The sequence below is a fragment of the Stenotrophomonas sp. YJH_SMC_57 genome (assembly GCF_059369755.1).
This window is the reverse complement of the sequence record NZ_JCAFSZ010000004.1, coordinates 226921-283279: the sequence shown is the minus strand read 5'-3', so window position 1 is coordinate 283279 and position 56359 is coordinate 226921. Positions and strand designations below refer to the sequence as shown.

50 protein-coding genes and 1 riboswitch (2 of these 51 running past the window's edge) are annotated in these 56359 nt (G+C 67.8%); of the genes, 20 read left to right on the top strand and 30 right to left on the bottom strand.

The features are described from left to right. The 3 genes from AC5P7U_RS07090 to dusA form a co-directional block, all read right to left on the bottom strand. Positions 1-499 carry the 5' portion of a response regulator transcription factor gene (locus AC5P7U_RS07090; protein WP_004136763.1) on the bottom strand. 185 nt of this gene lie to the left of the window's left edge, so 499 of the gene's 684 nt are visible here — the first part of the coding sequence; the start codon lies at positions 497-499; its stop codon lies off the left edge, out of view. Positions 500-572: 73 nt separating this feature from the next. Continuing rightward, on the bottom strand, positions 573-947 hold the full coding sequence (locus AC5P7U_RS07085) for a hypothetical protein (protein ID WP_008265425.1): 375 nt from the start codon (positions 945-947) through the stop codon (positions 573-575). 213 nt (positions 948-1160) lie between these two features. Then, positions 1161-2192 (bottom strand): tRNA dihydrouridine(20/20a) synthase DusA, encoded by a 1032-nt coding sequence (dusA, locus tag AC5P7U_RS07080; RefSeq protein ID WP_197604552.1) that lies wholly within the window; start codon positions 2190-2192, stop codon positions 1161-1163. A gap of 95 nt (positions 2193-2287) precedes the next feature. Between dusA and AC5P7U_RS07075 the strand changes: the two genes are divergently transcribed. Together AC5P7U_RS07075 and AC5P7U_RS07070 are read left to right on the top strand one after the other, a co-directional pair. After that, positions 2288-2605: a type II toxin-antitoxin system RelE/ParE family toxin gene (locus AC5P7U_RS07075; protein ID WP_495220913.1), complete on the top strand. Its 318-nt coding sequence runs from the start codon at positions 2288-2290 to the stop codon at positions 2603-2605. A gap of 37 nt (positions 2606-2642) precedes the next feature. Beyond that, entirely contained in the window at positions 2643-2951 is a 309-nt protein-coding gene (locus tag AC5P7U_RS07070; protein ID WP_180878684.1) for an addiction module antidote protein, read from the top strand. Between the two features lie 50 nt (positions 2952-3001). Here AC5P7U_RS07070 and AC5P7U_RS07065 read toward each other — a convergent pair whose 3' ends face one another. Then, the gene (locus AC5P7U_RS07065) at positions 3002-4456 is read right to left on the bottom strand and encodes a SulP family inorganic anion transporter (protein ID WP_481458685.1); all 1455 of its coding nucleotides are present in this window, start codon (positions 4454-4456) and stop codon (positions 3002-3004) included. A gap of 207 nt (positions 4457-4663) precedes the next feature. On the opposite strand from AC5P7U_RS07065, the gene AC5P7U_RS07060 reads away from it, so the two are divergent. Both AC5P7U_RS07060 and AC5P7U_RS07055 read left to right on the top strand, forming a co-directional pair. Then, complete coding sequence (locus AC5P7U_RS07060; protein ID WP_197564164.1) at positions 4664-5644, top strand: cation efflux transmembrane domain-containing protein; 981 nt, start codon at positions 4664-4666, stop codon at positions 5642-5644. Between the two features lie 110 nt (positions 5645-5754). Next, positions 5755-6180 (top strand): organic hydroperoxide resistance protein, encoded by a 426-nt coding sequence (locus tag AC5P7U_RS07055; protein ID WP_004153735.1) that lies wholly within the window; start codon positions 5755-5757, stop codon positions 6178-6180. Positions 6181-6327: 147 nt separating this feature from the next. Here the strand turns inward: AC5P7U_RS07055 and mmsB are convergent, their stop codons facing one another. Genes mmsB through AC5P7U_RS07030 form a run of 5 tightly spaced genes read right to left on the bottom strand, consistent with a single transcriptional unit; the run spans position 6328 to position 11867 of the window. Then, on the bottom strand, positions 6328-7218 hold the full coding sequence (mmsB, locus tag AC5P7U_RS07050) for a 3-hydroxyisobutyrate dehydrogenase (RefSeq protein ID WP_004153728.1): 891 nt from the start codon (positions 7216-7218) through the stop codon (positions 6328-6330). Then, positions 7215-8390: an enoyl-CoA hydratase/isomerase family protein gene (locus AC5P7U_RS07045; RefSeq protein ID WP_164240637.1), complete on the bottom strand. Its 1176-nt coding sequence runs from the start codon at positions 8388-8390 to the stop codon at positions 7215-7217. The genes mmsB and AC5P7U_RS07045 overlap by 4 nt, the downstream gene beginning before the upstream one ends. Beyond that, on the bottom strand, positions 8387-9184 hold the full coding sequence (locus AC5P7U_RS07040; RefSeq protein ID WP_495220912.1) for an enoyl-CoA hydratase: 798 nt from the start codon (positions 9182-9184) through the stop codon (positions 8387-8389). The genes AC5P7U_RS07045 and AC5P7U_RS07040 overlap by 4 nt, the downstream gene beginning before the upstream one ends. Next, positions 9181-10335 (bottom strand): acyl-CoA dehydrogenase family protein, encoded by a 1155-nt coding sequence (locus tag AC5P7U_RS07035; RefSeq protein WP_462364147.1) that lies wholly within the window; start codon positions 10333-10335, stop codon positions 9181-9183. Before AC5P7U_RS07035 ends, AC5P7U_RS07040 begins: the two co-directional genes overlap by 4 nt. A 26-nt stretch (positions 10336-10361) precedes the next feature. Next, a complete protein-coding gene (locus AC5P7U_RS07030) occupies positions 10362-11867 on the bottom strand; it encodes a CoA-acylating methylmalonate-semialdehyde dehydrogenase (protein ID WP_004153724.1) in 1506 nt (501 codons plus the stop codon). 115 nt (positions 11868-11982) lie between these two features. Between AC5P7U_RS07030 and AC5P7U_RS07025 the strand changes: the two genes are divergently transcribed. Then, complete coding sequence (locus AC5P7U_RS07025; RefSeq protein ID WP_197564167.1) at positions 11983-13350, top strand: helix-turn-helix domain-containing protein; 1368 nt, start codon at positions 11983-11985, stop codon at positions 13348-13350. A gap of 416 nt (positions 13351-13766) precedes the next feature. Next, positions 13767-14720: a DUF1028 domain-containing protein gene (locus AC5P7U_RS07020; RefSeq protein ID WP_414554879.1), complete on the top strand. Its 954-nt coding sequence runs from the start codon at positions 13767-13769 to the stop codon at positions 14718-14720. Positions 14721-14793: 73 nt separating this feature from the next. On the opposite strand, the gene AC5P7U_RS07015 is transcribed toward AC5P7U_RS07020, so the two are convergent. Continuing rightward, entirely contained in the window at positions 14794-16668 is a 1875-nt protein-coding gene (locus AC5P7U_RS07015; RefSeq protein WP_414554878.1) for a patatin-like phospholipase family protein, read from the bottom strand. A 131-nt stretch (positions 16669-16799) separates the two neighbouring features. After that, positions 16800-16992, top strand: a riboswitch (cobalamin riboswitch). A gap of 177 nt (positions 16993-17169) precedes the next feature. Here AC5P7U_RS07015 and AC5P7U_RS07010 point away from each other — a divergent pair. Further along, positions 17170-17856 (top strand): epoxyqueuosine reductase QueH, encoded by a 687-nt coding sequence (locus AC5P7U_RS07010; RefSeq protein ID WP_414554877.1) that lies wholly within the window; start codon positions 17170-17172, stop codon positions 17854-17856. A 55-nt stretch (positions 17857-17911) separates the two neighbouring features. Further along, positions 17912-18538, top strand: a complete 627-nt coding sequence (gene pncA, locus AC5P7U_RS07005) for a bifunctional nicotinamidase/pyrazinamidase (RefSeq protein ID WP_495220911.1) — start codon at positions 17912-17914, stop codon at positions 18536-18538. 70 nt (positions 18539-18608) lie between these two features. Here pncA and purU read toward each other — a convergent pair whose 3' ends face one another. Continuing rightward, the gene (gene purU, locus AC5P7U_RS07000) at positions 18609-19460 is read right to left on the bottom strand and encodes a formyltetrahydrofolate deformylase (protein WP_008265630.1); all 852 of its coding nucleotides are present in this window, start codon (positions 19458-19460) and stop codon (positions 18609-18611) included. A gap of 114 nt (positions 19461-19574) precedes the next feature. Here purU and AC5P7U_RS06995 point away from each other — a divergent pair, with 114 nt between their 5' ends. Continuing rightward, a complete protein-coding gene (locus AC5P7U_RS06995) occupies positions 19575-20486 on the top strand; it encodes a LysR family transcriptional regulator (RefSeq protein WP_481458628.1) in 912 nt (303 codons plus the stop codon). 3 nt (positions 20487-20489) lie between these two features. On the opposite strand, the gene AC5P7U_RS06990 is transcribed toward AC5P7U_RS06995, so the two are convergent. The 3 genes from AC5P7U_RS06990 to AC5P7U_RS06980 form a co-directional block, all read right to left on the bottom strand. Continuing rightward, the gene (locus tag AC5P7U_RS06990; protein ID WP_312561666.1) at positions 20490-21590 is read right to left on the bottom strand and encodes an NADH:flavin oxidoreductase/NADH oxidase; all 1101 of its coding nucleotides are present in this window, start codon (positions 21588-21590) and stop codon (positions 20490-20492) included. A gap of 119 nt (positions 21591-21709) precedes the next feature. Further along, positions 21710-22516: an NAD-dependent protein deacetylase gene (locus AC5P7U_RS06985; RefSeq protein WP_312561664.1), complete on the bottom strand. Its 807-nt coding sequence runs from the start codon at positions 22514-22516 to the stop codon at positions 21710-21712. Positions 22517-22572: 56 nt separating this feature from the next. Then, on the bottom strand, positions 22573-22974 hold the full coding sequence (locus tag AC5P7U_RS06980; protein ID WP_495220910.1) for an acyl-CoA thioesterase: 402 nt from the start codon (positions 22972-22974) through the stop codon (positions 22573-22575). Positions 22975-23065: 91 nt separating this feature from the next. On the opposite strand from AC5P7U_RS06980, the gene AC5P7U_RS06975 reads away from it, so the two are divergent. After that, positions 23066-23701, top strand: a complete 636-nt coding sequence (locus AC5P7U_RS06975; RefSeq protein ID WP_197564776.1) for a LysE family translocator — start codon at positions 23066-23068, stop codon at positions 23699-23701. Between the two features lie 103 nt (positions 23702-23804). On the opposite strand, the gene AC5P7U_RS06970 is transcribed toward AC5P7U_RS06975, so the two are convergent. After that, positions 23805-24824 carry a ribonucleotide-diphosphate reductase subunit beta gene (locus AC5P7U_RS06970; protein WP_004153683.1) on the bottom strand — a complete coding sequence of 340 codons (1020 nt, stop codon included), beginning with the start codon at positions 24822-24824 and terminating at the stop codon, positions 23805-23807. 118 nt (positions 24825-24942) lie between these two features. Continuing rightward, positions 24943-27345 carry a ribonucleoside-diphosphate reductase subunit alpha gene (locus AC5P7U_RS06965; RefSeq protein ID WP_004153680.1) on the bottom strand — a complete coding sequence of 801 codons (2403 nt, stop codon included), beginning with the start codon at positions 27343-27345 and terminating at the stop codon, positions 24943-24945. Positions 27346-27871: 526 nt separating this feature from the next. On the opposite strand from AC5P7U_RS06965, the gene AC5P7U_RS06960 reads away from it, so the two are divergent. Further along, a complete protein-coding gene (locus AC5P7U_RS06960) occupies positions 27872-28708 on the top strand; it encodes a DUF2884 family protein (RefSeq protein ID WP_495220908.1) in 837 nt (278 codons plus the stop codon). 58 nt (positions 28709-28766) lie between these two features. Here the strand turns inward: AC5P7U_RS06960 and zapE are convergent, their stop codons facing one another. Both zapE and AC5P7U_RS06950 read right to left on the bottom strand, forming a co-directional pair. Next, positions 28767-29867, bottom strand: a complete 1101-nt coding sequence (gene zapE / locus AC5P7U_RS06955; protein WP_495220907.1) for a cell division protein ZapE — start codon at positions 29865-29867, stop codon at positions 28767-28769. Continuing rightward, positions 29864-30535, bottom strand: a complete 672-nt coding sequence (locus tag AC5P7U_RS06950) for an alpha/beta hydrolase (protein ID WP_053448505.1) — start codon at positions 30533-30535, stop codon at positions 29864-29866. Before AC5P7U_RS06950 ends, zapE begins: the two co-directional genes overlap by 4 nt. 43 nt (positions 30536-30578) lie before the next feature. Here AC5P7U_RS06950 and AC5P7U_RS06945 point away from each other — a divergent pair, with 43 nt between their 5' ends. After that, positions 30579-31436 carry an EamA family transporter gene (locus AC5P7U_RS06945; protein WP_495220906.1) on the top strand — a complete coding sequence of 286 codons (858 nt, stop codon included), beginning with the start codon at positions 30579-30581 and terminating at the stop codon, positions 31434-31436. Positions 31437-31737: 301 nt separating this feature from the next. On the opposite strand, the gene AC5P7U_RS06940 is transcribed toward AC5P7U_RS06945, so the two are convergent. The 3 genes from AC5P7U_RS06940 to AC5P7U_RS06930 form a co-directional block, all read right to left on the bottom strand. After that, entirely contained in the window at positions 31738-33183 is a 1446-nt protein-coding gene (locus AC5P7U_RS06940; protein WP_495220905.1) for an ExeM/NucH family extracellular endonuclease, read from the bottom strand. A gap of 173 nt (positions 33184-33356) precedes the next feature. Then, positions 33357-33875, bottom strand: coding sequence for a c-type cytochrome (locus AC5P7U_RS06935; protein WP_005407662.1), 519 nt, complete (start codon positions 33873-33875; stop codon positions 33357-33359). A 205-nt stretch (positions 33876-34080) separates the two neighbouring features. Continuing rightward, the gene (locus AC5P7U_RS06930) at positions 34081-34689 is read right to left on the bottom strand and encodes a TetR/AcrR family transcriptional regulator (RefSeq protein WP_004153662.1); all 609 of its coding nucleotides are present in this window, start codon (positions 34687-34689) and stop codon (positions 34081-34083) included. 160 nt (positions 34690-34849) lie between these two features. Here AC5P7U_RS06930 and AC5P7U_RS06925 point away from each other — a divergent pair, with 160 nt between their 5' ends. From AC5P7U_RS06925 to AC5P7U_RS06915, 3 genes are read left to right on the top strand one after another with little or no spacing between them, the layout of a single operon-like run. Next, entirely contained in the window at positions 34850-36013 is a 1164-nt protein-coding gene (locus AC5P7U_RS06925) for an isovaleryl-CoA dehydrogenase (RefSeq protein ID WP_197564744.1), read from the top strand. A 10-nt stretch (positions 36014-36023) separates the two neighbouring features. After that, entirely contained in the window at positions 36024-37634 is a 1611-nt protein-coding gene (locus AC5P7U_RS06920; protein ID WP_197564743.1) for a carboxyl transferase domain-containing protein, read from the top strand. Positions 37635-37642: 8 nt separating this feature from the next. Next, positions 37643-39658, top strand: coding sequence for an acetyl/propionyl/methylcrotonyl-CoA carboxylase subunit alpha (locus AC5P7U_RS06915; protein ID WP_495220903.1), 2016 nt, complete (start codon positions 37643-37645; stop codon positions 39656-39658). Between the two features lie 19 nt (positions 39659-39677). Here the strand turns inward: AC5P7U_RS06915 and AC5P7U_RS06910 are convergent, their stop codons facing one another. Further along, positions 39678-40844, bottom strand: a complete 1167-nt coding sequence (locus AC5P7U_RS06910; protein WP_053511188.1) for a putative peptide maturation dehydrogenase — start codon at positions 40842-40844, stop codon at positions 39678-39680. A 138-nt stretch (positions 40845-40982) separates the two neighbouring features. Between AC5P7U_RS06910 and AC5P7U_RS06905 the strand changes: the two genes are divergently transcribed. After that, positions 40983-41279: an NHLP-related RiPP peptide gene (locus AC5P7U_RS06905; RefSeq protein WP_049456769.1), complete on the top strand. Its 297-nt coding sequence runs from the start codon at positions 40983-40985 to the stop codon at positions 41277-41279. A 7-nt stretch (positions 41280-41286) separates the two neighbouring features. On the opposite strand, the gene AC5P7U_RS06900 is transcribed toward AC5P7U_RS06905, so the two are convergent. The 4 genes from AC5P7U_RS06900 to aceB form a co-directional block, all read right to left on the bottom strand. Further along, positions 41287-43776, bottom strand: a complete 2490-nt coding sequence (locus AC5P7U_RS06900) for a putative peptide modification system cyclase (RefSeq protein WP_197564742.1) — start codon at positions 43774-43776, stop codon at positions 41287-41289. Positions 43777-43789: 13 nt separating this feature from the next. Further along, positions 43790-44830: a GGDEF domain-containing protein gene (locus AC5P7U_RS06895; RefSeq protein WP_004153648.1), complete on the bottom strand. Its 1041-nt coding sequence runs from the start codon at positions 44828-44830 to the stop codon at positions 43790-43792. 406 nt (positions 44831-45236) lie between these two features. Then, the gene (gene aceA, locus AC5P7U_RS06890; protein ID WP_004153647.1) at positions 45237-46538 is read right to left on the bottom strand and encodes an isocitrate lyase; all 1302 of its coding nucleotides are present in this window, start codon (positions 46536-46538) and stop codon (positions 45237-45239) included. 66 nt (positions 46539-46604) lie between these two features. Continuing rightward, entirely contained in the window at positions 46605-48227 is a 1623-nt protein-coding gene (gene aceB, locus AC5P7U_RS06885; RefSeq protein WP_004153646.1) for a malate synthase A, read from the bottom strand. A 110-nt stretch (positions 48228-48337) separates the two neighbouring features. Between aceB and AC5P7U_RS06880 the strand changes: the two genes are divergently transcribed. Together AC5P7U_RS06880 and AC5P7U_RS06875 are read left to right on the top strand one after the other, a co-directional pair. Further along, positions 48338-49306 (top strand): LysR family transcriptional regulator, encoded by a 969-nt coding sequence (locus AC5P7U_RS06880; protein WP_004153645.1) that lies wholly within the window; start codon positions 48338-48340, stop codon positions 49304-49306. Between the two features lie 392 nt (positions 49307-49698). After that, positions 49699-50607, top strand: a complete 909-nt coding sequence (locus AC5P7U_RS06875; protein WP_414554868.1) for a LysR family transcriptional regulator — start codon at positions 49699-49701, stop codon at positions 50605-50607. Positions 50608-50707: 100 nt separating this feature from the next. Here the strand turns inward: AC5P7U_RS06875 and AC5P7U_RS06870 are convergent, their stop codons facing one another. Next, positions 50708-51964, bottom strand: coding sequence for an MFS transporter (locus tag AC5P7U_RS06870; RefSeq protein WP_495220902.1), 1257 nt, complete (start codon positions 51962-51964; stop codon positions 50708-50710). A gap of 124 nt (positions 51965-52088) precedes the next feature. After that, positions 52089-52715 (bottom strand): signal peptidase I, encoded by a 627-nt coding sequence (gene lepB / locus AC5P7U_RS06865; RefSeq protein ID WP_495220901.1) that lies wholly within the window; start codon positions 52713-52715, stop codon positions 52089-52091. 182 nt (positions 52716-52897) lie between these two features. Here lepB and AC5P7U_RS06860 point away from each other — a divergent pair, with 182 nt between their 5' ends. Together AC5P7U_RS06860 and AC5P7U_RS06855 are read left to right on the top strand one after the other, a co-directional pair. Beyond that, a complete protein-coding gene (locus AC5P7U_RS06860; protein ID WP_004153638.1) occupies positions 52898-53299 on the top strand; it encodes a hypothetical protein in 402 nt (133 codons plus the stop codon). Positions 53300-53302: 3 nt separating this feature from the next. Further along, complete coding sequence (locus tag AC5P7U_RS06855; protein ID WP_004153636.1) at positions 53303-53749, top strand: 3-dehydroquinate dehydratase; 447 nt, start codon at positions 53303-53305, stop codon at positions 53747-53749. A gap of 317 nt (positions 53750-54066) precedes the next feature. On the opposite strand, the gene dcp is transcribed toward AC5P7U_RS06855, so the two are convergent. Together dcp and AC5P7U_RS06845 are read right to left on the bottom strand one after the other, a co-directional pair. Then, positions 54067-56223, bottom strand: coding sequence for a peptidyl-dipeptidase Dcp (gene dcp, locus AC5P7U_RS06850; protein ID WP_004153614.1), 2157 nt, complete (start codon positions 56221-56223; stop codon positions 54067-54069). Between the two features lie 111 nt (positions 56224-56334). After that, on the bottom strand, positions 56335-56359 hold the final stretch of the coding sequence (locus AC5P7U_RS06845) for a lysophospholipid acyltransferase family protein (protein WP_008266991.1). Its footprint extends 578 nt past the window's final position; only the last 25 of its 603 coding nucleotides appear in the window; its start codon lies beyond the right edge, outside the window; its stop codon occupies positions 56335-56337.

The window sequence follows — 56359 nt, the reverse complement described above, 5'->3', positions numbered from 1 at the left end:
CACCGGCATGCATCATCAGGTACTCCAGCACCTTGTACTCGTAGCTGGTCAGGTCGACATTGCTGCCGGCGACGCTGACGGTCTGCGCGGCCAGATCCAGGGCGACCGGGCCGCATTCCAGGGTCGGCTTGCTCCAGCCGGCGGCGCGGCGCAGCAGCGCGTTGACGCGGGCCAGCAGCTCTTCGACGTGGAACGGCTTGACCAGGTAATCGTCGGCGCCCTGCTTCAGGCCCTCGACCTTGTCCTGCCAGCTCGAACGCGCGGTCAGGATCAGCACCGGGAACTTCTTGCCTTCGTCACGCAGGGCCTTGATCAGCTCCATGCCCGACATCTTGGGCAGGCCGAGGTCGATGATGCCGACATCGAACGGGACTTCGCGCCCCATGTAGAGGCCTTCCTCGCCGTCCTGCGCAGCATCGACGGCAAAGCCTTCGCGCTTGAGCCGGGCTGCCAGGGTCTCACGCAGCGGGGCTTCGTCTTCGACCAGAAGGATACGCATGAACTCTCCCTAGTGTCCTGGGTGTGGCCCGGAGGCCTGTGGGGTACGGGTTGATAGCGACAACTATCCCTGTTCAGGGGTTATCGCCGCGTAGTGATGACATATCCGACCGCGGCGTGCGCGGCTGTGAACGCGACGGGGCGGGGTCGTCCATGTAGCGGACCCGGCCCCGGTCGTCCATGTATTTCACCCGGTTGATGTCACGACCATCGAACGGCACGCGCTCGGCACCGAGGATGTGGCCGCCGGTGGTGCGCTGCACGCGGCGCACGGCATCGGACAGCGAACGCTCGTCGCCACGGTTGCCGCGCTCGCCCCGATCCATCATCTCCGCCCGCCCCTGGTCGCCGCGCGGCGGCTGTTGCGCCAGCGCCGAAGACAACGGCGCAGCCGCCAGCAGCACGCAGGTGGCCAGGGCAATGCGGCGGTGGAAAGGAGCGGAAGACATCGATGCGATCCTAGCCGAGCTCGGCGATTCGTTCAAAAGTCGTAAATCCGGGTGCCGGGTTCGGGACCCGGCGCTTTACAAATCCTTTGCAAATTCTTGGTTTGGAGCAGTGAATCCGGTCTGAACTTTTCCGGTCCCACCGCCGTGTTGTTCAGCTAAGTGAACATTCGGGACGAATCGCCGTCCCTTATCAAGTCAGGAATGTGACCTCGGTCACGCTGCAGCGCGATCCGCATCGCGTTCGGTGACCGCCAGCGCCTGCTCGACCAGGCTCCAGTCGGCGCCCGGGCGGTGTGCGCCCTCGCTCAGCACCTGGCGGAATGCGCGGCCACCAGGCTGGCCATGGAACAGGCCGAGCAGGTGGCGGGTGATGTGCTTCAACGCCAGGCCTTCGCCCAGGCGCGCTTCCACATAGGGGCGCAGCGCGCGCAGCAGGTCGCCACGGGCCTGCAGCGGGGCGCCGGTGTGCAGGGCCTCCAGCTGATGCAGCAGGTAGGGGTCGTGGTAGGCCGCGCGGCCCAGCATCACGCCATCGACGTGCGCGGCCTGCGCCTGCACCGCCTCGAGGCTGGCCAGGCCACCGTTGAGCACCACCGGCAGCGCCGGGCGCTCCTGCTTCAAGCGGTAGGCCCAGTCGTACTTCAGCGGCGGAACCTCGCGGTTCTCCTTCGGCGACAGGCCTTTCAGCCATGCGTTGCGGGCGTGCACCACCACCATCGCCGCACCGGCGGCGACCTGGCGGTCGACGAACGCGGCGAACACCGCGTAATCGTTGTCTTCGTCCACGCCGAGGCGGCACTTCACCGTGACCGGGATATCCACCGCATCGACCATCGCCGCCACGCACTCGGCCACCAGTACCGGCTCGCGCATCAGGCAGGCGCCGAAGCGCCCGGCCTGCACGCGGTCGGACGGGCAGCCGCAGTTGAGGTTGACCTCGTCGTAGCCCCACTCGGCAGCGATGCGCGCGGCCTGCGCCAGCAGCGCCGGATCACTGCCGCCCAGCTGCAGTGCCAGCGGCTGTTCGCTGCGGTCGAAGCCGAGCAGGCGCTCGCGATCACCGTGGATGACCGCGTTGGCGTGCACCATCTCCGTGTACAGGCGTGCGCCCGGCGCCAGCACGCGATGGAACACGCGGCAATGGCGGTCGGTCCAGTCCATCATCGGGGCAACGGACAGGCGCAGGGAATCGGCGTAACGGGCGGCGGCGGACGTCATCGGGGCGTTGATCGTGGAGACTGGCATTGCCAGTGAGATCAATAGTTTACACCGGGTGGCTGAATGGCGGCGGGGAGCGCTACGCAGACACGCCAGGCTTTGACGCAGTTGCCAATTGAACGATGTATCCTTGTGGATACGATCAGTCGAGGATCACGCTTCGGGCAACGGAAACGTTCACGCGCTGGCTGCGCGGGCTCAACGACAGCCGCGCCCGAGCAGTGATCGTGGAACGCCTGCAGCGCGTCGCCCGCGGTCTCGAGGGAGATGTTCGATCAGTGGGTCATGGCGTGAGCGAACTGCGAATCCACCATGGGCCGGGATATCGCGTGTATTTCACACGTCGCGGGAGATCCATCGTCGTGCTCCTGCACGGTAGCGACAAGTCGAGCCAGCGTCGCGATATCGAAAAAGCGGTCAAGCTCGCGGAGCTGCTGTAGCCCCCTCTGGTTCCATGCTGTTCCCAGGACTCTCCCGATGAGCAAGCTGAAGACGATTCCCTTCGATCCCGCAGACTATCTGGAAGATGACGTCGCAATCGCCACCTATCTGAGCGAGGCCTTGGCAGCAGGTGATGCGGGCCACTTCCAGGAGGCACTCGGAACAGTGGCGCGCGCTCGTGGCATGAGCGGTGTTGCCGAGGTCTCCGGCCTTGGACGCGAAAGCCTGTACAAGGCGCTGCGCCCCGGTGCACACCCACGCTTCGACACCGTGCAGCGGGTACTGTCAGCGCTCGGGGTGCATCTCATCGTGCAAGCCGACAAGCAACCCGCAGGCACCGCCTGATCGCTGCCGCTGGCCCGCCGGGCATGGCCCGGCGCTACCACCCTGCCCGATCAATGCCCGCCGCGCGCGCCACCCACCTGCTCGATCAACGTCTGGCTGGCCGCATTGAGCCCCACCACCGTTACCTTGGCGCCATGCGCGGCCAGTTTTTCCTGAGCGCGTTCCAGCGCGGCCACGGCGGTCAGGTCCCACAGGTGGGCGTCGCGCAGGTCGATCTGCACCTTCGGCGCTACATGCTGGTAGTCGAATGCGGCGCCCAGCTGGCCAGCGGACGCAAAGAACACCTGCCCACGTACGCGGTAGACCTGCGTGTCCCCGGCGTCTTCGCGCCGCACGTCCAGCATGCGGCCAACCTTGCGGGCGAAGAACAGCGCCGACAGCAGCACGCCGCTGAGCACGCCCTTGGCCAGGTCGTGGGTGGCCACGGTGACCACCACGGTCAGCAGCATGACGGCGGAGGAACTGCGCGGATGCGTGCGCAGGTCGCGCAGCGAGCGCCAGCTGAAGGTGCCGATGCTGACCATGATCATCACCGCCACCAGCGCCGCCATCGGGATCTGCCGCACCAGCTCGCTGCCATACACCACCAGCACCAGCAACACCACGCCGGCCACCAGGCAGGACAGGCGCCCGCGGCCGCCGGAGGTCACGTTGATGACCGACTGGCCGATCATCGCGCAGCCGGCCATGCCGCCGAGGAAGCCGGTGACCGTGTTGGCCACGCCCTGGCCGACGCATTCGCGGTTGCGCTCGCTGGGCGTTTCGGTGATGTCTTCGACGATCTGCAGGGTCATCATCGATTCGAGCAGTCCGACCACCGCCAGCGTGGCTGACACCGGCAGCAGGATGCGCAACGTTTCCCAGGCAAGCGGAACATCCGGCAGCAGGAAGTGCGGCAGGCTGTCAGGCAGCTGGCCCATGTCGCCCACGCTGCGCACGTCCACGCCGAAGCCGATCACCACGGCGGTGAGCACCACGATGGCCACCAGCGGCGAGGGCACCGCGCGGGTAATGCGCGGCAGCAGGTAGATAATCGCCAGTGCGGCGGCGCACAGCACGTACACGGTCGGGCCGCGGCCAATCAGTTCCGGCATCTGTGCCAGGAAGATCAGGATCGCCAGCGCGTTGACGAAGCCGGTGATGACCGAGCGCGAGACGAAGCGCATCAGTGAGCCGAGTTTGAACACCCCGGCCAGCACCTGCAGCAGGCCGGCCAGGATGCTGGCGGCAAACAGGTACTGCAGGCCGTGGTCCTTGACCAGGTCGACCATCACCAGCGCCATCGCACCGGTGGCGGCAGAGATCATGCCGGGGCGGCCGCCAGCAATTGCGGTGATCACCGCGATCGAGAACGCGGCATACAGGCCGACCTTGGGGTCGACGCCGGCGATGAGCGAGAAGGCGATGGCCTCGGGAATCAGGGCCAGGGCGACGACGATGCCGGACAGCAGGTCGCCACGGATATTGCCGAGCCATTGCTGGCGCAGGGGGTAGGACGTTTGCATGGGAAAACTCCGCGCACACGCGGGCGTGGCCACGTGGCGCTGCAGTGGAAAGACACGGGTTCCTGAGCCGGGCGGGCCGGCTGCCGATGTGCGGCAAGGGTCAGGGTGGCGTGATCACTGCAGGGCAAGGTCGATGCGTGGGAGGGGCGCAGTCTACGCCAGTGGGACCGCCGGGGACAGCGTCGTCGACCTCAGCGGCAACGGAGCATGGCTCCGCTCTACAATCCAGGCATGGCCGCCGACCGACCGCATTTCTTCGACCCCGCCACCGAACAGGGCGTGCTGCGCCTGTCGATTGCCGGTGCACTGCTGCTGGCGGTTGCCGCAGTGGTGTTCGGCCTGTTGGCCAATTCCTCGCTGATCATCTTCGACGGCATCTACGGCCTGATCGACGTAGTGATGACCTGGCTGTCGCTGCTGGTCGCGCGGCTGATTGCGCTGTCCACCAATACCGATGCGCTGCAGTCGCGGCTCAACCAGCGCTTCACCATGGGCTTCTGGCACCTGGAGCCGATCGTGCTGGGGGTCAGCGGCACGCTGATGATCGGCGCGGCGCTGTATGCGCTGGTCAATGCGGTGGATGCGCTGATGTCCGGTGGCCGCCACATCGCGCTGGGGCCGGCGATCATCTTTGCCGGCCTGTCACTGGTGGCCGAGAGTGCGCTGGCCTGGTTCGTGCTGCGCGCCAACCGCCGCATCGGGTCGGAGTTCATCGCGCTGGATGCGAAGAACTGGGTGGTGGCGGCGAGCATGTCGGCCTGCTACATGGTGGCCTTCCTCGGTGGCGTGCTGATGCAGGGCACGACGTGGGCCTGGGTCGGGCCGTACATCGACCCGGCCATCCTGGCCTTCGTCTGCGTGCTGGTGATGATCGCGCCGCTGGGCACCGTGCGCCGGGCGCTGGCCGGCATCCTGCTGGTCACCCCGCCGGAACTGCAGGCGCACGTGGATGCGGTGGCCCGCGGGATCGTGGCGAAGCACGGTTTCGTCGAGCACCGCAGCTACGTGGCACAGGTGGGCCGCGGCGAGCAGATCGAGCTGTTCTTCGTGGTGCCGGAAAACGACCCGCCACGGCCGCTGGTGGAATGGGACCAGCTGCGCGACGAAATCGGCGACGCGCTGGGCGAGGCCTCGCCGGACCGCTGGCTGACCATCATGTTCACGACCGACCGCGAGTGGACGCTCTAGGCCGGCCGGACGATCGATCAAATTTTGCGGACGAGCTGTCACCCAGCGTCCTTGGAAACCGGGCAAAGTAGGCTCCAACGCAACACCACCCACCGACCAGGAGCATCCCGATGTCCATCGAAAAGGTTCTGTACACCGCCCAGGCCACCTCCACCGGCGGCCGCGAAGGCCGTTCCGTCTCGTCCGACAACGTGCTGGACATCCAGCTGTCGACCCCGCGCGAGCTGGGCGGCGCCGGCGGCCCGGGCACCAACCCGGAGCAGCTGTTCGCGGCCGGCTATTCGGCCTGCTTCCTGGGCGCGCTGAAGTTCGTGGCCGGCCAGGCCAAGGTCGCGCTGCCGGCCGACACCACTGTGACCGGCAAGGTGGGCATCGGCCAGATCCCGACCGGTTTCGGCATCGAAGCCGAGCTGACCATCAACGTGCCGGGCGTGCCGCGCGAGCAGGTGGAAGAGCTGGTGCAGAAGGCGCACATCGTCTGCCCGTACTCCAACGCCACCCGCGGCAACATCGACGTGACGCTGATCGTTGCCTGATGCGGTGATGCCGGCCAGCGGCCGGCACTACCCACGCCAAGGCAAAAAAATGGGCGGATGCCGGTCGAAACCGGGCATCCGCCCATCCCACCTTCGTTGTCCCGCACGGGGGCATGAGGTTGCCGGCCAGCGGCCGGCACTACCAGGTCACTTCTCGCTCGTAATGAGCTGCACGACGCTGGAGAAATCCAGCTTGCCGCGGCCGGCCTGGTGATTCATCGAGTACAGGTTGCGGGCCACTTCGCCCAGCGGGATCGAGGCGCCGACACTCATCGCCGCTTCCACCGCCAAGCCCATGTCCTTCAGCATCAGGTCGCTGCCGAAGCCGCCGCTGTAGCCACGCGAGGCCGGCGCATTTTCCAGCACGCCCGGCCACGGGTTGCACACTTCGGTGGCCCAGCTGCGGCCGGTGCTGACCGCCATCATCTGCGACAGCACCTTCGGGTCCAGCCCGTGCGCCACGCCCAGTGCGATGGCCTCGCCGGTGACCGCCATGATCACGCCCAGCGCCATGTTGTTGCACAGCTTGGCGACCTGGCCGGCACCGCTGGCGCCAACGTGGAAGATGTTCTTGCCCATCGCCTGCAGCACCGGGCGCGCGCGTTCCAGTGCGTCTTCTTCGCCGCCGACGATGAAGGTCAGGGTGCCGGCCTGGGCGCCGGCGGTACCGCCGGATACCGGCGCGTCGATCATCTGCAGGCCACGCGCGGCAGCGGCTTCAGACACCTTGCGGGCACTGGCCGGGGCAATGGTGCTGCAGTCGATGACCAGTGCACCGGCCGGGATGGCGGCGAGGATGCCATCGTCGCCCAGGTACACGCCCTCGACGTGACGGCTGGCCGGCAGCATCGAGATCACCACCTCGGCATCGGCCAAGGTGTCACGCGCGGTGGACGCGGCGCTGGCGCCGGCATCGACAGCGGCCTGCACCGCGGCCGGGACCAGATCGAACACGCGCACGCTGTGGCCGTTCTTGACCAGATTGGCGGCCATCGGGCCACCCATGTTGCCCAACCCGATGAATGCAATGCGGCTCATGCAAGGCTCCTTTCAGCAAGGGGAGTACCCAGGTCGGCCAGCGGATGCGCGGCATCGGCCCAGGGGGAAGCGAAGAAAGTGTCGGCCCACGTGGTGGTGGCTTCGGCCAGCGCGGCCGGTTTCCACTGCGGGTTGCGGTCCTTGTCGATCAGCAGGGCGCGGATGCCTTCGGCAAAATCGCCGTGGGCGGCGCAATGCAGCGCGGTGATGTATTCCAGCCGGTAGACGCTGGCCAGGTCCTGGCCGGCGCTGCGGCGCTGCAGTTCGAACGCCAACCGCGCCGAACCGGGTGCACCGGCGGCGAGGGTCTTCTGTGCCGCCTGCAACCACGCATCGTCGGTCTGCAGGCTGCTGATCCGGTCAATGATGGCGGACAGGTCATCGCCTTCGCACAGCGCGTCGACCTGCGCCGCGTGGGCCAGCAGCGGGCCGGTAACGGCGTCGCTGGCATGCGATTGCAGCAGCTGGCTCAGGCGCTCGTGGTTGTGCGCGGCATCGCCCGACCAGGCCACCTGCAGCAGCGCATCGAACACCGCGCTGCGGCGTTCTTCGGCCACGTGCACGTCGGCCAGGCCGGCGTAGATGGCATCGCCCGGATTGAGCAGCGCGCCGGTCAGGGCCAGGAACAGGCCACCCTTGCCCGGTACGCGCGGCAGCAGCCAGCTACCACCCACATCGGGGAACAGGCCCACGGTGATTTCCGGGAACGCCAGCTTGGAGCGCTCGCTGACCACGCGGTGGCTGGCGCCGGACATCAGGCCGATGCCGCCGCCCATCACGATGCCATGGCCCCAGCACAGGATCGGCTTGGCGTAGGTGTGGATGAGGTAGTCGACGCGGTACTCGACGTCGAAGAACTCGGCGGCGTAGTCGTTCTCGCGGATGTCGCGGCGGCCAGCGTCGCGGAAGGCGACCATGCTCTTGTATAGGCTGTGCAGGTCACCGCCGGCACAGAACGCCTTTTCGCCAGCGCCCTGCAGCACCACCACGGCGATGCCGTCGTCGTCGGCCCAGGCATTGAGCTGCTTCAGCAGCAGGTGCGCCATCGGCAGCGAGAAACCGTTGAGCGTACGCGGCGCATTGAGCGTGGCGATGCCGATGCGCGCGCCGTTGCCGGCCACGCGCTCTTCGAACAGCACCGGTGCTTCATCGGCAACGGTGTCGGTGCTCATGCGTTCTTCCACTGCGCGGCGCGCTTTTCCAGGAACGCGGTCACGCCCTCGACCTGGTCAGCGCTGTCGAACAGGTCGACGAAGGCTTCGCGCTCGGCCACCAGTGCCGCGGCATGGGTGCCGCTGCGGGTGGACTGCACCAGGGTCTTGCAGGCGGCGATGCTGGTCGGGCTCTGCTTGCCGGCCTTGTTCGCCCACTCCAGTGCCAGCGCCTTGGCCTCGCCCTTGCCGACCTTTTCTTCGGCCAGGCCAATGCGCAGTGCGGTCTCGGCATTGATGCGCTCGCCCAGCAGGATCATGCGCTTGGCCCAACCCTCGCCGACCAGGCGCGGCAGGTTCTGGGTGCCACCGGCGCACGGCAGCAGGCCGACGGTGGCCTCCGGCAGCGCGACCTGGGCGTGCTCTTCGATGATGCGCAGGTCGCAGGCCAGCGCGCATTCCAGGCCGCCGCCCATGGCATAGCCGTTGATGGCGGCGATCGACACGCCACGGAACCCGGACAGCGCTTCGAAGGCTTCACCGAAACGGCGTGCGGCTTCGCATGCGGCGGCCTTGTCGCCCGAGGCGAACTGGTTGAGGTCGGCGCCGGCGGAGAAGAACTTCTCGCCGTCACCGGTGATCACCAGCGCGTAGATCTCGCGGTCCGCGTTGAGCGCGCCCACCAGGTCGCGCAGTGCCGACAGGCTGTGCACGGTCCAGGTATGCGCGGGCGGGTTGTGCAGGGTGACCACGGCGGTGTGGCCATCCACCTCGACCTTCAGGCCCACGTGCTCCTGGGTACGCCAATCCTTCATCGCAGTTCCTCTTCGGTGTTGAGCAGGTGACGGGCAACGATCACCCGCATGATCTCGTTGGTGCCTTCCAGGATCTGGTGCACGCGGCAGTCACGCAGCAGGCGCTCGATCGGGTATTCGCGGATGTAACCGTAGCCACCGTGGATCTGCAGTGCTTCGTTGCAGACGTTGAAACCGGCATCGGTGGCGAAACGCTTGGCCATCGCGCACCACACGTTGGCATCGCCGGCACCGGCATCGAGCTTGCGCGCGGCGGTGTGCACCATCTGCCGTGCGGCAACCAGTTCGATGGCCATGTCGGCCAGCTTGAACTGCAGCGCCTGGAACTCGGCCAGCGCCTTGCCGAACTGGCGGCGCTCGCCCATGTAGCGGCGTGCGGCATCCAGCGCGCCCTGCGCGGCGCCCAGCGAGCAGGCGGCGATGTTGATGCGGCCGCCGTCCAGCCCCTTCATCGCCAGCTTGAAGCCGCCACCTTCCTCTCCCAGAAGGTGGCTGACCGGCACGCGGACGTTCTCGAACGTGATGCCACGGGTCGGCTGGCTGTTCCAGCCCATCTTCTCTTCCTTGCGGCCGAAGCTGACGCCCGGCAGGTCGGCCGGCACCGCAATCGCACTGACACCACCCGCACCGGCACCGCCGGTACGCGCCATCACCACCAGCAGCTCGGTGGCACCGGCGCCGGAGATGAAGGCCTTGGAACCGTTCAGCACGAAGTGGTCGCCATCGCGCACGGCGGTGGTCTTCAGCGAGGCCGCATCGGAACCGGCACCCGGTTCGGTCAGGCAGTAGGAGGCCAGCTTGAGGCCGGCGGCCAGATCCGGGCCCCACGCATCGCGCAGTGCCGGCTGGCCCCACTTGGACACCATCCACGAGGCCATGTTGTGGATGCTGATGTACGCCGCGGTCGACGGATCGACGTTGGCGAGCTCCTCGATGACGACGGCGGCGTCCAGTCGGCTCAGGCCGCTGCCGCCCACTTCCGGGTCCATGTACAGGCCGCAGAAGCCCAGTTCACCGGCCTTGGCGATCGCCTCGCGCGGAAAGATGCCCTCCGCATCCCATCGCGCGGCGTGCGGCGCCAGTTCGGCCTGTGCGAAGTCGCGCGCCGCCTCGCGGTACGCCTGCTGCGCTTCTTCCAGTTCCGTCGTCATCGAGTGGCTCATGGCTGCTCCTGCGGTTACTTCAGGCTGATCGTGGTGTTGACGCCATGGCTCAGCGTTTCGTCATCGAACCAGCGCGCGGTGACCGTCTTGGTCTGGGTGTAGAACAGCACCACCTGCTTGCCGTACGGACCCAGGTCGCCCAGCTTGGAGGCGCGCGAACCGGTGAACGAGAACAGCGGCACCGGCACCGGGATCGGCACGTTGATGCCGACCTGGCCGACGTCGATGTCTTCCTGGAACCTGCGTGCGGCTGCGCCGGACTGGGTGAACAGTGCAGTGCCGTTGCCGTTCGGGTTGCTGTTGACCATGGCGATGGCCTCGTCCAGCGTTTCCGCTTCGAGGATGACCAGCACCGGCCCGAAGATCTCTTCCTGGTAGATGCGCATGTCGGTGGTGACACCGGCAAAGATGGTCGGGCCGACGAAGTTGCCCTTCTCGAAGCCATCGACCTGCGGGTTGCGGCCGTCGAGCACCAGCTTGGCGCCCTGCTCCACGCCCGAGGCGATCAGGCCTTCCACGCGCTCGCGGGCGCTGCAGGAAATGACCGGGCCGACGTCGGTGCCGGACACGGTGCCGCCGCTGACCTTCAGGGTCTTGGCCTTGGCCACCAGGTCCTGCACCCAGTTGCGCGCTTCACCGACCAGCACCAGGGTGGAGGCGGCCATGCAGCGCTGGCCGGCGGCACCGAAGGCGGCGCCGACCATCGCATTGAGGGTCTGTTCCTTATTGGCGTCCGGCAGCACCACGGCGTGGTTCTTGGCGCCCATCATGCACTGCACGCGCTTGCCGGCCAGCGAGGCGCGGTTGTACACGTGGGTACCGACGCGGGTGGAACCGACGAACGACACGGCCTTGATGTCCGGGTGGTCGCAGATCGCGTTGACCACTTCCTCGCCGCCGTGGACGACATTCAGCACGCCCTTCGGAATGCCCGCTTCCAGGGCAAGCTCGACCAGGCGCATGGTCACCATCGGGTCCTGCTCGGACGGCTTGAGGATGAAGGTGTTGCCGGTGGCGATCGCCATCGGGAACATCCACAGCGGGATCATCGCCGGGAAGTTGAACGGGGTGATGCCCGCGCACACGCCCAGCGGCTGCATGATCGTGTAGGTGTCCACGCCATTGGCCACGTTGTTGGCCAGCTCGCCCAGCTGCAGGTTGCCGATGGCAGCGGCATGCTCGACCACTTCCAGGCCGCGGAACACATCGCCTTCGGCGTCGGGCAGGGTCTTGCCCTGTTCGGCGGTGAGGATGTGGGCCAGCTCGCTCATGTTCTCGCGGATCAGCTGCTGGTACTTCAGGAAGATGCGCGCGCGGGTGCCGATGGGAGTCTTGCGCCAGGTCTTGAAGGCTTCCTTGGCGGCGGCGACGGCGGCGTCCACTTCGCCGGTGGTGGCGAACGGCACCTGGGCCAGCACGTCCTGGGTGGCCGGATTGATCACGTCCTGCCAGTGGGAGGTGGCCGATTCAACGAACTGGCCATCGATCAGCATGCGGATACGGGGCGCTGCAACAGTCATGACGACAATCCCACGGGGTGCGAAAGATGCTTGGCATTATTCACAGCACCCACCTCGATTTCCGGGCTGAATCCGCTTAATCTGGCCAACACGCCAGACGATTCATGTTAATTCTGTGAATTATTCAGCCCCTCAGCGACAACTTGGCCTGCGTCTGCTGCGCCTGCGTGAGCAGCGCGGCTACAGCCAGGTGGACCTGGCCCGGGCCCTGGGCCTGTCGGCCAGCTACCTGAACCAGATCGAGCGCAACAAGCGCCCGCTGACCCCGGCCGTGCAGAAAAAGCTGGGCGAGGTATTGGGCGACGTTTCCGCCCTGTTCGACGACGATGAGCCCGCCGCGCTGCAGGAAGCGTTGGGCGAAACCCTGCGCGACCTGGGCCTGGCCGAGGTGAGCGCCACCGAGCTGCGTGCATTGGCCGGCAACCTGCCGCAGGTCAGCCGCGCCCTGCTCGACCTGCACCGCCGGCACCTGGCCCTGCGCGAGCATGCGGCGGCACTGGAGTTCCAGCTGGGCGAGCCCGGCGCTGGCAGCACCCTGCCGGCCGGCGACCAGGTGCGCGAGTTCTTCAACCGCATGCACAACCACATTCCCGAACTGGACGAACTGGCCGAGCGGCTGTTCGCCGAATGGGGGCTATCCCCCGGGCATGTGGCATCGCGCCTGCGCCAGCTGCTGGCCGACCGCCATGGCGTGCTGGTGGAGGTGGCGGCGCTGCAGGCCGGACGCGAGAAGCGCCAGTTCGATGCCGGTGCGCGGCGGCTGTGGTTGCCCGATTACCTGGAGCCCGGCCAGCAGGCGTTCCAGATGGCCGCCGAGCTGGCGCTGCACGGTTACCTGCCGCAGATCGATGCGGTGATCGCGCGTGCGGGCTTCCACGACGAAGCGCGCATCGCGCAGGCGCGGATCGGGCTTTCCAACTATTTCGCCGGTGCGCTGGTGATGCCGTACATGCGCTTCCTGCGTGCGGCCGAGGCCAGCAGCTACGACATCGAACTGCTGGCGCACCAGTTCGGCGTCGGCTTCGAGGCGGTGTGCCATCGGCTGAGCACGCTGGCGCGGCGCAGTGCGCCGGGCCTGCCGTTCTTCTTCATCCGGGTGGACCGCGCGGGCAATGTGTCCAAGCGGCATTCGGCTACCGATTTCCACTTCTCGCAGGTGGGTGGCTCGTGCCCGCTGTGGATCGTGTACGAGGCGTTCAACCAGCCGGGGCGCATCCTCACCCAGACCGCGCGCATGCCCGACGGCCGCCGCCATTTCTGGCTGGCACGGCAGGTCAGCAGCGGGCCGGTAGGCCATGGCCAACCGCGCAAGACGTTTGCGGTGGCGCTGGGCTGCGACCTGCAGCATGCGGAGCGGCTGGTGTATTCGCTGGGGCTGGATGTGCAGAGCCCGGGCAACTCGGTGTCGATCGGCCCGGGGTGCCGGGTGTGCCCGCGCGAGGACTGCATGCAGCGCGCGTTCGCGCAGTTGCCGGGAAGGTAGGGGTTATTCGGCAGGGCTGCGCCCTGCACCTGCTTCAATCCAAGGCAACAGCAAAAGCAACAGCGGGCTTTCCTTGGGATGGCGGGGTGGGTCCGGTGGCGGGGGACGCCGTAAACCCCCCTCCGGGGTCCGGCCCAGCCGCTGGCGGCTGTGCGTTCGGGCGCTTGCGAAGCAGTGCTTCGCAAGCAAAGCGCCCTCACCCTTGGGGGCTTGGCCGCGGCATCCATGCCGCGGACACCCCCGCCACCGGACCCACCCCGCCTTCGACAGTTCTCTGCGATCTGTCTGGATGGCATGACCTGCTCTTGGTGGGTGTCGACCTTGGTCGACACGGTAGATCCACGCGTGGCGTGGATCTACTAAACCATTCGTGCGTAGGCTGCATCCCAATCGGGATGCCCTCCCTGGAGATGACCATGCCCCTGATGCGTTCCTGTGTGGCTCTGCTGCTCGCTGCCTTTGCTGCGCCAGCCTGGGCGACCTTTTCCATCGTGGCCTGCAACGGGGCCGGTGACTGCGGCGTGGCGGTGGCTACACACAATCTCGGCGTCGGTGGCGTGGGCGTGCCGTGGGCGCAGGCGAAAGTGGGGGCGGTTGCCAGCCAGTTCGAGACCAATCCAACCTACGGCTCGAAAGGCCTGGCGCTGCTGGGCAGGGGCCGCACGCCTGCGCAGGTGCTCAAGCAGCTGCTGGACGAAGACGGTGATTTCGATGGCACCACGCTGGCCGAGCGCCAGGTGGGCCTGGTCAGTGCGCGCGGCGGCAATGCGCAGTACACCGGCACCACCGCCCAGCAAGCCAACTGGGCCGGTGCGCAGGGTGAGGGCATGCTGAGCGTGCAGGGCAACGGCCTGGCCGGGCCAGAGGTACTGGCCGCCATGCAACGCAGCTTCGCCGCCTCGCGCGGTGCACTGGCGGCGCGCCTGCTGGCGGCGCTGGAAGCCGGCCAGGCCGCCGGCGGCCAGCGCAGCGGGCAGTGGTCGGCGGCGTTGCTGGTGCGCACGCCTGGCGGTGACTGGCAGGACACCGATCTGCGCGTGGATGCCGATCCGCGCGCCGTCGCAAGGCTTCGCGAGCTGTACGACATGCGACTGTCCAACGACGCCATCATCCGTGCCGAGCAACGCTGGGAAAAGGGCGATGTGGCCGCTGCACGTGCGGCGCTGGCCACCGCGTTGTCACTGGCGCACGGCTGGGACCGCACCTGGGCGCGCGCCGCGCGCCTGGCCATGCGCCAAGGCGATGCAGCGCTCGCCCGCGAATACCTGGCTGGCCTGCGTACGCTCAATCCGGGATGGGTGAAACAGGAACTGGCGCTGCCATTGTATGCGCCGTTGCAGGGTGATGCGGTGGTGGAGGCGTGGCGTTGAGGCACCGCAGGGGGCAGATCGTGCCGACCAAGGTCGGCACCCACCAGAACCGTTCAATCGGCTGCGGCGAAGATCAATAGATCGGCGTCACCTTCATCTGTGGCAGCGGGCGCGGTGCGCCGTCGGTGAGGTCAGGTCCCAGGTCGTCCCAGCTGCGGCCCTGTTCGACCATCAGCCCCCACAACTGCTGCGAGGCCTGCCGCTTGTCTTCCGAGCCCAGCTTGTACGACGGCGGTGCCGGCTGGCCGCTGGCGACCGTCGAATAGGCCGCGCGGTAGGCCAGCACCTGCTGCGCCGGGTCATCGGTGCGCGCCACTTCCAGCGTGTAGCGCTGGTAGGCCGAGGCCAGGTTGCGCCAGCGGATCCAGTAGTGGTTGTCGAACGAGAACGAACAGAAACGTGCACCGGCCAGGCTGCCCTTGTCGGCGATGCGGGTGAGCACCTCCTGCGGCATGTCCAGGTTCATGCCACCCTCGTCGCCCTGCAGGCTGACGTGCACGATGCGATCGCGGTAGCCCGGTGCGCGCGCCTGCAGCAGGTCGCGCCAGTTCTGCATGGTTGCCACCACCGCGAACAGGAAGCGCCCCAGCTCGGCGGCCGCCAGCGGCGTGGCGATCGACTGGTAGGTGCGCTGCCAGCCGTGGCGATTCTCGGTGGGCAGGAACACCGCATGCTCCAGCGCCTGGCGGCCGCTGCTGCCATGGCTCACATCCTCGGCATGCTGCGGGTAGACCAGGTTGATGGCGAAAGTCGGCCAGCGTGGCAACGCCGCATCGAACAGGTGGATCGGGAAGTTGCTGCTGATGCCGCCATCGGAGAACCAGCAGATGCGGAAGGCGGTGATGACCGGACCGCAGGTCTGCCCGGCACTGGTCAGCCCTTCCATGCTGTCGGCCACGTTGTGCTCCGCATCGGCCGCCGGTGCGGTCGGTTCGCAGCGTCGTTCGCGGCGCGAGGGTTCATGCAGCGGTACCGCGCTGATCAGCAGCGGGAAACTCAGGCTCATCCGCGTGGCCACCAGCACCGGCAGCTGCGGGCCCTGCGGCAGGTGGTAGTACTGGCGCCCCTCCACCTCCAGCGGCGGGCCAGCCTGCTGTACCAGCCACTGCACCACGCTGGCCGGGAACAGCTGCTCGAACTCCTCGCGCAGGAACCAGAACTGCGCGCCGCCCAGCGGCAGCGTGCGCGGCTCGTTGTGCGATACGCAGGTGGTGATCATCTGCAGGCTGATCGCATGCGGGCTGTCCGGCTCGCCGGGGTAGCGCGGCGCGTCGTGCAGATCGGCGAAGGTCAACGGAGCATCCAGCGGCTTGCCGGCCAGCTGCTGCAGGCACGCGTGCAGCCACTCGGTGAGGGCGGGCTTGCGCGCATCGCGGCCGAGCCCGCTGCACAGGCCCAGCAGGTTGCGCCGTGCCACCCGCGCCACCCGCAGCGCGGCACCGGCCACGCCGGCCCCGTAGGCACACAGCAGCGACGGCAGCAACGTGGCGGCCACCCCGCTCCAGCCGCCTCCCCACCAGCCCAGGCCGAGCAGCAGCGCCAGCGACACCAGCACCTCCAGCGGCGCGATCTCGAACACGGCCACCGCCAGGCACAGCAGCTTGTGCGGCAAGCGGGCGCTGCCGGTCAGCACCACCAGCAGCCGGTAGGCCGCGCGTGCCCCGCGTGCCGGCTGGAACAGGCTGTAGATGAAGCCGCGCCGCGACAGCTGGGCCGACACCGCCGACAGCCCGCCATAACCGGCGTCGCCGGGCAGGTGTTCGCCCGCCTGCTGGCGACGGTCGCCACACGCCGCCGCGGCCGCCACCGCGGCGGCGATGGCGCCGGCCGAGGTGCCGCCAATGCTCTTGAACCGATACTCGCGGGCCAGCGCCAGTACCGCATTGGGGTACACGATGCCGCTGGTGATGCCGCCCTTCATGACCAGATCGCAGTACTTGTCCGCCACGAACCACCTCCCGTCTGCCGGTGTCCAGTATGGCAAGAGGCGCTCTCACAGCCTGAGAAGTGGGCCACAGCACTGCAGGGTCCTGGGCCCTTGACCATCACGGCCAACGGGTCCACCGTGCACACGCCGAAGGTATCCATCCCAGGTTCGGATGACGGGATGGATTTAAACGGGAATCCGGTGAAGGCGCCTGGCGCGCCCATTCCGGAGCTGCCCCGCAGCGGTGAATGGAAACGAATCCTGCCAACAGCACTGGGCTCACGCCTGGGAAGCGGCGGGTAGTAGGTGGGCTGCGGCCCGTGTCCATCAGCCCGAAGACCGGCCCCGGCCGGGGGACACGACCGTCCCCTGACTCGACCTGGACTCTCCGCGGGGAGGGTGCCGGGGCCGTCGCTGTCCTGCGCGTGCAGGCGGAGCGGCCGCGCGCGCCTTTTCCGCGGTAGCTGCCCAGAGCTGCTTCCCACGCGCTGATGCATGGGCCACCGCCGTTGCCGGCGGTCCATGCGGTACCTGACGATGACCGAGCTCCAACGCCCCACCCTGATCCTGCCGGCCGACGGCAAGCGCCTGCTGCTGCACTCCTGCTGCGCGCCCTGCTCCGGCGAAGTGATGGAGGCGATCACCGCCTCCGGGATCGACTACGCGATCTTCTTCTACAACCCCAACATCCATCCGGTGAAGGAATACGAGCTGCGCAAGCAGGAGAACATCCGCTTCGCCGAGCAGCACGACATCCCCTTCATCGACTGCGACTACGACACCGACAACTGGTTCAGCCGCGCGCGCGGCATGGAGAACGAGCCCGAGCGCGGCATCCGCTGCACGATGTGCTTCGACATGCGTTTCGAACGCACCGCGCTGTACGCGCATGAACACGGCTACGACACCATCAGTTCGTCGCTGGGCATCTCGCGCTGGAAGAACATGGCGCAGATCAACGACTGCGGCATTCGCGCCGCCTCGCGCTATGAAGGCCTGCAGTACTGGGACTACAACTGGCGCAAGGGTGGCGGTGCCAGCCGCATGATCGAGATCAGCAAGCGCGAGCAGTTCTACCAGCAGGAATACTGCGGCTGCGTGTACTCGCTGCGCGATGCCAACCGCCACCGCCGCGAGAACGGCCGCGAGCGGATCAAGATCGGCCTGCTGTACTACGGGCAGGACGCTGAGACCCCGCAGGGCGATTGACGTGTGGGCATGGGGCGGCCACGCTGGTCGCCCCTTCCGTTGTGCCGGACCTGCCATGACCGCCCTGCCCGCCGATGTCGCCCTGCTGGTGATCGACCTGCAGCCGGACTTCATGCCGGGTGGCACGCTGGCCTGCGAGCAGGGCGATGCGCTGGTGGCACCGATTGCCGCGCTGCTGGCACAGCGCCACTACCGCACGGTGGTGGCCACCCAGGACTGGCACCCGGCCGACCACGCCTCGTTCGCCAGCCAGCACCCCGGCAAGCGCCCGTTCGAGACCATCCTGCTGCACGCACAGCCGCAGACCCTGTGGCCTGACCACTGCGTGCAGGGCAGCGCCGGCGCCGCGCTGCACCCGGGCGTGGACTGGACCGTGGCCGACCTCATCCTGCGCAAGGGCACGCGCCAACAGGTGGATTCGTACAGCGCCTTCCGCGAGAACCACGGCCCTGACGGCGAGCGCCCGCCAACCGGCCTGGCCGGCTGGCTGCACGAGCGCCGCATCCGCGAAGTGCATGTGTGCGGCCTGGCCCGCGACTACTGCGTGCTGTGGAGCGCGCAGGATGCGGTGAAATCCGGCTTCAAGGTGAAGTTCCTGTGGGACCTGACCCGGCCGGTGACCGAGGCCAACGACGCGATGGTGCGCGAGGCGCTGGGCAAGGCCGGGATCGCGGTCGCCTGACCGACAACGGTAGTGCCGGCCGCTGGCCGGCAATCCCGGGATCCCTGCAGTTGCCGGCCAGCGGCCGGCACTACCGGAACACCACCGTGCGATGCCCGTTGAGCAGGATGCGGTGCTCGACATGCCGGCGCACGGCACGCGCCAATACCAGCGATTCGGTATCACTGCCCAGCCGCACCAGCTCACGCGGTGCCATGGCATGGTCCACGCGCGCGACGTCCTGTTCGATGATCGGGCCTTCGTCCAGATCCTCGGTGACGTAGTGCGCGGTGGCGCCGATGATCTTGACCCCGCGCGCGTGTGCCTGGTGATACGGCTGCGCGCCCTTGAAGCTGGGCAGGAAGCTGTGGTGGATGTTGATCGCGCGGCCAGCCAGGGCGCGGCACAGCGTGGGCGAGAGAATCTGCATGTAGCGCGCCAGTACCACCAGGTCGATGCGTTCGCGCTCGACCAGATCGATGATCTGCTGTTCCTGCACTGCACGCGTGTCCGCGTTCACCGGCAGATGGTGGAACGGCACCTGGTAGGACGCGGCCAGCGGCGCGAAGTCGGCGTGGTTGGATGCCACCGCGGCGATGTCCACTTTCAACTGCCCGCTGTGGGCGCGGAACAGCAGGTCGTTCAGGCAATGCCCCTGTTTGCTGACGAGCACCAGCAGGCGCGCGCGGCGACGGCCATCATGCAGCTGCCAGTCCATGCCGTAGTCGGCGGCCAGCGCGGCCATCGCGGCATGCACGGTGTCCAGCGGCAGGCTGGCGTCGCGGTCGAAGTGCACGCGCAGGAAGAAGCGGCCGCTTTCCTCATCGCCGAACTGCTGGGCGTCGAGGATGTTGCAGCCATGGTCGAACAACAGGCCGGACACGCGGTAGACGATGCCGGTACGGTCGGGGCAGGACAGGGTGAGGATGGAATCGGGGCGCATCGCCCGAGTGTAGGGCAGCGCCCGGCCCGACGGATCGATGGTCACCGTTGCAACCGAACGGCTTGGTTCAGTCCCAAGCGATACTTGCCCTTCCGCATGGCAAGCTGGTCGGTCATGAACCTGTTGCAACTGATCCGCAGCTTCACCCGCACCGCAGAGACCGGCAGCATTGCCGCTGCGGCCCGCACGCTTGGCATCAGCGCCACCGCCGTCGGCCAGAACATCAACCGGCTGGAGGCGCATCTGGGCGTACGGCTGCTGAACCGAAGCACGCGCCAGCTGGCACTCAGCGAGGCCGGCGCGCTGTACCTGGCGCAGGTACGCCACATCGAAGCCGACCTGGCGCGCGCGCAGGCGATGGTCACCGCCGGTGACATCGAACCGGCCGGGCCCCTGCGCATCGCCAGCAGCAGCGCGTTCGGCCGCCACGTGCTTGCGCCGTTGCTGCCTTCGCTGCAGCAACGCTACCCGCAACTGCAGCTGGAGCTGCGCCTGAGTGACCGCGCCGTGCAGCATGGACCGGAAGCGGTGGATGCCAGCATCCGCATCGGTGCGCAGCTGGAAGATGGCGTGGTCGCGCGGCAGCTGGCACGCATTCCGTTCGTGTTCTGCGCCGCGCCGGCCTACCTGAAGGCACACGGCACGCCGCAGCAACCCTCGGAACTGGGCAGCCATCGCGGGCTGCTGCACCGCTTCCCCACCGACGGCCGCCCGCTGCGCTGGGGCCTGCTGAACGACGGCCAGCGCGTGGACGCGGCGCTGCCGCCGAGCATGGTCTGCGATGACATTGATGCGCTGGCCGAGCTGGCTGCCGCAGGTGCAGGCATCACCCGGCTGGCGGCGTTCGTGGCCGAGCCGTACCTGCGCGACGGCCGCCTGCAGGCGGTGTTCGGCGCAGACACCGCGTGGCGGCCGGAACCGATGGAGGTCTATTTCTGCGTCAGCGACCGCCGCGACTTCACCGCCAAGATCCGCGCGCTGTTCGAGCACCTGCAGGCCGGCATGGCGCCGGCCTGGCGGGTGTGAGCCTCAGCGTGCCTTGAATACGCCGCGCGCATCACGCGGTTCGCAGCGCAGGTACTGCGGCGCCGGTTCCACGCTGTCGCGCAGCGCGGCGGCGGCATGCCACGGCCAACGCGGGTCGTAGAGGATGCCGCGCGCCAGTGCCACCGCGTCGGCGTGGCGATGGCGCAGGATCGATTCGGCCTGCTCGGGCTCGGTGATCATGCCCACCGCAATGACCGGCATGCGCACCTTGGCCTTGATTGCGGCTGCGAACGGCACCTGGTAACCCGGGCCGACGGTGATCTTCTGGCGTTCGTCGAGGCCGCCGCTGGAGACGTGCAGGAAGTTGCAGCCGCGCGCGTCCAGCACCTGCGCCAGCGCCTCGCTCTGTACCAGATCCCAGCCACCGTCGACCCAGTCGCTGGCGGAAATGCGCACGCCCACGGCGACCTTGTCCGATACCGCCGCGCGCACCGCGTCGAATACTTCCACCAGCAGGCGCAGGCGGTTCGGCAGCGAGCCGCCGTAGCCATCGGTGCGGCGGTTGCTCAGCGGCGACAGGAACTGGTGCAGCAGGTAGCCGTGTGCGGCGTGCAGTTCGATCAGCTCGAAACCGAGGCGCTCGGCGCGCACCGCGCTGGCAGCAAAGGCGGCGATGACGTCGGCGATGGCGGCCTCGTCCAGTTCCTGCGGCGCCGGATCGGCGGCATGGAACGGCAGCGGCGACGGCGCCACCGTGGCCCAGCCACGCGCATCGTCGGCCGGCAGCTGGCCACCGCCGTCCCACGGACGCCTCACCGAGGCCTTGCGGCCGGCATGGCCCAGCTGGATGCCCAGCGGCATCGGCGACCAGCGGCGGACGCTGGTCAGCACCTGCGCCAGCGCGGCCTCGGTGCCGTCATCCCACAGGCCCAGGTCGGCCCAGCTGATGCGCCCGCGCGGCTCGACCGCGGTGGCTTCCAGGATCAACAGTCCGGCGCCGGACTGCGCCAGGTTGCCAAGGTGCATTGCGTGCCAGTCGCTGGCGCGGCCATCTTCGGCGGAGTACTGGCACATCGGCGCGATCACGATGCGGTTGGACAGGGTCAGGGGGCCGAACGAAATCGGCGAAAACAGCTGGGTCACGGGGGTGCGGGGGGACAGGCGGATGGGGGGACGTATTGCAGCGCCGCACGGCCTGCGAATCAACCGTCTGGATGGATCGCTGTTTCGCGCGACCTGCCGCAGCCGAGCGTGGGCTCGGCTCAGGGCGAAGCCCACGCGGCCAGCGCCTCTGCGCAATCGCGCTCGTCCTTGAACTGAAGCAGGTCGTCGGCGCGGGTGCGGCCACGGTTCAGCGCCGCCACCGGCAATCCCGCCCTGGCCGCGGCCTGCACGAAGCGGAAGCCGGAATAGACCATCAGCGACGAGCCGACCACCAGCACCGCATCGGCCTGCTGCAGGTGCTCGTGCACGGCGGCCACGCGCTCGCGCGGCACGTTTTCGCCGAAGAACACCACGTCCGGCTTCAGCAGGCCGCCACAGTGCGGGCAGTCCGGCACCACGAAGGCGGAGAAATCCGTTTCCAGATCGGCGTCGCCATCGGGCGCGATGCCGGCCTCGAGCGCGTCCCAGCCGGGGTTGGCCTCGCGCAGGCGCTGCTGGAACTCCTCGCGCCCGCTGCGGCGCTCGCAGCCCATGCAGCGCACCAGATCCAGCCGGCCGTGCAGGTCGATCACATTCTGGCTGCCGGCGCGCTGGTGCAGGCCATCCACGTTCTGGGTGAGCAACACCTGCAGCTTGCCGCGGCTTTCCAGCGCGGCCAGTGCCTGGTGGGTGCCGTTGGGCCGGGCCAGGCCGAAACGCGGCCAGCCCAGCAGGCTGCGTGCCCAGTAGCGCTGCCGGGTGGCCGCCTCGCCCATGAAGGCCTGGTAGGTCACAGGCGGCGTGCGTTTCCACTGGCCGTCGCTATCGCGGTAATCGGGAATGCCCGAGGCGGTGCTGCAACCGGCGCCGGTCAGCACGAACAAGCGCTGGGCGCGGTCGATGAAGTCGGTCAGCGGCAGGGTCATGGCTGCCAGATGGGGGCGCGCATGCGCCCCCGCAAGCGCCGGTTCAGCCGGCGGGGTCAGGCCGCCGGCAGCGGCGGCACCGCGATCGGGTGGCCTTCCTCGTCCAGCGCGATCATCACGAAGTGACCGCGCGTGCACAGCTTGCGCTCGCCGCTTTGCAGGTCTTCGGCCACCAGTTCGACCTCGACCTTCATCGAGCTGCGGCCCACTTCGACGATGCGGCCGATGGTCTCCACCATCTGGCCGATGCGGATCGGCAGCTTGAAGTCGACCTGGTCGCTGCGCGCGGTCACTACGGTGCGGCGCGAGTAGCGGGCGGCGGCCAGGAAGGCGGCCTTGTCCATCCACGCCAGCGCCTGGCCACCGAACAGGGTGCCCAGATGGTTGGTGTGGTTGGGGAAGACGATTTCGGCCATGCGCACTTCGGTGGGCGGCACGGTCTCGGGGATCGGGGTCATGGGCGGTGCTTCGCTGTGGGGTGCCGCGATTTTAAGCCAGGCCCCGTGCAGGTGGCGCTACACTGCGCCACGCCCCCTGCCAGGACCGCCCATGCCCGCGACCTCCGATCTGCTGGCCTTCGCCCTCATCTCGCTGGGCATGGTGCTCACGCCCGGGCCGAACATGATCTACCTGGTTTCGCGCTCGATCTGCCAGGGCCGCCGCGCCGGCCTGATCTCGCTGGGCGGGGTGGCGCTGGGCTTCGTGTTCTACATGCTGTGCGCAGCGCTGGGCATCACCGCCCTGCTGATGACCGTGCCGCTGGCCTATGACGCGCTGCGCATCGGTGGCGCGCTGTACCTGCTGTACCTGGCCTGGCAGGCGCTCAAGCCGGGCGGCCGCTCGCCGTTCGCGGTGCGCGAGCTGCCGCCGGACGGCCCACGCAGGCTGTTCGCGATGGGCTTTCTGACCAACCTGCTGAACCCGAAGATCGCGGTGATGTACCTGTCCCTGCTGCCGCAGTTCCTGCACCCGGAAGGGCATGGCAGCGTGCTGGTGCAGTCACTGGTGCTGGGCTTCACCCAGATCGCGGTCAGCGTCAGCGTCAACGCGGTGATCGCGGTGATGGCCGGCAGCATTGCCGGCTTCCTGGCCGCGCGCCCGACCTGGCAGGCGGTACAGCGCTGGCTGATGGGCACCGTGCTGGCCGGGCTGGCGGTGCGCATGGCGGTGGAGGGGCGGCGCTGATTGCAGGGTCGAGAACAGCAGTCGAGCATGGCTCGACGCTGCAGAAACAAAAAACCCCGGCGTTGGCCGGGGTTTTTTGTTGCGACAGGCCTGACCGGTTCGATCAGAAGTTCATGTCGAAGGCGACTTCGCCCTGCACGCCGACCTGGTAGGCCGAGACGCGGCGTTCGAAGAAGTTGGTCAGCTCCTGCACGTCCTGCAGTTCCATGAACGGCAGCGGGTTGCGCACGTTGTACTTCTTTTCCATGCCCAGCTTGGCGAAGTGCTGGTCGGCGCAGTGCTGCAGGTACTGGCGCATGTCGCGGGTCGAAATGCCGGCTACGCCGCCGGACAGTACGTCCTCGGCGAACTGCACTTCGCACTCGATGGCTTCGGCCAGCATGTCGTAGACCTGCTGCTTCATCTCTTCGTCGAACAGGTCCGGCTCTTCCTCGCGCACCACGCGCACCGACTCGAACGCGAACTCCATGTGCGCGCTCTCGTCGCGGAACACCCAGTTGGTGCCCGAGGCCAGGCCCGGCAGCAGGCCGCGCGAACGGAAGTAGTACACGTAGGCGAACGCAGCGAAGAAGAACAGTCCTTCGATGCACGCAGCGAAGCAGATCTGGTTGAGCAGGAACTGGCGGCGCTCGGCACGGGTCTCGATGCGCTTCAGGTCCTGGATCGAGTCGATCCACTTGAAGCAGAAATCGGCCTTCTTCTTGATCGAGTCGATGTTCTCCACCGCGGCGAACGCTTTGACGCGCTCTTCCGGGTCCGGCAGGTAGTTGTCGAGCAGGGTCAGGTAGAACTGCACGTGCAGCGCTTCTTCATACAGCTGGCGCGACAGGTACATGCGCGCTTCCGGCGCATTGAGGTGCTGGTACAGGTTCAGCACCAGGTTGTTGGACACGATCGAATCGCCGGTGGCAAAGAACGCGACCAGGCGGTGGATCAGGTGGCGCTCACCCGGCGACATCTTGCTGTGCAGGTCGGTGATGTCGATCTGGAAGTTGATCTCTTCCACCGTCCAGGTGTTCTTGATCGCGTTCCGGTACATGTCATAGAACTGCGGGTAGCGCATCGGGCGCAGGGTCAGTTCAAAACCGGGATCGAGCAGCATCTGCTTGGGCTTGTCGGCCATGGGTGTTTCCTTGAATTCCTGGGTGAGCCGCCGGGCATGGCCCGGCGCTACCGTGGGTGATGATCGTTGGCCGGGGTTGCCGGCCAGCGGCCGGCACTACCGCGCGGCGGTGCCGCTCTTACTGGCAGGCCTCGCAGGCTTCCGGGTTTTCCAGCGAGCAGGCGATGGCTTCGTCCGGGCTGAACACCTTGGCCGGGGCCGCGCTGCTCACCGTGGTCTTGGCGATCTTGGTGGCCGGGCGCGAACGCAGGTAGTAGGTGGTCTTGATGCCCTGCTTCCAGGCGTACATGTACATGGAGGACATCGCGCCGATGTTCGGGCTTTCCATGAACAGGTTGAGCGAGGCCGACTGGTCGATGAAGGCGCCACGCTCGGCGGCCATGTCGATCAGCGAACGCATCGGCAGTTCCCACGCGGTGCGGTAGACCTCGCGCAGCGTCTCCGGAATCTGTGCCACGCCGGCGATGGAGCCTTCGGCCAGCTTGATCGCATCGCGCATGTCGGCGGTCCACAGGCCCAGCTTCTTCAGCTCGTTCACCAGGTAGCGGTTGACCTGCAGGAAGTCACCGGACAGGGTCTCGCGCTTGAACAGGTTGGACACCTGCGGCTCGACGCACTCGTAGCAGCCGGCGATCGAAGCAATGGTCGCGGTCGGGGCAATCGCGATCATCAGCGAGTTGCGCAGGCCGTGTTCCTTGATGCGCTCACGCAGGGCATCCCAGCGTGCGGTGTCTTCCGGCACCACGTTCCAGGCGTCGAACTGCAGTTCGCCGCTGGCGGCACGGGTGTCGTTGAACGACGGGTGCTTGCCGCGTTCCTGGGCCAGCTCGCAGGAGGTTTCCAGCGCGTGGAAGTAGATCGCTTCGGCGATCTTCTTCGACAGGGCGCGGGCTTCGGCGCTGTCGAACGGCAGGCGCTTGCGGAAGAACACGTCCTGCAGGCCCATGCAGCCCAGGCCGACCGGACGCCAGCGCAGGTTGGCGCGGCGGGCGGTTTCGATCGGATAGAAGTTCAGGTCGATGACGCGGTCGAGCTGGCGCACGGCCAGGCGCACGGTCTCGGCCAGCTTCTCGAAGTCGAACTCATTGTGCTCGTCGAAGTGGTTGCCCAGGTTGATCGAACCCAGGTTGCACACGGCGGTTTCATCGTTGGAAGTGACTTCCAGGATTTCGGTGCACAGGTTGGACAGGTGGATCACGTTGCCCGGGCGCAGGGTCTGGTTGCTGGCGCGGTTGCACTTGTCCTTGAAGGTCATCCAGCCGTTGCCGGTCTCGGCCAGCGTACGCATCATGCGGGCGTACAGCTTGCGCGCGGAGATGGTGCGGTTGGCCTTGCCCTGGGCTTCGGCCTGCAGGTAGGCGGCTTCGAAAGCTTCGCCGAACAGGTCGGTGAACTCCGGCACCACGCGCGGATCGAACAGCGACCATTCCTGGTCCGCCTCGACGCGCTTCATGAACAGGTCCGGCACCCAGTTGGCCAGGTTCAGGTTGTGCGCACGGCGGGCTTCGTCACCGGTGTTGTCACGCAGCTCGAGGAAGTCCTCGACGTCGGCGTGCCAGGTTTCCAGGTAGACGCAGGCCGCACCCTTGCGCTTGCCGCCCTGGTTCACCGCGGCCACCGACGAATCCATGGTCTTCAGCCACGGCACGATGCCGTTGGAGTGGCCGTTGGTCGACTTGATCAGCGAACCACGCGAACGCACGCGGGTGTAGCTGACGCCGATGCCGCCGGAGAACTTCGACAGCTGGGCGATGTCGCCGTACTTGGAATAGATCGACTCCAGCGAGTCCTGCGGCGAGTCCAGCAGGAAGCACGAGGACAGCTGCTCGTGGGTGGTGCCGGAGTTGAACAGGGTCGGGCTGGACGGCAGGTAGTCCAGGTTGCCCATTCGCTTGTACAGCGCCAGGGTCTCGGACACGTCCTCGCTCAGCGCGCTGGCGATGCGCAGGAAGAACTGCTGCGGGGTCTCGATCACCTTGCGGGTGTGCGGGTGGCGCAGCAGGTAGCGGTCGTACAGGGTGCGCAGGCCGAAGTAATCGAAGTTCAGGTCCAGCGCGCCATCGATGGCGTCGTTGAGCTTGCGTGCATTGGTCTGCACGAAGTTCAGCAGGCGGTCGTTGATCAGGCCGACTTCATGGCCACGGCTGACCGACTGCGAGAAGGCGTAGATTTCCTGGCCCGAGACTTCCTTGGCGATGTAGTTGGCCAGCAGGCGCGCGGCCAGGCGCCCGTACTCGGGCTCTTCACCGATCAGCAGGGCGGCGGTGCGGATGGACAGTTCGTCCAGCTCGCGGGTGGTGGCGCCGTTGTACAGGCCGGAAATGGTCCGGGTGGCCACGCGCATCGGATCGACGGCGTGCAGGCCTTCGGAGGAACGCTGCACCGCGCGCACGATCTTGTTCAGATCCACCAGTTCGGTGGTCCCGTTGCGCTTGGTCACACTCATCGCGTTGGCCGTCGGCGGCGACGTCAACAGGAATTCGCTTTCCTTCTCGATGGTGGCGCTGGATTCGGTGCTCACGGCGTGTGTCCTCTTGGCGTGATTGGGGGTGCTCGATGCATCGGGTGACGCAGCCCGGGACATGACAGCCCAGGATGGCAGGACGGCGTCGCAGGGGATGAGACCCTGCGCCTGCCACTGCCGTTGACGATCGCGGATGGGTGCTGCTGCCCCCTGGAATTGGGGTTGCTGCGACCGACGGCCACAAGATAGTGGGGGTAATGGGGGCCGTCAACGCCAAATGTAGTGAAATTCGGCAATCCCTTGCGCCGCAAGGATCGTGCCATCAGCGCCTCATCGGGACGCTTCAGACCTGCCGGATCGGGCTGCGCAGTCAAGCCCGAAACGCGTCATCGCGGTGGTACAACGCCGCGCGGAAACGGAACAATGACAGCTTCACATGACAGTGATGAAGCTGGCTAGGGACAACCCTGTGGATAGGTGGTGGGCAGCCGGTGGGAATACGGTGGACGGGTGACTTCCGGCCGGTGACGCCCGCGCGCTGGCAGCGGATGCTGGCCGCTCGCTTCTGGAAAAGGACCGTCCGATGCACCTGCGCCTGAACGCCCTGGCCCTGCTGGCCGCGCTGTTCATTCCCCCGGCGCTGGCCGCCGAGGGGCCGGACCTGCGGTCAGACCAGTGCGGCATCCACACCGACTACGACGTGCTGGTGGACAGCGGCGGCATCTGGCTGCGGCATGGCCCGCAGGCCCCGCATGAGGTGGTGTTCCACGATGGCGAACTGAGCCTGGACGGCACGATGGTGACGGTCAGCGCCGCCGACGCGGCCCGGCTGCGGCAGATGGAGGCTGGCGCCCGCCAGTTGATGCCGGCGGCCACCGCACTGGCCCACGAGGTCTCCGGGGTCACCTTCGATGCGCTGGACGCCGCCTTCGAGGCCATCACCGGCAAGTCCCGCAACCGCCAGATGCGCGGCATGCGCGAGGAGACGCAGCGCTGGATCGACGCCAGCCTGGGCCGTGGCTATTGGGAACAGGAAACCTTCGGCGACGGCTTCGACGCACACATCGACCAGATGGCCGAAACCATGGCCGCGTCGATGACCCGCAGCGTGCTGTGGCAGGTGTTCACCGGCCGCGCCGGCGCCATGGAGCGCCGTGCCGACCGCCTGGACGCGGAAGTCGACCGACGCATGGAAGCGCGCAGCCAGCAGCTGGAGGCCAAGGCGATGGCGCTGTGCCCGCTGGTGCAGTCGCTGGCAGCGGCCCACGACGCGCTGGAGGTGCGCTACCAGGGCCAGCCACTGCGGCTGCTGGAGCGTGGCGAAAGCCTACGGGTGGAACACGGCAACGGCTCCGGCCTGCATGTATCGGCCGGGCCGGATGAGCGGCCGCGTGACAACGCCGTGGCGCCGACCCGGTAGACGCCTGGCGTGGTCGTGCCGGCCGCTGGCCGGCAACGCATTCACCCGCAAACCACCCTCACGCCCGGTGCGGGGTACCCAGGTATTCGGCGCTCTGCATTTCGATCAGGCGCGAGGCGGTGCGCTCGAACGCGCCCTGCAGGCGCTGGCCGGTATACAGCTCGATCGGCGAAGTGCTGGCGGTGCAGACCAGGTTGACGTGGCGGTCGTACAGTTCGTCGATCAGGTTGACGAAGCGCCGCGCCGCATCTTCGTTCAGGCGATCGAAGGCGGGGATGCCGCCCAGCAGCACGGTGTTGAACTCGTGCGCGATCTCGATGTAGTCCGACGGTCCGCGCGGGCCTTCGCAGAGTGCAGCGAAATCGAACCAGGCGATGCTCTTGCCGCGGCCGCGCACCGGGATCTTGCGGCCCTCGATCTCGATGTTGCCGGGCTTGGCCGGCTGCCCGCCGCTCAGTTCGTTCCAGCGCGTGGCCAGCCATTCATCGCTGTCGGCCGCCAGCGGCGCGCGGTACACCGGCGACCGGGTCAGCGCGCGCATCCGGTAATCCTCGGTGCCCTCGGCATACAGCTCCACGCAGAAGCGCTGCAGCAGGCCGATGGCCGGCAGGAAACTCTCGCGCTGCAGGCCGTTGAGGTACAGGTTCTCGACCGCCGTGTTGGAGGTGGTGACCAGGGTCACGCCCTCGGCAAACAGGCGTTCCAGCAACCGCGCCAGCAGCATGGCATCGCCGATGTCGGTGACGAAGAATTCATCCAGCACCAGCACGCGCAGGTTGCTGCGCCATTCCTGGGCGATCTTCGCCAATGGGTCGCTCTGGCCCTGGTGCTCGCGCAGGCGCTCGTGCACGCTGCGCATGAAGCGGTGGAAGTGGGTGCGGTACTTCTGCTTGATCGGCAGCCCGTCGTAGAACAGGTCGACCAGGAAGGTCTTGCCACGGCCGACGCCGCCCCAGAAGTACAGGCCCTTGACCGGCTCGGGCTTCTTCCAGAACGAGGACAGCCGGTCCAGCCAGCCGTCTTCGGCGCTGTCGACCAGGCCCAGGTGGATGCGGTCCAGCTCGGCCAGCGCGGCGTGCTGGGCCAGGTCGTTCTGCCAGTCACCACGGGCGACCCCTTCGGCGTACCGCTGCGACGGGGTCAACTCGGTTGCACTCATGCCGCCGCGCCCAGCCAGTGCTTGACGCCGTGGGTCAGCGCGCCGCGCAGGTCGATCAGCTTGCGGTGGAAGAAATGGCTGGTCTCGGGCATGCGCACCAGTTCGTGCGGGAGATCCAGCGACGCCAGCCACTGGTAGACCGCCTGCGGGTCGACGATCTCGTCCTGCTCGCCCTGGATCACCAGCCAGCGCGCCGGCGGTGCGATGCCACCGAAGTCCCAGCGACCGGCCGGCGGCGCGATCGAAATCAGCGCTTCGGGCTGCAGCTCGGCGGTCGCCTTCAGCGACACGAATGCGCCGAAGCTGAAACCGGCCAGCCACAGGCGGTCATCGGGGCGCTGGCTGCGCACCCAGGCGGCGACCGCCTTCAGGTCGTCCTGCTCGCCCACGCCGTGGTCGAACTCGCCAGCCGACGCGCCGACGCTGCGGAAGTTGAAGCGCACCGTGGTGATGCCCAGCTCGCGCAGGGTGTTGGCGGTCATGGTGACCACCTTGTTGTGCAGCGTGCCGCCCTCGGTGGACAGCGGATGGCAGACGATGGCGACGATCGGCTGCACCGGCACGTCGGCCTTGGGCAGGTCGACGACCACTTCCAGCGGGCCGGCCGGGCCGTCCAGTTCGAGGCAGGCGGTTTCGCCGGGGGCGACGGGGAACGAGGGCTTGTGCATGGCAACATGATACCGTCCCTCGCCCCTGCCCTGTGCCCGCCCCATGCTCTACCTGTCCTTGGCCGTGATCTGCAGCGTGCTGGTTTCGGTGTTGTTGAAGGTGGCCGCACGCCGCCAGCTGGATGTCGCGCAGATGGTCACCTGGAACTACCTGGTGGCGGCAACGCTCACCGCCGTGGTGCTGCAGCCGCCGCTGGATGCACTGCGCGCGCCGCATGCGCCGTGGCTCTCGCTGCTGGCGCTGGCGGTGGTGCTGCCGTCGATCTTCCTGGTGCTGGGCCGCGCGGTGGCGGTGGCCGGCATCGTCCGCAGCGACGTGGCGCAACGGCTGTCGTTGCTGCTGTCATTGGCTGCTGCGTTCCTGTTCTTCGGCCAGACCGCGACGCCGTGGAAGCTGGCCGGCCTCGGCCTGGGCCTGCTGGCGATGGTGGCGATCAGCCTGCGCCCGCGCGGCCCGGCAGTGGCCGCCTCAGCCGGCGGCTGGGGCTGGCTGCTGGGGGTGTGGGCCGGGTTCGCGGTGGTGGACGTGCTGCTCAAACAGGTCGCGTTGTCAGGTACGCCGTCGATGGCGGCAGTGCTGGCCAGCTTCAGCGTGGCCTTCGTGCTGATGCTGGCGCTGCAGCTGTGGCGTCACTTCAGTGGTCGCAGCCGGCTGGCCTGGCGCAACCTCGGTGCGGGCGCGCTGCTGGGCCTGCTCAACGGCGGCAACATCCTGTTCTATGTGCATGCGCACCAGGCGATGCCGCAGAGCCCGGCCACCGTGTTCGCCGGCATGAACATCGGCGTGGTGGTGCTGGGTGCACTGGTGGGTGTGTTCGCCTTCGGCGAGGCCACCACGAAGTGGAACCGCGCCGGGCTGGCGCTGGCGGTGCTGGCGATCGGTTTGATTGCCTGGGGGTGAGCGTTGGTTGCGGCGGGCCATTTCCGCGCCCGCGGTGGGATGTCACTTTTCTTTTCGCGCGAAAAGAAAAGTAACCAAAAGAAACGCGCCGCCAGCCGCGAGCCGGTGCTGTGCACCGGTACCCTGCGCTTCTCGGTGAACCAGGGGACGGCGCCGAACTCGCTACGCTCAGACATCGGCGCCTCTTCGCCCCTGATTCACCTGCGATGCTCGGCTCGCTTGAAGGCGGACTGGTAGATCACAAGCAACGGCAGCATCCGTGCCGATCAAGGTCCCTCCCAGAGCAGATCCCCGGCGAACCTTATTTGTCGAAGCCCAGCAGCAGCGGGTCGTGGTCGGAACTGCGCCACGGGCCCGGCACGTTGCGGCCCTGGTAGCCGCTGGCGTCCTGCTCGTCGGCGTTGCTGTGCCATTCGGCGGCGCCACGCAGGCGCTTGGCCATGCCCGGGTTCAGCAGCGCGTGGTCGAGGCGGCCGGTGTAGCCGTTGTAGACGTAGCTGTAGGGATGCTCGACCTTGGCAACCTTGAACGCGTCCTGCCAGCCCAGGTCATGCAGGGTGCGGATCGGATCTTCCATGGCGTAGGCATTGAAATCGCCCAGCAGTACCGCGTCCCTGGCACCGGTGCCGGTCGGGTCGGTCTGCAGCCAGGCGTGCAGCTGCTGCGCCGAGGCCACGCGGGTGGCGTTCCAGCATCCCTGGTTGTCGTTGTGGTCGGCGTCGGCGCCGGCGGCATCGCGGCAGCCCTTCGACTTGAAGTGGTTGGCCACCACCACGAACGGCGCGCCGTGCTTGCCCTGGAACGCCTGCGCCAGCGGTACGCGACTGTGCTCGACGAACGGGCCGCCGGTCAGCGTGGCCGGCTTTCCGACCGGCTGCAGGCGCGTGCTGCGGTAGATGATGCCGACCCGGATCGGGTTGTCGCCGGGGCCGTTGCCGGCATCGACGAAACGCCAGTCGCCCTGCGCGCCGCGGTCGCGGTTGAGCGCATCGACCAGTTCGGCGATGGCCGACTGCGGTCCATAGCCGTCGTTCTCCAGCTCCATCAACGCGGCAACATCGGCACCGAGCGCGTTGACCGTGGTCACCAGCTTGGCCACCTGTGCCTTGTGCTCGTCCAGCGTGCGCGCACCGCGCAGGGTCGGGAAGCCGCCGCCCTGGCCGTCACCGTTGAAGAAATTCTCCAGGTTGAAGGCGGCCACGTGCAGGCTGCCCGGCACCGTCGGCACCGCCGGACGCTTCAGTTCCGGCAGCTTCAGCACGCCTTCGACCTGCAGGCGGGGCCGACCCTGCGCATCCACCCGCACGATGCCTTCGACGTTGCGCAGCTGCATGCCGGTACGCAGCACCGGGTTGCCCGGCAGGTAGGCCACACTGGCCGGGTCGCGGGCGTCGCTGCCATCGTCCAGCAGCAGGCGACGACGCTGGTTGTCGGCCATCACCTGCTCGTAGCCGGCGGTACCCGGCGCGGCCACTTCGGTTGGCTGCCAGAGGTGGCCGTCGAAGGCCACGGTGAGTTGGCCGAAGCGCTCCAGGCCGTCGGTACCAGCCAGGGTCAGCGGCACGGCGATACGCACCCGCTGTCCCTCCAGCGCGCGCCAGTCGGCCGGGGCCGCAGTCAGCACCACGGTGGCGCTGCTGCGCGCGGCAGGCGTTGCCGGGGCCGGTGCAGCCTGCGGCAGGGCCTGGGCGAAGGCGCTGGCCGGCAGCAGCAGGGTCAGTGCAAGGGCAAGGGAGCGGCGGCGCATCGACGGGCGATTCCAGGGAAGAGGGCGCACAGACTAACCCTGAAATGCGAAACCCTGCTTGCGCAGCGGGGTTTTGGCCCGGGTGGGCAAAACCGGGTAGCGCCGGCCGCTGGCCGGCAACCCCATGACCTTCATGCGATGCGTGGTGGCCGGCCAGCGGCCGGCACTACCGGTTACTTCAGGTTGCCCAGCATCCAGTCCACGGTGGCGTGGATCTGTTCCTCGGTCAGCGCCGGGTTGCCGCCCTTGGGCGGCATGATGCCGCCGTCCGGGCCGGTGTAGCCCTCGATGGCGTGCTTGTAGAGGGTGTCCTTGCCCTGCGCGATGCGCTTGTCCCAGTGCGAGTGGTCCAGTGTCGGTGCCATGCCCACGCCGGTGGTGTGGCAGGCGGTGCACAGGTTGTCGAAGATGACCTTGCCGTCCTTGGTGCCGCCATAGGCCACCTGCGAGGCGGCCTTGGCCAGCGCGGCGGCCTTGGCAGCGGCCTGCGCGGCGGCGCCGGTGCTGCCGGCATAGACCGCGCCGGTGGGCGAAATGCGCTGCTCGGTGCGCTTGGCCGCGGTCGGCGACACCTCCGGCGGAATCCGGGTGTGGATGTAGGCAGCAAGGAGAATGAGGCCGAGGGTGATGGTCGCCAGCAGCGCGATCACCATGGAGAAGCGTTTCAGGAACTCCAGATCGTAATTCCGCACTCTTCGTTACCCCTGGCTGATAGTCGTTGGACCACGGCTGAGCGACTGCGTGATGGACCGAGTATAGAACGCGCTTCGCGTGCGACAACAGGCTTCAGGGCTGGTGCGGCGCAGCATGCCTGCCCGGTCGCGCCGGCCGCTGGCCGACATCGCCATCCCGCCGGATGGATCGTACAGAAGCCGGCCAGCGGCCGGCTCTACCGGATTACCGGGCGCCGATCGCGCGCAGGCAGAAGCTGCAGATCGCATCCACCAGTGCGTCCTCGTCGCGGTGCGCTTCGCGGCTGGGTGCGGTCGGGCCGACCATCGCCTCGGTGAAGGCGCCGACCAGGCAGGCGGCGGCCACGTGCGCGTCCTGCACCGGCAGCTCACCAGCTGCCACGCCCTCTTCCACCAGGCGCAGGAACACGTCACCAAAGGCGCGGCGGCCGCGCATGCGCTCGGCTTCCACGTCCGGGTCGACCGGTTCGACGATGAAGGCATGGGCCAGCCCCGGCCCGGCCAGGGCGCGGCGGACGAAGGCGGTGATCGCCAGGCGCAGGCGCTCGCTGGCCACCTCCGGGCCGCTGGCGATGCGCTCCATGATCGCCACCTCGTGGGCCACGGCGGCGTTGAGCACCTCCACGAACAGGTCGGCCTTGGACGGGAAGTGCCGGTAGATCAACCCGGTGGACACCCCCGCCTGGGCTGCCACGGCGGTTACCGGGGCGTTGCGCCAGCCGCCCGCGGCGACCAGCTCGCGGGTGGCCAGCAGGATCCGTTCCCGGGCCCCGGCCAGGCGTTCTTCCATCAGTGCAGAGCGTTTGTAGGCCATGTTTTGATTCTAGTTTCAATTTTTGAATTTGTGTTCACTTCTTTCCCGAACCCCGCTACGCTGGGGTCCATCGCCCGTGCGGGTGACGGTCCTGCCGACCGCCGCCCGCTCCCCCGCCGGGTGCGTCCATTCCCTGTAGTCCCGCCGTGGAGCCACCGCAATGCACGTGCCATCCCTGAACTTCGATCTTGGCGAAGATATCGACCTGCTGCGCCAGAGCGTGGCCCATTTTGCCGCCGCCGAGGTCGCGCCGCTGGCCGCCGAGGCCGATGCGACCAACCAGTTCCCGCTGGCCCTGTGGCCGAAGCTGGGCGAACAGGGCCTGCTCGGCCTGACCGTTGAAGAAGAATACGGCGGCACCGGCATGGGTTACCTGGCCCACGTGGTGGCGATGGAAGAAATCTCGCGTGCCTCCGGCGGCATCGGCCTGTCCTACGGCGCGCACTCCAACCTGTGCGTGAACCAGCTGCGCAAGAACGGCAGCGAAGAACAGAAGCAGCGCTTCCTGCCCGGCCTGTGCAGCGGCAGTCTGGTCGGCGCGCTGGCGATGAGCGAACCGGGTGCCGGTTCGGACGTAGTGTCGATGAAGCTGCGCGCCGACAAGCGTGGCGACCGTTACGTGCTCAACGGCAACAAGATGTGGATCACCAACGGCCCGGACGCCGACGTGCTGGTGGTCTATGCCAAGACCGACATGGACGCCGGTGCCAAGGGCATCACCGCGTTCCTGGTCGAGAAGGGCATGAAGGGCTTCTCCACCGCGCAGAAGCTGGACAAGCTGGGCATGCGTTCCTCGCCCACCTGCGAGCTGGTGTTCCAGGACTGCGAGATTCCCGAGGAGAACGTGCTGGGCCAGGTGGGCGGTGGCGTGCGCGTGCTGATGTCCGGCCTGGACTACGAGCGCGTGGTCCTCTCCGGTGGCCCGCTGGGCCTGATGGCCGCGGCCATGGACGTGGTGATGCCGTACGTGCACGAGCGCCACCAGTTCGGCGAGCCGATCGGCAGCTTCCAGCTGATCCAGGCCAAGATCGCCGACATGTACGTGGGCCTGGGTGCCTGCCGCGCCTATGTCTACGCCGTGGCGCGTGCCTGCGACCAGGGCCGTACCACCCGCCAGGACGCGGCCGGTGCGATCCTGTACGCCGCCGAGAAGGCTACCTGGCTGACCGGCCAGGCGATCCAGATCCTGGGCGGTAACGGCTACATCAACGAGTACCCGACCGGCCGCTTGTGGCGCGACGCCAAACTGTATGAAATCGGCGCCGGCACCTCGGAGATCCGCCGCATGCTGATCGGCCGCGAACTGTTCCAGCGCACCCTGTAAGGCCACCGCGATGACCGTCCTGAACAGCCAGCTGCAACCGGGCAGCGAAACGTTTGAAGCCAACCGCACGGCCATGCAGGCCGTGGTCGATGACCTGCATGCCACCCTCGCCCGCACCGCGCTGGGTGGCAACGAGGCCGCGCGTGCCAAGCACACTGCCCGCGGCAAGCTGCTGGTGCGCGACCGCATCGATGCCCTGCTCGACCCCGGCAGCGCCTTCCTGGAAATCGCGCCGCTGGCCGCGCACGGCATGTATGAAGACGCTGTGCCCGCCGCCGGCGTGGTGGCCGGCATCGGCCGGGTAAGTGGCGTGGAATGCGTGATCGTGGCCAACGACGCCACGGTCAAGGGCGGCACCTACTACCCGATGACGGTGAAGAAGCACCTGCGCGCGCAGGAGATCGCCGAGCAGAACCACCTGCCGTGCATCTACCTGGTCGATTCCGGTGGCGCGTTCCTGCCGCTGCAGGACGAGGTGTTCCCCGACCGCGACCATTTCGGCCGCATCTTCTACAACCAGGCCAACCTGTCGGCGCAGGGCATTCCGCAGATCGCCTGCGTGATGGGTAGCTGCACCGCCGGTGGCGCCTATGTGCCGGCGATGAGCGATGAGACGGTGATCGTGCGCGAACAGGGCACGATCTTCCTCGGCGGCCCGCCGCTGGTGAAGGCGGCCACTGGCGAAGTGGTGACCGCCGAGGAGCTGGGCGGTGCCGATGTGCACACGCGCATTTCCGGCGTGGCCGACCACATGGCCGACAACGACCTGCAGGCGCTGGCCCGGGTGCGCGCGATCATCGCGCAGCTGAACTGGCGCAAGCCGGAACCGGCGATGGCGGTGCAGCCTTCCGAGGAACCGCTGCTGCCGGCACACGAACTGTACGGCGTGATTCCGGCCGACACCCGCAAGCCTTACGACGTGCGCGAAGTGATCGCGCGCCTGGTCGACGGCTCGCGCTTCGACGAGTTCAAGCCGCGCTACGGTGCCACGCTGGTCACCGGCTTCGCGCATCTGAACGGCTACCCGATCGGCATCATCGCCAACAACGGCATCCTGTTCTCGGAGTCGGCGCTGAAGGGCGCGCACTTCATCGAACTGTGCACCCAGCGCAACATCCCGCTGGTATTCCTGCAGAACATCACCGGCTTCATGGTCGGCCGCAAGTACGAACAGGGCGGCATCGCCAAGGACGGTGCCAAGCTGGTGATGGCGGTGGCCTGCGCCAAGGTGCCCAAGTTCACCGTGGTCATTGGTGGTTCGTTCGGCGCCGGCAACTACGGCATGTGCGGCCGCGCGTACTCGCCCAACTTCCTGTGGATGTGGCCGAACGCGCGCATCGGCGTGATGGGCGGCGAACAGGCCGCCAGCGTGCTGGCCACGGTCAAGCGCGATGGCATCGAAGCCAAGGGCGGGCAGTGGCCGGCGGCGGAAGAAGACGCCTTCAAGGCACCGATCCGCGAGCAGTTCGAGCAGCAGGGCCACCCCTATTACGCCAGCGCGCGGCTGTGGGATGACGGCGTGATCGATCCGGCCGACACCCGCCGGGTGCTCGCTCTGGCGCTGTCGGCCAGCCTCAACGCCGCCCCTCAGCAGACGCGCTTCGGCGTGTTCCGCATGTAACCCGTGCCATGACAGAGCAAGCTCCCATGAAGCCCGTCGCCATGTTCAGCAAGATCCTGATCGCCAACCGCGGCGAGATCGCCTGCCGCGTCATCGCCACCTGCCGCCGCCTCGGCATCGCCACCGTGGCGGTGTATTCCGATGCCGACCGCAACGCGCGCCACGTGCGCCTGGCCGACGAAGCCATCCACATCGGCCCGGCCGCCGCACGTGAGAGCTACCTGCGCAGCGATGCCCTTCTCGACGCCGCGCGCCTGACTGGCGCTCAGGCGATCCACCCCGGCTACGGCTTCCTGTCCGAGAACGCCGACTTCGCCGATGCCTGCGCAGCGGCCGGCATCACCTTCATCGGCCCGCCGGCCAGCGCGATCCGCGCGATGGGTGACAAGAGCGCGGCCAAAGCGCTGATGGCCAAGGCCGGCGTGCCGCTGACCCCGGGCTACCACGGCGACCAGCAGGAACCGGCGTTCCTGCGCGCGCAGGCCGATGCCATCGGCTACCCGGTGCTGATCAAGGCCAGCGCCGGCGGTGGCGGCAAGGGCATGCGCAAGGTCGAACGCAGCGAGGACTTCGTCGATGCGCTGGCCAGCTGCCAGCGCGAAGCGGCCTCGGCGTTCGGCAACGACCACGTGCTGGTCGAGAAGTACGTCGAGCGCCCGCGCCATATCGAGATCCAGGTGTTCGGCGACAGCCACGGTGAGGCGGTGTACCTGTTCGAGCGCGACTGCTCGGTGCAGCGGCGCCACCAGAAGGTGCTGGAAGAAGCCCCGGCCCCAGGCATGAGCGCCGAACGCCGCGCGGCGATGGGCCAGGCCGCGGTCGATGCCGCGCGTGCGGTGGGCTACGTCGGTGCCGGCACGGTGGAGTTCATTGCCGGCCCGGACGGCGATTTCTACTTCATGGAAATGAACACCCGCCTGCAGGTCGAACACCCGGTGACCGAGTACATCACCGGCACCGACCTGGTGGAATGGCAGCTGCGCGTGGCCGCTGGCCAGCCGCTGCCGCTGCGCCAGGACCAGCTGGCCATCCACGGCCACGCCATCGAAGCGCGCCTGTATGCCGAAGATGCGGACCGCGGCTTCCTGCCCTCCACCGGTACCCTGCGCCACCTGCGCCTGCCGACATCCTCGGCGCACGTGCGTGTGGATACCGGCGTGGAGCAAGGCGACAGCATCACCCCGTTCTACGACCCGATGATCGCCAAGCTGATTGTCTGGGACGTGGACCGCGATGCCGCGCTGCGCCGCATGAGCCAGGCCCTGGCCGACTGCCAGGTGGTCGGCGTGACCACCAATGCCGGCTTCCTGCGCCGGCTGGTGAACACCGATTCGTTCGCGAACGCCAGGCTGGATACCGCGCTGATCGAACGCGAACAGGCGGCGCTGGGTCACGTGGGCGATACCGGCGATGCGCTGTGGATGCTGGCGGCGGTGGCCGCCGTGACCTGCACCGCAGGCGCCAGCTGCGATGCGCGCGACCCGCATTCGCCGTGGCAGGCGCAGGACGGCTGGCGCCTGGGTGCTTCGGCGCCACGCTTACTGCCGCTGCAGCAGGGCGAGCGCCGGCACACCCTGAAGGTGTGGGCGCAGGCCGATGGCTGGCGCGTGCAGTGCGATGACGCGGCGCCGGTGCAGGTGACCGGCACCGCCGATGCGCGGGGCATGACCGTGCAGCTGGAGGGCCGACGCTGGTCGTTGCAGGTGCTGCGCGAAGGCGACCAGCTGTATCTGTTCGGTGCCGATGGCCAGCACCGCTTCACCCTGCATGACCCGGTGGGCGAATCGGACCACGCCGCGGCCGATGCCGGCAGCCTGCTGGCACCGATGCCGGGCAGGATCGTGGCCACGCTGGTCGCGGCCGGCACCGAGGTCAAGCGCGGTACGCCGCTGGTGGTGCTGGAAGCGATGAAGATGGAACACACCCTGCAGGCCCCGGCCGATGGCACGGTGAAGGGCTACCGCGCCAAGGCCGGCGACCAGGTCGGCGACGGCGCGGTGCTGGTGGACTTCGAAGCGGCGTGATTGCCGGGGCGGCGACCGCTCAGCGGTCGTCGCCCGCCAACACGCGTCCGGCGGGATCGAATTCCGCCGTGTCCAGCGTGGCGCTGCGCCAGCCCAGGCCACAGATGGCCATTGCGCTCTGGCCGATGCCATCGAAGCCGAACGCCCGATCGACATCGGCATCGTTGATGGCCGCGGTCACGAACGCGGCCAGCCCACGCTCGGTCGCGCACAGGTACAGCAGCTGCGAGATATGGCCGACATCCAGCGTCACCGCACGGTGCGCCTTGGCATGGTTGCGGTACTTCCAGAAGCAGCGGTCATAACGCGGCGCCAGTACCAGCAGTGCCGGCGCATCGGCAAACCACTCCTGCCCCGACAGCATCCGCCGTGCCAGCGCAGGCAGCGACGGCGGCGGCGGTGAAGGCAGCGGCAGCACCGCGTGCTGCACCGGGTGGTAGTGGTACAGGCCCGGTGCCAGCCCCTCCACGTTCTGCACCAGCAGGAAGCCTTCGGTGGGATGCAGGCCACCACCGGAGGGCACGTTCTTCTTCAGGAACTCGGTATCGCGCTCGACCTTCTGCACCGCGTGCGCCATCAGCGTGCGCTGCAGCACCTGGGCCAGCAACGGCAGCGGCAGCGCGCGCTGCGGGTCGAAGTTGCGGCAAGTGGTGCGCCGCGCCAGCAGTGCGTCGAACGCAGCCTCGTCGCTGCGCGGCAGCGGCTGGTAATCGCCCTGCATCGGCTGCACCACCGGCGGTGGCGGCCCCAGCCGCTGGCGCAGGCCGGCGGCGGTGTCCAGCCCCTGCCGGCGCATGTCCTCCACGCTGTCCACGGCCTGCCAACGCGCGTGGCGATGGGCCAGTGCGGCCAACGGCCACCACTGGCTGCGCCGCAGCGCCTCATCACGCAGCTGGTGCCCCACCTCGCTGGGCGGGTCGGTCAGCAGCAGGCCCTGTTCAACCAGGCGCGCCAGCATGGCCGGCGAGGCGTCGGCCGGTGGCTCGCTCCAGCGGTGCGCGCTGAGCTCGCCCAGCAACTGGCGCTCCTCGGCATCCACCGGCAGGGGTTGATCCAGATGGGCGGCCAGGGCCACCCAGCTGATCTGGCTGTCCATCTCGGCGTGGCCGGCCAGCATCGCGCGCAGGTCCAGGGTGACCGACTCGCGGGGTTCGAACATCAGGCTGGCGCAGCGGCGCAGGCGCATGGGTTTCCTTCCTTCTGCCGCACAACCGGCATAGCAGCAGCGACCGCAGCGCGGCCAACTTTAGCGATGAACGCGCCACGGCCCTCAATGGCAGGCTGTCGCGGCCGATACGAGAAACTCCACCTACGGACGATCCCGATGAGCACCCATCCCCGCCTTTCCGCCGACGACGCCAGCATCCTGCTGGACCACCTGATCGACAACGACGACTTCCGCAGCCGCTTCACCGCTTCGCCGGCCCAGGCGCTGGCCTCGATCGGCCTGGACCGTGCTATCGGCGAAAACGACTGCATGAAGATCGGCACCCTGGCGTCGGTCGAGGAGCTGTGCCGCACGCGCGATTCGCTGCACGCGTACCTGAGCACCTCGACCGCCTCGATGACGGTGGTGTTCTGTTTCGAAGCCGACCGCATCGACGAGCGCGTCAACGCCTGAGCCTGCTTCAGTGCGACGATGGCGGCGACATCGCCGCCATGGCGATGTCGTGCACGTTCAAGGGCTGCCAGACCTGCATCGAAGCGACTTCAGCAATGGCCTGGCCGTGGTGCCGGGCCAGCCATTGCTGCTCGCGGCGCACGCCGGCGGCGTCCTGCTGTGCACGCAATGCCTGCAACAGCACCACATGGGCCTGTACCGGTTCGCTGCCATCCAGCGCGGGCTCGAGCAGATCGCGTGCCGCCTGCGGCCGTTGCCGACCCAGTTCGACCATGGCCCGCACCACGCGGAGCCACTTGCCGACCACCGGGCTGCGTTGCCCCTCCAGCAGCTGGCCGTGGTCGCGCAGCCACTCTGCGGCGAGCACATGCTGGCCCTGTCGCTGGGCCAGGTAAGCCAGCGCCAGCAACTGCAGGCTGCGGCTTCCCACGGCGGAGTCTTCGTTGTCGCGGAGCAGGGGCCGCAGCATCGCCGCGATGGATTCAAGCTCCTTCACGTCCCCGGCCGTGCACAGCGTGGTCACCGTAGCGTGCTGCAGCCGTCGATGGATCTGGTAGTCGATCAGCTCCGGCGCCGGACCGTCCGCCGCAATCGCTGAATGCATGGCTGTGCAATCGCGCTGCTCGGCAGCCACCAGCAGGTGGGCACGCAGGCGCATGCGCTGTTGCAGGTCGTCTCCCCTGGGCAATCGCATCAGCACCTGCCGTGCCTGTGCCTGCTGGCCCTGGGCGATCAGGACGTCCACATCAAGGTCGTCGGCCTCGTCATTGCCGCGCAGCATCTGTGCCTGATGCAGGGTCCGCATCGCCTGCTGTGGCTGGCCAAGGCCCAGCTGCGCCCGCGCCAGATGGATCATCGGATACAAGCGCAATGGATCCTGCGGCACCGTCGCCGCGCGCGCATAGGGCAGCGCTTCGGTGAAGCGATTGTCCTGCAGCAGCCCCCACGACGTATTGGACAGTCCGGCAAACGAATCCGGATAGATCTTGGCCAGTGCACGCCACTGCTCCAGCGGCCAGCCGCCGGGTTCCAGCTCGGCCTGCCAGCCCTTCAGGTACAGGCGCTCGCGTGCGGGCAGGCGCTGTTGCTGGGCCAGTGCATGCTCCAATGCCTCGCGCGCCTGCTGGACCTGTGCGGTGCGTGCCAGCAGCTTGGCCAGCCCCATGTAGGCCAGCGCAAAACCCGGATCGATGTCGATCGCGGCCTGGTAGAGATTGCGCGCCTCTTCGAAGCGACGTTGGCCCAGCGCGTTCTCGGCCAGGGCAAAGGCCCGCAGCGCACGCAGGTCGCGGGTCGACGCCCGCGGCAGGGGCAGCGACTGCTCAAGGCTGGCGACGGACTCACCCAATCCGCGACGCAGGCGTCCAACCACATCGTCCACCGCGAACACCAGCTGATCGGAGCGATCGGCCGTTGCCGTGAAGCTGGTCACCAGCTGGCCGCTGCGTGGCTCGACCACATCGATGCCCAGCAGGTAGCCACCGGTCTGCTGCCGCACATTGGGCAGCAGCACCGCACGCGCACCTTCGCGCATGGCGACTTCCACGGCCGTATTGCGGGTCATCCGCGAGTCACTGGACAGCCGGGCCATCTCCAGGCTTTCGCGGATCTTGCCTTCGGACAACACGTTCACGTACCGCGACTGTTCCAGCGCGATCAGAATCGCGTGCCGCATCGACTCGTCGAAGATCGGGTCACCGGTCAGGTTGTCGACATCGGCCAGCACCACCCAGTCGCGCTCGGCGAAGGCGATCGCCGGTTCCGGCCGCAGCAGCAGCCAGCCACCCAGCACCAGCACCGCCAGCACCAGGCCTTCGGCGGCCAGCACCACGGGCTGCCGCCACAGGGGAAGATCGCGGCGCGCCTTGGCATTGGAGCGCGGCATGCGCAGCGGCGCCGACCCGATCTCGCCCACTTCGATCACTTCCTGCACCACCGGCACACCCTTGAAGCGCCAGCGCCCGTGCGACTTCCACAGCAGGCGCGTGCCACGCTCGCCGAGCGCATCGGTGGCGCGGTGGGTCAGCGATTCGGCCACGGCCGACAACAGGATCTGGCCCGGCCGTGCCAGCATCATCAGGCGTGCTGCCATCGGCTTGGCCAGGCCTTCCACTTCCATCGACTTGGCGCCGGCGCGGACCGCTTCGGGGCTGTTGTCCCAGGTCAGCACGTCGCCCACGTGCAGGCCGGCACGCGCACGCAGTTCAATCGAGCGCTGCTGGCCCAGCGCATGCAGTTCGCGCTGGTAGTCCAGAGCGAAGCCCAGCGCATCGATGGCGCGCTCGAACAGCATGAACAATCCGTCGGAGCGATCGATCAGCTGGCCGTTCCAGCGCTGCTGCAGCACCAGCACCAACCGATCGTGTTCCTGGAACAGGCTCGCGGCCGCCACATCGCCGATCCGCTCGACCAGCTGCAGCGAATCACACAGATCGGTGAACAACAGGGCGCGTAGCTGGGGGCTATGCGGGGCTGACGTTCCGTTGTCGCCATTCATTGCCTGCCTCTCCCTATGGGCCGTCCGGATCATCCACCCAGCGCAGGCAGTTGCCGCCATCGCGCTTGGCCTGGTACAGCGCGCGATCCGCGCTGGCATACCATTCGCTCCAGCCCGCATCCGGCGGCAGCAGGCTGGCGCCGATGCTGACCAGACTCACATGCGGCGTACCGTTGCTGCGTTCCAGCAGGCCATGCACCGCACTCAGAATGAACTCGGCCGCGTGCTGGACGATTTCGTGGTTGCCACGGCGCAGGATCAGGCAGAACTCGTCGCCGCCCAGCCGGCAGGCCAGGTCCTGCTCGCCGGCCATCGAGCGCAGGATGTTGCCCATGCTCTGCAGCACGCGGTCGCCGGCCTGGTGGCCATGGCGGTCATTGATCTGCTTGAAGCGGTCGCAGTCGATCAGCAGCAAGGCCTGCGGCAGCCCTTCCTGCTCGGTGCGGCATTCCTGCAGGTACAGGGTCAGACCGCGGCGGTTGTGCAGCCCGGTCAGCTCATCGGTACGCACCAGCTCGCGCGTATGGGTCAACTGATGGGTGGTGATGTACAGGTTGTCCAGCGCGGTTTCCAGATCATGGTTGCGCCGGCGCAGCTGGCTGATCAGGGCCTGTTCGTTGGTCAGCACGCGCATGATCGTGCGGCGCAGGAAGTAGGCGACCAGGCCGGGATCGGATTCGACCAGGCGATGGAAATCGGACGGGCCCAGTTCCAGCACTTCACAGTCGGCCAGGGCACGGGCGCTGGCACTGCGCAGGTGGTCGCCCACCAGCAGTCCCAGTTCGCCGAAGAACTCATGCTGGCCGAGGGTCTTGATCACCAGGTCTTCGCCGAAGTCCAGTTCGATCTGGCCTTCGAGGATCACATACATGCGTTCGCCACGGTGCCCCCGCTGGAACAGCCACTGTCCGGCATGAAGCTTGCATGGGCGGGCGAATCTGGCGAACAATGCCACCTCGGCATCGGACAGCAGCGCGTGCACGATCTCGGCCATCGCCACCCGGGCGATACCTGACGTCACATCACTGTTCTCGGCCGCACCCCTGCCGGTCATTCCCTGCACCCGCCGCCAGCGTCCCCTGGTGAGCCGCGGAGCATAGCACCGCTTTAAAGTGTGCGCCCTATCTCATTTTGGACCTTCCGGCGCACGTCTCCGATATGAAGATGCGTGGTGGCCCGTTCTGCTCACCGTCACCTGGCCAAAAGTCCTGCCGGATCAATCCGATGGCTGTCTTCACAGGGTTTCGGCCAAGTTGCCGCGCAGGGGGGTGCGCCGGATTGACGCTGCCCGCGTTCACCGCTGTTCCACCGATACAACAACGCCGGCAGGTCCCCCGACCGGCCGGCGTTGTCTGGCCCTTCCCTGGCCACCCTGATCGGATGTCGAGCCCTCGGTAGAGCCGGCCGCTGGCCGGCTTCCCTGCGGTACGTGGTTGCCGGCCAGCGGCCGGCACTACCGATTACGCCGCGCGCTCGCTGCGGCCACCGTGGAACTGCTCTTCCTCGGTCGAGCCGGTCAACGCGGTGGTCGACGACTGGCCCTGCTGGATCGCCTGGGTCACCGCATCGAAGTAGCCGGTGCCGACCTCGCGCTGGTGCTTGACCGCGGTGAAGCCACGCTCGGCCGCTTCGAACTCGGCTTCCTGCAGTTCCACGAAGGCGCTCATCTGTCGACGCGCATAGCCGTGGGCCAGGTTGAACATGCCGTAGTTCAGCGCGTGGAAACCGGCCAGGGTGATGAACTGGAACTTGTAGCCGTAGCTGCCCAGTTCACGCTGGAACTTCGCAATGGTCGCGTCGTCCAGGTTCTTCTTCCAGTTGAAGCTGGGCGAGCAGTTGTAGGCCAGCAGCTTGCCCGGGAACTTCGCATGGATCGCCTCGGCGAACTTGCGTGCGAACTCCAGGTCCGGCTTGCCGGTCTCGCACCACACCAGGTCTGCATAAGGTGCGTAGGCCAGGCCGCGGCTGATCGCCTGGTCCAGGCCATTGCGGGTCTTGTAGAAGCCCTCCACGGTGCGCTCGCCGGTGGCGAACGGCTTGTCGTTGCCGTCGATGTCGCTGGTCAGCAGATCGGCGGCTTCGGCATCGGTGCGCGCCACCAGCAGGGTCGGCACGCCCAGCACGTCGGCGGCCAGGCGCGCGGCGTTCAGCTTTTCAATCGCCTCGCGGGTCGGCACCAGCACCTTGCCGCCCATGTGGCCGCACTTCTTCACCGAGGCCAGCTGGTCTTCGAAGTGCACGCCGGCGGCACCGGCCTCGATCATCGCCTTCATCAGTTCGAAGGCGTTGAGCACGCCGCCGAAACCGGCTTCGGCGTCGGCCACGATCGGCTGCAGGAAGTCGATGTCGTCCTTGCCTTCGGCGTGGTGCAGCTGGTCGGCACGCAGCAGGGTGTTGTTGATGCGCTTGACCACCGCCGGCACCGAATCGGCCGGGTACAGTGACTGGTCCGGGTACATCTGCCCCGCCAGGTTGGCGTCGGCCGCCACCTGCCAGCCGGACAGGTAGATCGCCTTCAGGCCTGCCTTGACCTGCTGCATGGCCTGGTTGCCGGTCAGCGCACCCAGCGCGTTGACGAACTCGCGCTCATGCAGCGACGCCCACAGCTTTTCCGCGCCCAGGCGGGCCAGCGAATGCTCGATGTGCACGGTGCCGCGCAGGCGCACCACGTCGGCGGCGCTGTAGTTGCGCTGGATGCCTTCCCAGCGTGGGTTGGTATCCCAGTCGTGCTGGATCTGTTCGGCAGTGGGCAGCTTGCTCATGTCTTTCTCCAGTTCGGTTGGTGCGTGCAGCGGTGAGGGAAACGTCGGTGGAACGCGGGCGCTCGATCAGTCGATGCGTGCGTAGGCCGGCAGGGTCAGGAAATCGGTCAGTTCATTGCTGCGGCTCAGTTCGGCCAGCAGGGCGATGGCTTCGGTGATGCGCGCGCCACCGGGCAATGCATGGGTATCGCCCAGCCGCGCCGGCAACTGCGCCAGCGTGGCGTCGAGCAGGGCCAGGTCGATGGCGGTGCCGTCGTCCAGCTGCTGGCCCGGTGTGTGCAGCCACTGCCACAGCTGGCTGCGGCTGATCTCGGCGGTGGCCGCGTCCTCCATCAGGTGATGGATCGGCACGCAGCCGTTGCCATCCAGCCATGCGGCCAGGTAGCGCACGCAGACTTCCACGTTGCCTTCGAAACCGGCGCGGGTGATGGTGCCCGGCGGCCGCGCGATCAGTTCGTCGCGGCCGGCACGCACATCCTGGCGCAGCACGCTGTGCTGGTTCGGGGTTGGCATGTGCTCGTCGAAGATCGCCATCGCCACCGGGATCAGCGCCGGGTGCGCGACCCAGGTGCCATCGTGGCCGGCGCTGACTTCGCGCAGCTTGTCGGCGCGCACGCGGGCCATCGCCTGTTCGTTGGCGGCCGCATCGTTGTTGATCGGGATCTGCGCGGCCATGCCGCCCATCGCATGCGCACCGCGGCGATGGCAGGTCTGGATCAGCAGTTCCGAATACGCCTTCAGGAACGGCTGGGTCATGGTCACCTGGCCGCGCTCGGGCAGCACGCGGTCGGCGTGGCGGCGGAAGGTCTTCAGGTACGAGAAGATGTAATCCCAGCGCCCGCAGTTCAGGCCGACGATGCGGTCGCGCAGCGCGTGCAGGATCTCGTCCATCTCGAACACCGCCGGCAGCGTTTCGATCAGTACGGTCACCTTGATCTGGCCGTGCGGCAGGCCCAGCATGCCCTCGATGTGCGACAGCGCGGACTCCCACAGCGCGGCCTCTTCCATGCTCTGCAGCTTGGGCAGGTAGAAGTACGGGCCGCGGTCCTTGGCCTGCAGCGCGCGCGCATTGTGGAACGCGAACACCGCCGCATCGAACAGGCCACCGGCCAGCGGCTGGCCATCGATGGCCACGTGCTTCTCGTCCAGATGCCAGCCACGCGGGCGCACGATCAGCACCGCCTGTTCGTCGTACGGACGCAGGCGGTAGTGCTTTCCATTGGGTGCGGTGTATTCCAGGTCACCACGCACAGCGGCGGCCAGTGACTGCTGCCCGGCCAGCAGGTTGCGCCAGGTCGGCGAGGTCGAATCCTCGAAGTCGGCCATGAACACCTTGGCACCGGAGTTCAGCGCGTTGATGACCATCTTCGGATCGGTCGGGCCGGTGATCTCGACGCGGCGGTCCTGCAACGCGGCCGGCAGCGGGGCGACGGTCCAGTCGCCGCTGCGGATCGCGGCGGTGTCTTCGCGGAAGTCCGGCAGGCCGCCCTGGTCGAAGAACGCCTGGCGTTCTCGGCGCGCCTGCAGCCGCGCCTGCCGGCCCGGTTCCACCGCGCGGTGCAGCGACACCAGCAGGGCCAGCAGCGGCGCCGGCAGCACGGTGTCCTGGCCGGCCACACGGGTCGCCAGGGCGATGCCGGGGGTGGCCTTGGCAGCGGGGGTGGGAACAGCGGAAGCGACGGCGGACATGAGGCGACTCCAGCAGTGGGGGAACGTCTCCAAGGTGCCGCCGGGGCCGAGTATTTGGCAAAACAGTTTTTGCAATGTTCTACATAAACTGTGCTAATACTTGTGACGCAATGACCACACGAACCCCGCCAAGTCCGCGTTTTTCCTACAAATCCGACCGGTTGAAACCGCTGCGCGCGTTCTGCCAGACGGTGCGTCTGGGCTCGGTCTCACGGGCGGCTGAGGCGCTTTTCGTCAGCCAGCCGGCGATCAGCCTGCAGCTGCAGGCCTTGGAACGGGAGCTGGGGGTGCCGCTGTTCGAGCGCAGCGGGCGGCGCCTGGTGCCCAGCCGCGAGGGCCAGCTGCTGTATGAAATGGCGCAGCCACTGGTGGAGAACCTGGACGGGCTGGAGGCGCGCTTCCGCGACAAGGTGCGCGGGCTGGATGCGGGCGAGCTGAATATCGCCGCCAACAGTTCGACCATCCTGTACCTGCTGCCGAAGATCGTCGAACGCTTCCGCATGCACCACCCGGACGTGCGCCTGACCCTGCACAACGCGATCAGCGCCGATGGCACCGACCTGCTGCGCGAGGATGCGGCCGACCTGGCGATCGGTTCGATGACCGATGTGCCGGCCGACCTCAGCTACGCCCCGGCTTACCGCTTCGAACAGGTGCTGATCGCGCCGCATGACCATCCGCTGGCCAGCGGAGGCGAACTGGAGCTGGCCGACATCGCGCGCCATCCGTTGGTGCTGCCACCGAAGCGGCAGATCACCTACCGCTTGGTCGACCAAGTGTTCCAGCGCCACCGCATCGCCTACACGGTGGCACTGGAAGTGGGCGGCTGGGAGGTGATCAAGCAGTACGTGGCAATGGGCATGGGCATTTCCATCGTGCCTGCGCTATGCCTGAACGAAGCCGACCACGAACGGCTGGCAGCGCGGTCGATGAAGCGCTGGTTCCCGGAGCGCAGCTACGGGGTGATCGTGCGACGCGGCAAGGCGTTGTCGGCGCAGGCGCGGGCGTTCATCGAGCTGATCCAGCCGGAGTTGTTCAGTCCGCGCGATTACGACCAGAGCGGGCATTCCGAGCGGTGAGAGGTGCTCGGCAGGGCTGCGCCCTGCACCTGCTTCAAGCCAGGGCAACGTCAAAAGCGGGCTATCCGTAGATGGCGAGGTGGGTCCGGTTGCGGGGGACGCCGTAAACCCCGCTCCGCGGTCCGGCCCAGCCGCTGGCGGCTGTGCGTTCGGGCGCTTGCGAAGCAGTGCTTCGCAAGCAAAGCGCCCTCACCCCTGGGGGCTTGGCCGCGGCATCCATGCCGCGGACACCCCCGCAACCGGACCCACCCCGCCTTCGACAGTTCTCCGCGATCTGTCGGAACGGCAGATTGCTCTGGTGGGTGTCGACCTTGGTCGACACGGGGTCGGATCCCGTTGCTGCGCAACGGGCTCTGACCCCATTTCCGGCTGGCGATGAATACACTGGCCCCATGTCCATCGAACTGCGCCACCTGCGTTACTTCCTCGCCGTTGCCGATACGCTGCACTTCGGCCAGGCGGCGGAGCGGTTGGGCATGTCGCAGCCGCCGCTCAGCCAGCAGATCCGTCAGCTGGAGGAACTGATCGGGGCGCGCCTGTTCGTGCGCAGCCATCGCCGCGTGCAGCTGACGCCCGCCGGGCAGCTGCTGCAGGAACGGGCACGGGCCATCGTGCAGCAGGTGGAAGCAGCGGTGGACGAGGTGCAGCGCGCGCAGCGCGGCGAGCAGGGTGAGCTGCATATCGGGCTGACCCGGGCCACGCCGCTGTCACCGCAGATTCCGCGCTCGATCCTGCACTACCGCCAGCGCTTTCCGCAGGTGCGGTTGCAGTTGAGCGAGATGAACACCCTGCAGCAGATCGATGCGCTGCTCGATGGCAGCCTGGACGTGGGCATCATCCGCAAGCGCACGCTGCCCCCGGAGCTGGTGGCACACAGCCTGTTCGTCGATCCGCTGGCCTTGATCGTGCACGCCGAGCACCCTGCCCTGCGCCGGTTGTCGAAACAGGGCACGCTGGCGCTGCGTGATTTTGCCCAGGAGCCGTTCGTGGCGTTCCGCCGCAGTGCCGGTGCCGGCATCCACGACCACATGATCGCGCTGTGCGCAGCGGCGGGCTTCACCCCGCGCATCGTGCAGGAGGCGGGCGAGGCCTCGACGCTGATCAGCCTGGCCGCGGCCGGCCTGGGCGCGGCGATCCTGCCGTCGTCGTGTGATCACATCCGCGTGGAAGGCGCGCGCTTCGTGGCGCTGGCCGATGCCGGTGCGCATTCGGAAGTGCAGCTGGCATGGCACCGCGAAGGGGTGACGCCGCTGATCCGCAACTTCGCCACGCTGCTGCGCGAGGCGTTCGCCGAAGCCTGATTCCGGTAGATGCCAACCTTGGTTGGCCGCCCTGCCAGAGCGCCGACCAAGGTCGGCATCTACCAGAGCAGCGCCGCGCCCCAGTGAAACGCGCGTTGGATCATGCCGCTACCGGCTGCGGGGCGCGTTGCTGCAGTGCCCAGACAATGCCGCCGCCGATCAGGGTCAGCACGGCAGCGAAGGCGCACACCCCCCGCCACTCCCAGGCCGCGTAGGCCAGGCCGCCCACGCCACCCAGCACGCTCGACCCCAGGTAATAGGCGAACAGGTAAAGCGCGGAGGCCTCGGCGCGCATCGTGCCGGCGCGGCTGCCGACCCAGCTGCTGGCCACCGAATGGCCGCCGAAGAAGCCGAACGTGACCAGCGCGATGCCCAGTGCCATCGTGCTCAGCCACGGCATCGCCAGCAGTGCGATGCCGGCGCCGATCAGTGCGAACGAGATCGACAGGATGCGGCCACGCCCGTAACGCGTGGCCTGCTGGCCCATCCACGCCGAGCTGAAGGTGCCGACCAGATACACACTGAAGATCAGCCCGACCACGGTCTGGCTGAGGTGGTACGGCGGTGCCAGCAGGTGGTAGCCCAGGTAGTTGTAGAGGGTGACGAACACGCCCATCAGCACGAACGAGGTGGCGAACAGCCACGGCAGGCCCGGGTCGGCGAACAGCGTGCGCCAGCGCGACGGCAGTTGGCGCAGGCCGTCGCGGCGGGCCTGGAAATGCCGCGATGGCGGCAGTTGCAGCCACAACAGCACGGTGCTGGCGATGGCAATGATCGAGACCACGCCGATGCCCCAGCGCCAGCCCCAGTGGTCGGCGATGATGCCGGCCAGCAGGCGCCCGCTCATGCCACCGATGGCGTTGCCGCCGATGTACAGGCCCATCGCCAGGCCCAGTGCGCGGCTGTCCATTTCCTCCACCAGGTAGGTCATCGCCACCGCCGGTACGCCGCTCAGCGCCAGGCCGAGCAGGGTGCGCAGCACCAGCAGCGTGGTCCAGTCGTCCACCAGTGCGGTGCACAGCGACAGGATGGCTGACGCGAGCAGCGCGGCGATCATCAACGGGCGGCGGCCGATCGCATCGGACAGCAGCCCGGCCAGCAGCATCGCCACCGCCAGGGTGCCGGTGGTCAGCGACAGCGACATCGCGCTGCCGGCTGCGGACACGCCGAAATGACGACTGAACTCGGGCAGCAGCGGCTGCACCGTATACAGCAGGCCGAAGGTGGAGAAGCCAGCCAGGAACAGCGCCAGCGCGGTACGCCGGAAGGCGGGGGTACCCTGCTGGATGCGGGTCTCGGCAGCAGGGTCGACAGTGTGGGGGCGGCGTTCGACGGCCGCCGCGGTTTCGCCAGTCATGGGATCGATGGGCCGGTGGGGGCGGCCGCGCGTGGGAGGGAACGGGCCCCAGACTAGGCCCGTTGATCCAGTCGATCCATAACCTGATAGATCATGATTGATACACAGGAAGTATCAATTCAGCTTACAGCTGCTGCCATTCGAACCCGTCGCCTCGGCGGTAGTACACCGCCAAGGCGCGGCCATACAGTTTGTCGGCGTCGACAAAGCCGAAGAAGCGGCCGTCAAAGCTGTTGCCGCGGTGATCCCCCAACACCAGCACCTTGCCGGCCGGCACCACCAGATCGGCGATGTCCGGGCCGCCGCCCATGTCCAGATCGAGGCGGGCGCGGCGCTGGCCGAAGGCTTCCACGTCCTGCAGGTCGGCGATCTGCAGCGGCTGGCCGTTGATGCTCAGATGGCCCTCATGCAGCTGCACGTGGTCGCCGGCCACCGCCGCCACGCGCTTGATCAGGCGGGTGCCATCGGCCGGCGAGTCGAACACCGCCACTTCGCCACGCTGCGGGCTGCCGGTCGCCATCAGTTCCTGGCCAGTGAACGGCAGGCGCAGGCCATAGGCGCGCATGTCCACCACCACCCGGTCGCCGGGCTGCAGGGTCGGCTGCATCGAGCCACTGGGCACCACGTAGTGGTTGGCCAGGGTGTCGCGGGCGGCGGCCAGCAGGCCGAGCATCACCAGCAGCGGCAATGCTTCCTTCTTCAGCCAGGTAAGCGCACGTTCGGAAAAGGGAGGGCGGGCAACAGCATCCATGGCAGGCTCCGGGTGGTCGGTAGCGGTATCAGACCACACGCAGGCGTCGCAGGTTCCCGCCAGCACGGGACAGGGGTTACGCAGGTTTTACGCCCCGGCCCGGCGACGGGCATCGCACCTTTACGGCCAGCGCGCGCATCGTGTGCCCACCGCGCCACAGGGCGCATTCCGCAAGGTGTTGTATGACCCTCCTGGTGATCCGCCACGCATCTCCGTCGGCGCCGCGCCCGCAGCTGCCGACGCAGTTGAGCGGCCATCGCGTGCTGTGCAGCGACTGCGCCAGCCTGTCCGAAGTGCGCCAGTGCCTGTGCCAGCCGCAGGCGCGCTCGGCCGACTGGGTGCTGCTGGATGTCGGCACCGCCGACGAGGCGCAGTGGCAGGCCGAAGGTGGCGCGCTGCAGGCGGCACTGGAACGGCTGCCGGCGCAGTACATCGAGCTGCAGGCCCGCAGCGAGCCGGGGCTGGATGCACGCCTGCGGCTGCAGCACGGTCCGGCCGCAGTGGTGGTCGACCAGCGCAGCCAGCAGGCCGGTTATCCGTTGTCGCTGGCCATCGTTGGCCGCCGCCTGGCGCAGGAGGGCTGAGCCATGTCGATCTTCATCATCCGTGGCCCGGAAGCGGCCGGTGCGCTGATCCGTACCGCGATGCCGCTGCCGGCGCCGGTCCTGAAGTCGCTGGTGCATCGCGCCATCGACGCCGGCACCAGCGTGGCGATCCGCGCCTGTGGTTCGGAGCAGGAACTGCTGGACGCGCTGCGCGTGGCCGACCACAGCCGTGGCGAGGTGACCCTGCTCGATCCGGGTGCGTGTGCCAACAGCCTGCGCCTGCAGCGCCTGCTGCCCTACCTGCACAACGCCTACGTGGAAGTGCATGACGACGGTGCGGTGGCCGAACCGTGCCTGCCGGCCGGGGTTGGCCAGCGACTGGGCATCGCCGCCGGCTACGGCGCGCAGAGCTATGTGCTGGCGCTGGACATCGCGCTGGATCACCTGGGGTTGGCCGAACAGGCGAACCGGGTGCATGTAGGGACGTGATGGCCGGCCAGCGGCCGGCACCTGGTAGTGCCGGCCGCTGGCCGGCAACCTCAACAGCGACAGCAAAGGCTGGATTTCCGTGGGATGGCGGGGTGGGTCCGCTTGCGGGGGACGCCGTGAATCCGTCCATGGAGGCTTAGCCGCGCCATCCATGGCGCGGATACCCCCGCAACCGGACCCAGCCCACCTTCGACATATTCCTGCGATCTGCAGTAGATCCACGCCATGCGTGGATGAGCGGTAACTGCAGAATTCATCGATGACATCGACGCAAAAGAAAAACGGCGGGGCTGCCCCCGCCGTTTTCGCTTTCTTACTTACTTCAGCCCGCGGAACTTCAGCAGCGGCTCCACCGACGGGTCCTTGCCGCGGAAATCGCGGTACAGGGTCGACAGCTCCACGCTGTTGCCACGCGAGAGGATCTTGTCGCGGAACTCCTGGCCGTTGGCCGCCGTCAGGCCACCGTGTTCGGTGAACCACTGGTAGGCGTCATGGTCCAGCACTTCCGCCCAGAAGTAGGCGTAGTAACCGGCCGAGTAACCGCCACCCCAGATATGGTCGAAGTAGGTGGTGCGGTAACGCGGCGGCACCTGCGGCAGGTCGACCTTGAACTTCTTCAGCGCGCTGGCTTCAAAGGCGCCCACATCCTGCAGCGGCGCGTCGGCCTTCTGCGTGTGCCAGGCCAGGTCAAGCAGCGCAGCCGACAAGTACTCGGTGGTCGCGTAGCCCTGGTTGAAGCTGCGTGCCTTGAGGATCTTGTCGACCAGTTCCTGCGGCATCGCCTCGCCGGTCTTGTAGTGCTTGGCGTAGTGGGCGAACACCTTCGGGTCCAGCGCCCAGTGCTCGTTGAACTGCGAGGGGAACTCGACGAAGTCGCGCGAGGTGGCGGTGCCGGCGATCGACGGGTACTTCACGTTCGAGAACATGCCGTGCAGTGCATGGCCGAACTCATGGAACATGGTGGTGACGTCGTCGAAGCTGATCAGCGCAGGCTGGCCGGCGGCCGGCTTGGTGAAGTTGCAGACGTTGTAGACCACCGGCTTGGCACCGGTCAGGCCGTCCTGTTCAACGAACACGTCCATCCAGGCGCCGCCGGACTTGCTGTCACGCTTGAAGTAGTCGGTGTAGAACAGGGCCAGCGAGGTACCGTCCTTGTCGAACACTTCGTACACCTTCATGTCCGGGTTGTAGGTCGGAATGTCGGTACGCGGCTTGAAGGTGATGCCGTACAGCTGGGTGGCGGCGTAGAAGACGCCGTTCTGCAGCACGTTGTCCAGTTCGAAGTACGGCTTGATCTGCGACTCGTCCAGATCGTACTTGGCCTTGCGCACCTGCTCGGCGTAGAAGTCCCAGTCGGACGCCGCAACCTGGAAGCCGCCCTTCTGCGCGTCGATCACCTTCTGGATCTCGCCGGCTTCGGCGCGGGCCTTGGCGGTGGCGGCCGGCACGGTGTCGGTCAGCAGCTTCAGCGCGGCGGCCGGGGTCTTGGCCATCTGGTCGCCCAGCTGGTAGTCGGCGAAGGTATCGAAGCCGAGCAGCTTGGCCTTCTGCGCACGCAGCTGGGCCAGGCGCTGCACGGTCTGCCGGGTGTCGTTGGCATCGCCACGCTCGGCGCGGGTCTCCGAAGCCTTCAGCACGGCCGCGCGCTGGTCACGGTCGCTGAGCGAGCCGAGCACCGGCTGCTGGGTGGTGTTCTGCAGCGGCAGCACGAACTTGCCGTCCAGCTTGCGATCCTTGGCGGCGGCGGCCGCGTTGTTGATCGCGTCCTCGTCCAGCCCGGCCAGCTTGGCCTTGTCGTCGACGACCACGGCGGCGGCGGCGGTGGCGGCCACCAGGCGGGTGTGGAACTGGGTGGAGAGCGTGGTCTCTTCCACGTTCAGCTTGCGCAGCGATGCCTTGTCGGCGTCGGACAGCTGCGCACCGGCACGCACCAGGCCGTCGTAGTAGTGCTCGACCAGGCGCTTCTGCACCGGGTCCAGCTCCAGCGTGTCGCGCTGGTCATAGATCGACTTCACACGCGCGAACAGCTTCGGATCGAGGTTGATCTCGTCCTGGTGCGCGGCCAGCTTCGGCGCCACTTCTTCCTGGATCTTCTGGCGCGCGTCGTTGGTATCGGCCTGGACCAGGCCGAAGAAGATGCGCGACACGCGGGTCAGGGTTTCGCCGCTGCGCTCCATCGCCACGATGGTGTTGTCGAAGGTGGCCGGTTCGCTGCTGTCGGCGATCTTGCGCACGTCGGCCAGGTGCTGGCGCATGCCTTCCTCGAAGGCCGGCAGGTAGTCGCTGTCCTTGATCTTGTCGAACTGCGGCGCCTGGAACGGCAGCGTGCTGGCGCTCAGCAGCGGATTGGTGGAGGCTTCGGCCGGCTGCTGGGCCGGGGTCTTCTGGGCTTCGGACACGGGGGTGGACTCCTTGCCGGAACAGGCCGCCAGCGCCAGGCTGATGGCGGCGGCCAGGACTACGGTACGCGACATGTAAAACGCTCCTTGGGCAGACGGTATGGAATACCAGCCCTCCACCCTACTCCTGTCGCGCTCGCCCGGCATGTGCCGGACGTGGCGTCTATGCGGGGCCTGCCGGCCGGCTCAGACCGTGCCGCGGGTCTTGCCG

Coding starts and splice junctions, on each gene's coding strand:
- AC5P7U_RS07085 (WP_008265425.1), bottom strand. CDS start 947: ATGTCTTCCGCTCCTTTCCACCGCCGCATTGCCCTGGCCACCTGCGTG.
- dusA (WP_197604552.1), bottom strand. CDS start 2,192: ATGCCAGTCTCCACGATCAACGCCCCGATGACGTCCGCCGCCGCCCGT.
- AC5P7U_RS07075 (WP_495220913.1), top strand. CDS start 2,288: ATGTATCCTTGTGGATACGATCAGTCGAGGATCACGCTTCGGGCAACG.
- AC5P7U_RS07070 (WP_180878684.1), top strand. CDS start 2,643: ATGAGCAAGCTGAAGACGATTCCCTTCGATCCCGCAGACTATCTGGAA.
- AC5P7U_RS07065 (WP_481458685.1), bottom strand. CDS start 4,456: ATGCAAACGTCCTACCCCCTGCGCCAGCAATGGCTCGGCAATATCCGT.
- AC5P7U_RS07060 (WP_197564164.1), top strand. CDS start 4,664: ATGGCTCCGCTCTACAATCCAGGCATGGCCGCCGACCGACCGCATTTC.
- AC5P7U_RS07055 (WP_004153735.1), top strand. CDS start 5,755: ATGTCCATCGAAAAGGTTCTGTACACCGCCCAGGCCACCTCCACCGGC.
- mmsB (WP_004153728.1), bottom strand. CDS start 7,218: ATGAGCCGCATTGCATTCATCGGGTTGGGCAACATGGGTGGCCCGATG.
- AC5P7U_RS07045 (WP_164240637.1), bottom strand. CDS start 8,390: ATGAGCACCGACACCGTTGCCGATGAAGCACCGGTGCTGTTCGAAGAG.
- AC5P7U_RS07040 (WP_495220912.1), bottom strand. CDS start 9,184: ATGAAGGATTGGCGTACCCAGGAGCACGTGGGCCTGAAGGTCGAGGTG.
- AC5P7U_RS07035 (WP_462364147.1), bottom strand. CDS start 10,335: ATGACGACGGAACTGGAAGAAGCGCAGCAGGCGTACCGCGAGGCGGCG.
- AC5P7U_RS07030 (WP_004153724.1), bottom strand. CDS start 11,867: ATGACTGTTGCAGCGCCCCGTATCCGCATGCTGATCGATGGCCAGTTC.
- AC5P7U_RS07020 (WP_414554879.1), top strand. CDS start 13,767: ATGCCCCTGATGCGTTCCTGTGTGGCTCTGCTGCTCGCTGCCTTTGCT.
- AC5P7U_RS07010 (WP_414554877.1), top strand. CDS start 17,170: ATGCGGTACCTGACGATGACCGAGCTCCAACGCCCCACCCTGATCCTG.
- pncA (WP_495220911.1), top strand. CDS start 17,912: ATGACCGCCCTGCCCGCCGATGTCGCCCTGCTGGTGATCGACCTGCAG.
- purU (WP_008265630.1), bottom strand. CDS start 19,460: ATGCGCCCCGATTCCATCCTCACCCTGTCCTGCCCCGACCGTACCGGC.
- AC5P7U_RS06995 (WP_481458628.1), top strand. CDS start 19,575: ATGAACCTGTTGCAACTGATCCGCAGCTTCACCCGCACCGCAGAGACC.
- AC5P7U_RS06985 (WP_312561664.1), bottom strand. CDS start 22,516: ATGACCCTGCCGCTGACCGACTTCATCGACCGCGCCCAGCGCTTGTTC.
- AC5P7U_RS06980 (WP_495220910.1), bottom strand. CDS start 22,974: ATGACCCCGATCCCCGAGACCGTGCCGCCCACCGAAGTGCGCATGGCC.
- AC5P7U_RS06975 (WP_197564776.1), top strand. CDS start 23,066: ATGCCCGCGACCTCCGATCTGCTGGCCTTCGCCCTCATCTCGCTGGGC.
- AC5P7U_RS06970 (WP_004153683.1), bottom strand. CDS start 24,824: ATGGCCGACAAGCCCAAGCAGATGCTGCTCGATCCCGGTTTTGAACTG.
- AC5P7U_RS06960 (WP_495220908.1), top strand. CDS start 27,872: ATGCACCTGCGCCTGAACGCCCTGGCCCTGCTGGCCGCGCTGTTCATT.
- zapE (WP_495220907.1), bottom strand. CDS start 29,867: ATGAGTGCAACCGAGTTGACCCCGTCGCAGCGGTACGCCGAAGGGGTC.
- AC5P7U_RS06950 (WP_053448505.1), bottom strand. CDS start 30,535: ATGCACAAGCCCTCGTTCCCCGTCGCCCCCGGCGAAACCGCCTGCCTC.
- AC5P7U_RS06945 (WP_495220906.1), top strand. CDS start 30,579: ATGCTCTACCTGTCCTTGGCCGTGATCTGCAGCGTGCTGGTTTCGGTG.
- AC5P7U_RS06940 (WP_495220905.1), bottom strand. CDS start 33,183: ATGCGCCGCCGCTCCCTTGCCCTTGCACTGACCCTGCTGCTGCCGGCC.
- AC5P7U_RS06930 (WP_004153662.1), bottom strand. CDS start 34,689: ATGGCCTACAAACGCTCTGCACTGATGGAAGAACGCCTGGCCGGGGCC.
- AC5P7U_RS06925 (WP_197564744.1), top strand. CDS start 34,850: ATGCACGTGCCATCCCTGAACTTCGATCTTGGCGAAGATATCGACCTG.
- AC5P7U_RS06920 (WP_197564743.1), top strand. CDS start 36,024: ATGACCGTCCTGAACAGCCAGCTGCAACCGGGCAGCGAAACGTTTGAA.
- AC5P7U_RS06915 (WP_495220903.1), top strand. CDS start 37,643: ATGACAGAGCAAGCTCCCATGAAGCCCGTCGCCATGTTCAGCAAGATC.
- AC5P7U_RS06910 (WP_053511188.1), bottom strand. CDS start 40,844: ATGCGCCTGCGCCGCTGCGCCAGCCTGATGTTCGAACCCCGCGAGTCG.
- AC5P7U_RS06905 (WP_049456769.1), top strand. CDS start 40,983: ATGAGCACCCATCCCCGCCTTTCCGCCGACGACGCCAGCATCCTGCTG.
- AC5P7U_RS06900 (WP_197564742.1), bottom strand. CDS start 43,776: ATGAATGGCGACAACGGAACGTCAGCCCCGCATAGCCCCCAGCTACGC.
- AC5P7U_RS06895 (WP_004153648.1), bottom strand. CDS start 44,830: ATGACCGGCAGGGGTGCGGCCGAGAACAGTGATGTGACGTCAGGTATC.
- aceA (WP_004153647.1), bottom strand. CDS start 46,538: ATGAGCAAGCTGCCCACTGCCGAACAGATCCAGCACGACTGGGATACC.
- aceB (WP_004153646.1), bottom strand. CDS start 48,227: ATGTCCGCCGTCGCTTCCGCTGTTCCCACCCCCGCTGCCAAGGCCACC.
- AC5P7U_RS06880 (WP_004153645.1), top strand. CDS start 48,338: ATGACCACACGAACCCCGCCAAGTCCGCGTTTTTCCTACAAATCCGAC.
- AC5P7U_RS06875 (WP_414554868.1), top strand. CDS start 49,699: ATGTCCATCGAACTGCGCCACCTGCGTTACTTCCTCGCCGTTGCCGAT.
- AC5P7U_RS06870 (WP_495220902.1), bottom strand. CDS start 51,964: ATGACTGGCGAAACCGCGGCGGCCGTCGAACGCCGCCCCCACACTGTC.
- lepB (WP_495220901.1), bottom strand. CDS start 52,715: ATGGATGCTGTTGCCCGCCCTCCCTTTTCCGAACGTGCGCTTACCTGG.
- AC5P7U_RS06860 (WP_004153638.1), top strand. CDS start 52,898: ATGACCCTCCTGGTGATCCGCCACGCATCTCCGTCGGCGCCGCGCCCG.
- AC5P7U_RS06855 (WP_004153636.1), top strand. CDS start 53,303: ATGTCGATCTTCATCATCCGTGGCCCGGAAGCGGCCGGTGCGCTGATC.
- dcp (WP_004153614.1), bottom strand. CDS start 56,223: ATGTCGCGTACCGTAGTCCTGGCCGCCGCCATCAGCCTGGCGCTGGCG.